61 protein-coding genes and 1 pseudogene (1 of these 62 running past the window's edge) are annotated in these 57,671 nt (G+C 38.6%); 15 read left to right on the plus strand and 47 right to left on the minus strand.

Features of this window, described 5'->3' with window-relative positions; translation table 11 throughout:
- Positions 1-160 precede the first annotated feature (160 nt).
- Positions 161-424, plus strand: coding sequence for an AbrB/MazE/SpoVT family DNA-binding domain-containing protein (locus EKM65_RS07130; protein ID WP_003643337.1), 264 nt, complete (start codon positions 161-163; stop codon positions 422-424).
- On the plus strand, positions 418-762 hold the full coding sequence (locus tag EKM65_RS07135; protein WP_001748110.1) for a type II toxin-antitoxin system PemK/MazF family toxin: 345 nt from the start codon (positions 418-420) through the stop codon (positions 760-762). The genes EKM65_RS07130 and EKM65_RS07135 overlap by 7 nt, the downstream gene beginning before the upstream one ends.
- 653 nt (positions 763-1,415) lie before the next feature.
- Here EKM65_RS07135 and EKM65_RS07140 read toward each other — a convergent pair.
- From EKM65_RS07140 to EKM65_RS11615, 6 genes are all read right to left on the minus strand, one after another.
- On the minus strand, positions 1,416-1,556 hold the full coding sequence (locus EKM65_RS07140) for a hypothetical protein (protein ID WP_003681696.1): 141 nt from the start codon (positions 1,554-1,556) through the stop codon (positions 1,416-1,418).
- A gap of 11 nt (positions 1,557-1,567) precedes the next feature.
- Positions 1,568-1,819, minus strand: coding sequence for a GlsB/YeaQ/YmgE family stress response membrane protein (locus EKM65_RS07145; RefSeq protein ID WP_003680323.1), 252 nt, complete (start codon positions 1,817-1,819; stop codon positions 1,568-1,570).
- Between the two features lie 14 nt (positions 1,820-1,833).
- A complete protein-coding gene (locus EKM65_RS07150; protein WP_125607078.1) occupies positions 1,834-2,376 on the minus strand; it encodes an Asp23/Gls24 family envelope stress response protein in 543 nt (180 codons plus the stop codon).
- Between the two features lie 27 nt (positions 2,377-2,403).
- On the minus strand, positions 2,404-2,589 hold the full coding sequence (locus EKM65_RS07155) for a DUF2273 domain-containing protein (RefSeq protein ID WP_125607080.1): 186 nt from the start codon (positions 2,587-2,589) through the stop codon (positions 2,404-2,406).
- An 11-nt stretch (positions 2,590-2,600) separates the two neighbouring features.
- On the minus strand, positions 2,601-3,161 hold the full coding sequence (gene amaP / locus EKM65_RS07160) for an alkaline shock response membrane anchor protein AmaP (RefSeq protein WP_125607082.1): 561 nt from the start codon (positions 3,159-3,161) through the stop codon (positions 2,601-2,603).
- 178 nt (positions 3,162-3,339) lie between these two features.
- On the minus strand, positions 3,340-4,008 hold the full coding sequence (locus tag EKM65_RS11615) for an AlbA family DNA-binding domain-containing protein (RefSeq protein WP_404803137.1): 669 nt from the start codon (positions 4,006-4,008) through the stop codon (positions 3,340-3,342).
- 110 nt (positions 4,009-4,118) lie between these two features.
- Between EKM65_RS11615 and EKM65_RS07170 the strand changes: the two genes are divergently transcribed.
- Complete coding sequence (locus tag EKM65_RS07170) at positions 4,119-4,898, plus strand: SGNH/GDSL hydrolase family protein (protein ID WP_125607086.1); 780 nt, start codon at positions 4,119-4,121, stop codon at positions 4,896-4,898.
- Positions 4,899-5,026: 128 nt separating this feature from the next.
- Here the strand turns inward: EKM65_RS07170 and EKM65_RS07175 are convergent, their stop codons facing one another.
- Entirely contained in the window at positions 5,027-5,587 is a 561-nt protein-coding gene (locus EKM65_RS07175; protein WP_125607088.1) for a hypothetical protein, read from the minus strand.
- A gap of 245 nt (positions 5,588-5,832) precedes the next feature.
- Here EKM65_RS07175 and EKM65_RS07180 point away from each other — a divergent pair, with 245 nt between their 5' ends.
- From EKM65_RS07180 to EKM65_RS07190, 3 genes are all read left to right on the plus strand, one after another.
- Positions 5,833-6,729 (plus strand): diacylglycerol/lipid kinase family protein, encoded by an 897-nt coding sequence (locus EKM65_RS07180; protein ID WP_003680378.1) that lies wholly within the window; start codon positions 5,833-5,835, stop codon positions 6,727-6,729.
- 118 nt (positions 6,730-6,847) lie between these two features.
- The gene (locus EKM65_RS07185) at positions 6,848-7,777 is read left to right on the plus strand and encodes an IS30-like element ISLpl1 family transposase (RefSeq protein ID WP_003561810.1); all 930 of its coding nucleotides are present in this window, start codon (positions 6,848-6,850) and stop codon (positions 7,775-7,777) included.
- Positions 7,778-7,897: 120 nt separating this feature from the next.
- Positions 7,898-8,113 (plus strand): CsbD family protein, encoded by a 216-nt coding sequence (locus EKM65_RS07190; protein ID WP_003680381.1) that lies wholly within the window; start codon positions 7,898-7,900, stop codon positions 8,111-8,113.
- Positions 8,114-8,574: 461 nt separating this feature from the next.
- On the opposite strand, the gene EKM65_RS07195 is transcribed toward EKM65_RS07190, so the two are convergent.
- Positions 8,575-9,150: a hypothetical protein gene (locus EKM65_RS07195; RefSeq protein WP_035457754.1), complete on the minus strand. Its 576-nt coding sequence runs from the start codon at positions 9,148-9,150 to the stop codon at positions 8,575-8,577.
- A 47-nt stretch (positions 9,151-9,197) separates the two neighbouring features.
- Here EKM65_RS07195 and EKM65_RS07200 point away from each other — a divergent pair, with 47 nt between their 5' ends.
- Positions 9,198-9,491 carry a hypothetical protein gene (locus EKM65_RS07200; protein ID WP_046872533.1) on the plus strand — a complete coding sequence of 98 codons (294 nt, stop codon included), beginning with the start codon at positions 9,198-9,200 and terminating at the stop codon, positions 9,489-9,491.
- A gap of 132 nt (positions 9,492-9,623) precedes the next feature.
- On the opposite strand, the gene EKM65_RS07205 is transcribed toward EKM65_RS07200, so the two are convergent.
- Positions 9,624-10,217, minus strand: coding sequence for an SHOCT domain-containing protein (locus tag EKM65_RS07205; RefSeq protein WP_125607090.1), 594 nt, complete (start codon positions 10,215-10,217; stop codon positions 9,624-9,626).
- Between the two features lie 1,155 nt (positions 10,218-11,372).
- Here EKM65_RS07205 and EKM65_RS07220 point away from each other — a divergent pair.
- The 4 genes from EKM65_RS07220 (at position 11,373) to EKM65_RS07235 (ending at position 14,490) form a co-directional block, all read left to right on the plus strand.
- A complete protein-coding gene (locus tag EKM65_RS07220) occupies positions 11,373-12,158 on the plus strand; it encodes a ParA family protein (protein WP_125607092.1) in 786 nt (261 codons plus the stop codon).
- A gap of 3 nt (positions 12,159-12,161) precedes the next feature.
- Positions 12,162-12,401 (plus strand): hypothetical protein, encoded by a 240-nt coding sequence (locus EKM65_RS07225; protein ID WP_011669001.1) that lies wholly within the window; start codon positions 12,162-12,164, stop codon positions 12,399-12,401.
- 363 nt (positions 12,402-12,764) lie between these two features.
- A complete protein-coding gene (locus EKM65_RS07230; RefSeq protein WP_057707429.1) occupies positions 12,765-13,811 on the plus strand; it encodes an ABC transporter permease in 1,047 nt (348 codons plus the stop codon).
- A 4-nt stretch (positions 13,812-13,815) separates the two neighbouring features.
- On the plus strand, positions 13,816-14,490 hold the full coding sequence (locus EKM65_RS07235) for an ABC transporter ATP-binding protein (RefSeq protein ID WP_125607094.1): 675 nt from the start codon (positions 13,816-13,818) through the stop codon (positions 14,488-14,490).
- An 81-nt stretch (positions 14,491-14,571) separates the two neighbouring features.
- Here the strand turns inward: EKM65_RS07235 and EKM65_RS07240 are convergent, their stop codons facing one another.
- From EKM65_RS07240 to EKM65_RS07250, 3 genes are all read right to left on the minus strand, one after another.
- Positions 14,572-15,747, minus strand: coding sequence for an IS256 family transposase (locus tag EKM65_RS07240; RefSeq protein WP_125607096.1), 1,176 nt, complete (start codon positions 15,745-15,747; stop codon positions 14,572-14,574).
- 511 nt (positions 15,748-16,258) lie between these two features.
- Positions 16,259-17,053, minus strand: coding sequence for a hypothetical protein (locus tag EKM65_RS07245; RefSeq protein ID WP_125607098.1), 795 nt, complete (start codon positions 17,051-17,053; stop codon positions 16,259-16,261).
- A gap of 345 nt (positions 17,054-17,398) precedes the next feature.
- Positions 17,399-17,959 (minus strand): TetR/AcrR family transcriptional regulator, encoded by a 561-nt coding sequence (locus EKM65_RS07250; protein ID WP_103892184.1) that lies wholly within the window; start codon positions 17,957-17,959, stop codon positions 17,399-17,401.
- A gap of 181 nt (positions 17,960-18,140) precedes the next feature.
- Between EKM65_RS07250 and EKM65_RS07255 the strand changes: the two genes are divergently transcribed.
- From EKM65_RS07255 to EKM65_RS07265, 3 genes are read left to right on the plus strand one after another with little or no spacing between them, the layout of a single operon-like run.
- Positions 18,141-19,082 (plus strand): ABC transporter ATP-binding protein, encoded by a 942-nt coding sequence (locus EKM65_RS07255; protein WP_206616108.1) that lies wholly within the window; start codon positions 18,141-18,143, stop codon positions 19,080-19,082.
- A complete protein-coding gene (locus tag EKM65_RS07260) occupies positions 19,069-19,962 on the plus strand; it encodes an ABC transporter ATP-binding protein (RefSeq protein WP_104858748.1) in 894 nt (297 codons plus the stop codon). Before EKM65_RS07255 ends, EKM65_RS07260 begins: the two co-directional genes overlap by 14 nt.
- Positions 19,963-21,432 (plus strand): ABC transporter permease subunit, encoded by a 1,470-nt coding sequence (locus tag EKM65_RS07265; protein WP_125607100.1) that lies wholly within the window; start codon positions 19,963-19,965, stop codon positions 21,430-21,432.
- 278 nt (positions 21,433-21,710) lie between these two features.
- Here EKM65_RS07265 and EKM65_RS07275 read toward each other — a convergent pair whose 3' ends face one another.
- On the minus strand, positions 21,711-22,733 hold the full coding sequence (locus EKM65_RS07275; RefSeq protein ID WP_125607102.1) for an IS30 family transposase: 1,023 nt from the start codon (positions 22,731-22,733) through the stop codon (positions 21,711-21,713).
- A 260-nt stretch (positions 22,734-22,993) separates the two neighbouring features.
- Between EKM65_RS07275 and EKM65_RS07280 the strand changes: the two genes are divergently transcribed.
- Positions 22,994-23,461, plus strand: coding sequence for a Dps family protein (locus EKM65_RS07280; RefSeq protein ID WP_003587210.1), 468 nt, complete (start codon positions 22,994-22,996; stop codon positions 23,459-23,461).
- Between the two features lie 41 nt (positions 23,462-23,502).
- On the opposite strand, the pseudogene EKM65_RS07285 reads toward EKM65_RS07280, so the two are convergent.
- The 34 genes and pseudogenes from EKM65_RS07285 to mobQ all read right to left on the minus strand — a co-directional run.
- Positions 23,503-23,592 (minus strand): annotated as a pseudogene (locus EKM65_RS07285) (IS30 family transposase); the annotation flags it as partial.
- A 111-nt stretch (positions 23,593-23,703) separates the two neighbouring features.
- On the minus strand, positions 23,704-24,564 hold the full coding sequence (locus EKM65_RS07290; RefSeq protein ID WP_049144758.1) for an ABC transporter permease: 861 nt from the start codon (positions 24,562-24,564) through the stop codon (positions 23,704-23,706).
- Position 24,565: 1 nt separating this feature from the next.
- Positions 24,566-25,429: an ABC transporter ATP-binding protein gene (locus tag EKM65_RS07295; RefSeq protein ID WP_125607104.1), complete on the minus strand. Its 864-nt coding sequence runs from the start codon at positions 25,427-25,429 to the stop codon at positions 24,566-24,568.
- Positions 25,430-25,477: 48 nt separating this feature from the next.
- Positions 25,478-26,062 (minus strand): recombinase family protein, encoded by a 585-nt coding sequence (locus tag EKM65_RS07300; protein ID WP_125607107.1) that lies wholly within the window; start codon positions 26,060-26,062, stop codon positions 25,478-25,480.
- A gap of 161 nt (positions 26,063-26,223) precedes the next feature.
- The gene (locus EKM65_RS07305; protein WP_125607109.1) at positions 26,224-26,985 is read right to left on the minus strand and encodes a hypothetical protein; all 762 of its coding nucleotides are present in this window, start codon (positions 26,983-26,985) and stop codon (positions 26,224-26,226) included.
- 187 nt (positions 26,986-27,172) lie between these two features.
- Complete coding sequence (locus EKM65_RS07310) at positions 27,173-28,063, minus strand: IS3 family transposase (protein ID WP_318531112.1); 891 nt, start codon at positions 28,061-28,063, stop codon at positions 27,173-27,175.
- Between the two features lie 5 nt (positions 28,064-28,068).
- Complete coding sequence (locus tag EKM65_RS11565; RefSeq protein WP_002816285.1) at positions 28,069-28,320, minus strand: IS3 family transposase; 252 nt, start codon at positions 28,318-28,320, stop codon at positions 28,069-28,071.
- A 72-nt stretch (positions 28,321-28,392) separates the two neighbouring features.
- Entirely contained in the window at positions 28,393-30,150 is a 1,758-nt protein-coding gene (locus EKM65_RS07320; RefSeq protein ID WP_125607113.1) for a UvrD-helicase domain-containing protein, read from the minus strand.
- Positions 30,147-31,877 carry an ATP-dependent nuclease gene (locus EKM65_RS07325; protein WP_125607115.1) on the minus strand — a complete coding sequence of 577 codons (1,731 nt, stop codon included), beginning with the start codon at positions 31,875-31,877 and terminating at the stop codon, positions 30,147-30,149. Before EKM65_RS07325 ends, EKM65_RS07320 begins: the two co-directional genes overlap by 4 nt.
- A gap of 315 nt (positions 31,878-32,192) precedes the next feature.
- Complete coding sequence (locus EKM65_RS07335; protein WP_125607117.1) at positions 32,193-33,113, minus strand: IS30 family transposase; 921 nt, start codon at positions 33,111-33,113, stop codon at positions 32,193-32,195.
- 682 nt (positions 33,114-33,795) lie between these two features.
- On the minus strand, positions 33,796-34,872 hold the full coding sequence (locus EKM65_RS07340) for a dihydrodipicolinate reductase (RefSeq protein ID WP_003568823.1): 1,077 nt from the start codon (positions 34,870-34,872) through the stop codon (positions 33,796-33,798).
- A 124-nt stretch (positions 34,873-34,996) separates the two neighbouring features.
- Positions 34,997-35,557, minus strand: coding sequence for a TetR/AcrR family transcriptional regulator (locus EKM65_RS07345; protein ID WP_125607119.1), 561 nt, complete (start codon positions 35,555-35,557; stop codon positions 34,997-34,999).
- A gap of 350 nt (positions 35,558-35,907) precedes the next feature.
- Positions 35,908-36,981 carry an IS30 family transposase gene (locus tag EKM65_RS07350; RefSeq protein WP_125607121.1) on the minus strand — a complete coding sequence of 358 codons (1,074 nt, stop codon included), beginning with the start codon at positions 36,979-36,981 and terminating at the stop codon, positions 35,908-35,910.
- A gap of 592 nt (positions 36,982-37,573) precedes the next feature.
- The gene (locus EKM65_RS07355; protein WP_125607123.1) at positions 37,574-39,526 is read right to left on the minus strand and encodes a Dam family site-specific DNA-(adenine-N6)-methyltransferase; all 1,953 of its coding nucleotides are present in this window, start codon (positions 39,524-39,526) and stop codon (positions 37,574-37,576) included.
- Positions 39,527-39,668: 142 nt separating this feature from the next.
- A complete protein-coding gene (locus EKM65_RS07360) occupies positions 39,669-41,429 on the minus strand; it encodes a restriction endonuclease FokI C-terminal domain-containing protein (RefSeq protein WP_125607125.1) in 1,761 nt (586 codons plus the stop codon).
- A 356-nt stretch (positions 41,430-41,785) separates the two neighbouring features.
- On the minus strand, positions 41,786-42,910 hold the full coding sequence (locus EKM65_RS07365; RefSeq protein ID WP_125607127.1) for an ArdC-like ssDNA-binding domain-containing protein: 1,125 nt from the start codon (positions 42,908-42,910) through the stop codon (positions 41,786-41,788).
- 3 nt (positions 42,911-42,913) lie between these two features.
- The gene (locus EKM65_RS07370; RefSeq protein ID WP_014564417.1) at positions 42,914-43,129 is read right to left on the minus strand and encodes a hypothetical protein; all 216 of its coding nucleotides are present in this window, start codon (positions 43,127-43,129) and stop codon (positions 42,914-42,916) included.
- 121 nt (positions 43,130-43,250) lie between these two features.
- Positions 43,251-45,386, minus strand: a complete 2,136-nt coding sequence (gene topB, locus EKM65_RS07375) for a type IA DNA topoisomerase (protein ID WP_125607129.1) — start codon at positions 45,384-45,386, stop codon at positions 43,251-43,253.
- Positions 45,387-45,392: 6 nt separating this feature from the next.
- Positions 45,393-45,803, minus strand: coding sequence for a hypothetical protein (locus EKM65_RS07380; protein WP_125607131.1), 411 nt, complete (start codon positions 45,801-45,803; stop codon positions 45,393-45,395).
- Positions 45,804-45,817: 14 nt separating this feature from the next.
- Positions 45,818-46,675: a conjugal transfer protein TrbL family protein gene (locus tag EKM65_RS07385; RefSeq protein WP_125607133.1), complete on the minus strand. Its 858-nt coding sequence runs from the start codon at positions 46,673-46,675 to the stop codon at positions 45,818-45,820.
- Between the two features lie 5 nt (positions 46,676-46,680).
- A complete protein-coding gene (locus EKM65_RS07390; RefSeq protein ID WP_125607135.1) occupies positions 46,681-47,055 on the minus strand; it encodes a hypothetical protein in 375 nt (124 codons plus the stop codon).
- Positions 47,056-47,069: 14 nt separating this feature from the next.
- Positions 47,070-48,620 carry a VirD4-like conjugal transfer protein, CD1115 family gene (locus tag EKM65_RS07395; protein ID WP_125607137.1) on the minus strand — a complete coding sequence of 517 codons (1,551 nt, stop codon included), beginning with the start codon at positions 48,618-48,620 and terminating at the stop codon, positions 47,070-47,072.
- Between the two features lies 1 nt (position 48,621).
- Positions 48,622-49,092: a conjugal transfer protein gene (locus EKM65_RS07400; protein WP_125607139.1), complete on the minus strand. Its 471-nt coding sequence runs from the start codon at positions 49,090-49,092 to the stop codon at positions 48,622-48,624.
- Positions 49,093-49,461, minus strand: coding sequence for a thioredoxin family protein (locus EKM65_RS07405; protein WP_125607141.1), 369 nt, complete (start codon positions 49,459-49,461; stop codon positions 49,093-49,095).
- Positions 49,448-50,065 (minus strand): hypothetical protein, encoded by a 618-nt coding sequence (locus tag EKM65_RS07410; RefSeq protein WP_125607143.1) that lies wholly within the window; start codon positions 50,063-50,065, stop codon positions 49,448-49,450. The genes EKM65_RS07405 and EKM65_RS07410 overlap by 14 nt, the downstream gene beginning before the upstream one ends.
- Before the next feature lie 13 nt (positions 50,066-50,078).
- A complete protein-coding gene (locus tag EKM65_RS07415; protein WP_125607145.1) occupies positions 50,079-51,233 on the minus strand; it encodes a phage tail tip lysozyme in 1,155 nt (384 codons plus the stop codon).
- Positions 51,234-52,652, minus strand: a complete 1,419-nt coding sequence (locus EKM65_RS07420; protein WP_125607147.1) for a type VII secretion protein EssB/YukC — start codon at positions 52,650-52,652, stop codon at positions 51,234-51,236.
- The gene (locus EKM65_RS07425; protein WP_125607149.1) at positions 52,645-54,660 is read right to left on the minus strand and encodes a VirB4 family type IV secretion system protein; all 2,016 of its coding nucleotides are present in this window, start codon (positions 54,658-54,660) and stop codon (positions 52,645-52,647) included. The genes EKM65_RS07420 and EKM65_RS07425 overlap by 8 nt, the downstream gene beginning before the upstream one ends.
- Positions 54,661-54,671: 11 nt before the next feature.
- On the minus strand, positions 54,672-55,331 hold the full coding sequence (gene trsD / locus EKM65_RS07430) for a TrsD/TraD family conjugative transfer protein (RefSeq protein WP_125607151.1): 660 nt from the start codon (positions 55,329-55,331) through the stop codon (positions 54,672-54,674).
- Positions 55,300-55,662: a hypothetical protein gene (locus EKM65_RS07435; RefSeq protein ID WP_003660301.1), complete on the minus strand. Its 363-nt coding sequence runs from the start codon at positions 55,660-55,662 to the stop codon at positions 55,300-55,302. The genes trsD and EKM65_RS07435 overlap by 32 nt, the downstream gene beginning before the upstream one ends.
- 20 nt (positions 55,663-55,682) lie before the next feature.
- Entirely contained in the window at positions 55,683-56,018 is a 336-nt protein-coding gene (locus tag EKM65_RS07440; RefSeq protein WP_008212306.1) for a CagC family type IV secretion system protein, read from the minus strand.
- Between the two features lies 1 nt (position 56,019).
- Positions 56,020-56,634 (minus strand): hypothetical protein, encoded by a 615-nt coding sequence (locus EKM65_RS07445; RefSeq protein ID WP_125607153.1) that lies wholly within the window; start codon positions 56,632-56,634, stop codon positions 56,020-56,022.
- Positions 56,635-56,669: 35 nt separating this feature from the next.
- Complete coding sequence (locus EKM65_RS07450) at positions 56,670-56,981, minus strand: hypothetical protein (protein WP_025085230.1); 312 nt, start codon at positions 56,979-56,981, stop codon at positions 56,670-56,672.
- 83 nt (positions 56,982-57,064) lie between these two features.
- On the minus strand, positions 57,065-57,671 hold the 3' end of the coding sequence (gene mobQ, locus EKM65_RS07455) for a MobQ family relaxase (RefSeq protein ID WP_125607155.1). Its footprint extends 1,457 nt past the window's final position; 607 of the gene's 2,064 nt are visible here — the last part of the coding sequence; the start codon falls outside the window, past its right edge; the stop codon is at positions 57,065-57,067.

Here is a 57,671-nt window from a genome sequence, read left to right on the forward strand (position 1 = left end):
CATCGTCATTCCTCCTGCTATCTTTTTCTATTATTCTACCTTATCTGATAGTAGATTTAAAACTTTGCAACAGAACCAAATGACCTCCAGTAAGAATATTTGCATTTTGTATCTACACGGGATATACTTGACTTGTAATAATAATTTAGGAGGGGAAAATATGGAACTTATTAAAGAACAAACACGCTTAGCAAAGTGGGGAAACTCGAAAGCTGCTAGAATTCCTAGCCAAATTATTAAACAACTGAAATTAGATGATAACCAAGATATGACAATAACCATTGAAAATGGATCAATTGTTTTAACACCAATAAAAAAGAACCCAACCAATATTCACGAACTATTTAAGGATTGGAAAGATGACGGGAAAAGGGATCACGAGCTTGATTGGGGAAAGTCAGAAGGTAATGAACTTCAATGGTAAGCCAAGGTGATATATTTTATGTTAACTTTAATCCAAGCCGTGGTCATGAACAGATGAATAAGCGACCAGCCATTGCTCTAAGCAATGATTTAGTCTGTCAGACGAGTAACATGACGATTGTGGCTCCAATTAGCAGTACCAAGCGTAATTTTCCAATGTATCATCGACTAACTAGTAGTCAAACAGTATATGGAAAAGTATTATTAGATCAAACCATAGCCTTAGATTTACGGGCAAGACATGTCACTGATGAAACTATTGTCGATCATGTATCGCGTGAAGAACTAGAAGAAATAATCACTTTGTACAAATTATTGTTTAGTATTGATGACAAATAGAAGAAGTCATTTCTTTAATATTAAAACAAATAACCCCCAAAATCTATAATATAGATTTTGGGGGTTATTCTTTCAATGTTTTCGAGGGGCGATTTTATAATTATAGACCCTGAAATGATTTACTTGGTTTCTTAAGTTAAGTATTTTATTCAGTGAGTTCTTTCTTTAATTCTCTTTTCCAATTTGGGGAATGGATTATTCTCTTCTTTTCTAAATTTCCCCTTATAATTTCCTGTTTTGAGAGTTTAGACAATTTTTTCCAAGAATCAGAGAAGATATAAATTGCATTTCCATATATGGCGGAATCTAAAACATATATTTTTTTGTTTTCAAATCGGAAATAGCCACCGCCTTAACTTCTCTACTGGATCTATTATACAGGCAGACTAGCTCTTTAACCAAATATAAAATTAAAGAATCAGTAAGAATACTATATTACATATCTGAAAAACAGTTTTTAACTGCTAGGCCATAATTTATAGATAAATAAAAGCAAGCACCTACGTAAAAAAGTGCCTGCTTTTACTAATTATCAAAAAAATTCCCATCTATATTTATAAAAGGTTATCATAACAATTGAAATATTGATTAACTGACCTTTAATTGGCAAATTATTTACGTTCTAAGATGACTAATATAGATAATTTGGCTAATTATCCATGTAATTTTTGTTGCAACGTATCACCAATGCCATCTACCTTCTTAGCAGCCAAGACGGTGCCGCCGATGAGAACACCACCTACAATGAGCGTAGAAGCGATCATAAACTTAAATACACTTTTCAAGACGTCCATAAAATTCCCCCTTACTTTTTACTGGTTCGACCAACAACTAATGAAACAATCAGAACTAAAATAATTGCCCCGATGATCGATGGTATCAATGCCATGCCAGCTAATGAAGGGCCCCAAGTTCCAAGGAGCCCTTGGCCAATCCATGCACCAATCAAACCAGCTACGATGTTTGCAATCCAGCCCATAGCAGCACCACGGTTAGTGATTGCGCCAGCAATGGCACCAATGATTGCCCCGACGATTAATGACCAAATAAGTCCCATATTTACTCACTCCCTTAGTTAACACGACTAGATTTATTGTTAGACGTTACTTTATCAACGCTGTCACTTAATGTTTCCTTCGATTTCTTTGCGCCCTCACTGACAGCTTCCTTCGTTTTGTCTGTAGCATCGATCACGCGATCTTGCAGAGAAGTCGAATCTTTTTCATGTTGCTCCTTTGTCTTGACATCAACAACATTCACATTTACTTCAATTACTTCTAAGTCGGTCATGTTCTTTACTTCCCGAACGATAACATTTTTGATCTTGTCATACAGTTTAGAAATATCAATGCCGTATTCAGCAACAATGTCGAGATCCACTGCAACCTGCTTTTTTCCAACCTCTACATCAATTCCTGATGTGACATCGGAAGTATTAACTAGTTTTTCAGCAACATTTGCGAAAAAGCCGCCATCTACGGTTAATAAGCCATCTACTTCAGAAAGTGCGATACCAATGATTTTTTGAATAACCTTATCATCAAATGTTAAATTGCCTTTAACACCAGACTTTTCGTTAGTTGTTGTTTTTTCACTTGGCGTTCCATTCTGCATAATTTTTCCTCCTTATAATTCAAACAGTTATTTAAAAACATTTGTTAAGATACCAGTTTTTTGAATATAATAACCCGCGGTAATCCCGATTGCCATAAAAATCAAAACAAAAAGCGTCTTGAAAAATCCAAAAGTGATGAGAAGGACCGCTAAGAGCAATCCTATAATTCCACCAATTAGTGGCCAAAAATAGGCTTTAATAAGTTCGGTCACGTTATCACCTCCTAGACAACTCGAGATTGATGCACATTAGCGTCCGACTCATTGAAATCAACGAGTCGGATTTTTATTTTTTTCTGTTCAGAAATTCCAAGACAAATACGCAAATCTTTTTTTAATTGATTGAGAAAATTTGCAGTCTGTTGCTTGGCATTGACTGAATTTAGTAGATCACCCGATATTTTAAGTGTGATCCTTTTTCGTGATAACTTAGCTGATACCTTGGGGTTACCAATAAAGGGTTCATGTTGAAGTGCTGAAAGAGCAAAATGCTCAATAGCTTTCTTACTGATGGTAACTTGACCATCAGACTTTTGATGAAGATATAATGACTGTGACCGTGGCCAAAAAAGTGTGATAAGCAATAAAACAATTAACACCGCTGCCAGAATTATCCCACTCCAAAAAAGGTATATCGGTTCGTACTGATCCAACCAATCAAACTTTAATTGCATGGGTGTGCTAGTGCCAATGGCCGTTGACCAATTTTTAAAGACAAGAACTATGGACAAAGGAAATGCAAGGATAATAACAACTACTATTAAAGCCTTAAATATAAATCGCAAATCATCACCACCTTTACCATCATTATAGCAGACAGGTAGTGATGATGAAATTATATGCACTTATAAGAAACCAATTAAAATTTTTATTTGAATAAACCAATCTGGCCACTAGGGTATATCCTAGTGGCCTTTTTGAGCTTTTAAAATAGAATAAGTCCTGCTTTTTCTAATATCAGATTTAATCATCCATATGTTTTTGTAAATTTTGCGTTAGACATATTAAGTCTGGTACATTTAGCTCAACAGTATTAGTGCCTTCTCTACGATAGTACTTACCATTGTAGGGTTCAGGTTTCCCAGTATTATCTATTTTAATGGATAATACTGTTGCACCGTTATAGGTATAACTTTTTATGTCTTTTAACATTGTCATCATCTCTTCACTAACAGGCTCTTGAGATAGTGCTGAGAAATAATGTTGATAATACTCATCGATACTTTTTCCACTTAATGTTAAATCTCTTTTAATCCCAACAATGGAAATAGGTCCTATCTTAAATGGTTCTATTCCAAGGTCAGATGCGTTATAAGAATCAGAATCAGAATCGGCAACACCAATCATGATGTAAGAACTCTTATGACTCGGAGTATTGGCAAAAGAAGTTGCTTTTTTTGCTATATTGGATACTAGTTTCGTGTTGAAAGTTTTCTTTTGCGTCTGTGGATTGAACGAATACAAACCAAGTTTAAATTCAAACCGTTCTGTTTCGCCAGAACTGTCTTCAAGTATTTGTTTAAGTATCTGTCCATCGCTATATTTTTTTAATTCGTCCTTGCTAAAAATGAACCCTGGATCAAGTAATCCCTCAACAAGAGTAATATTGGTTTCCCTATCGGAAACTTTTATAGAATGAGATCCCTTTGCTAATTTAGATTCAAGTCCAGTGCTCTTATGCTAGATTTACGGACAGATTTTCTTCTGCCCTGTAAACTAATAGCATAGGAGCATTTTTTAATATGATTCGATACAAAAAAGAATTTAAGCAGTTGTTGCAGGCGGCAATCAAGGTCGGAACGGTGAATAAGCAGTTGCAGCGTGAGACGATGGTGGGGCGGTTGATTGCGGGCAATTTGCCTAGTTACGCCCCTAGCCATCAAACATTGAATCCCAAGTCACCGTTGATGGGTCGGCGGATTGCATTTCTGGGATCGTCAATTACGGCCGGTGCGGGTGCACTGGAAGATTCGTTCGTCGATTATCTCGTCGCGACGGATGGCGTGATTGCCATCAAGGAAGCGGTGAGTGGCACCACTTTAGCAGGTAACGCACCAGATAGCTATGTGCAGCGGCTCTATCATCGGATTCCAGTGACCCAACCATTGGACGCTTTTGTCTGCCAACTTTCAACCAATGATGGGCGGCATGACAAGGCTATGGGGCAAGTTACGGGTGCACAACAGCGCCACGGCTTTGACGAAACGACGACGCTCGGAGCGATTGAAACAATCGTGGCCTATGTTCAACAGCATTGGGCGGTGCCAATCGTGTTCTTCACTTGTGTGCGAAAACACGATGCGAATTATGGTAAATTAGTGCAGCAATTGAAAGTCTTACAAAAAAAGTGGCACTTCACGATTATTGACCTCTGGCAAGATCCAGTGGTCAAAGCTGAAAATCGCGCCCAACCACTAGCAATGGTCGACGACGCTCATCCAACCCGATTAGGTTATCGGAATATCTGGACGCCAATTTTTCGGCAACAATTAACGGACGTGCTTCGCCAGTCGGAACCATAATCGTCAATCGATTTCGCGTTTTCAAGGCTTCCGTCGATAGTCTAAAGAAATAAACATAACGACCGGATGAACCTGTCATGTGATAGGCTCATCCGGTCGTTATGTTTTAGCTTACTTCAAATTTTAGGTTAGTCTGCGACTTCAATCTTCCCAACCGCAATTGGTAAGGTGACGTGTGCATCGTAGGCGCCAACTTCACCAGCAACGGTGGCTGGTAAAGCCAAGCCTTGTGGTACGCCGTGAATGTAGATGACCCGTTTGTCGAGTTCCAAGTCATCGGTACCAAAGACTTCTTTGAACTTCGCTTGCAAATCAGCTAATGGCACATCGATTTCGTAGGCAAAGTGGCCTTGGGCGTCAGCGACTGGGTAGTTATCATTTGGCACGTCCATGTGATGTGGGGCGTTGTCAAATGGCACCATCGTTGTCCCTGAGACTGGTTCAGTTTCTGGCAAGTCGACAAATCCGTCATGATTGGCATCCTGCGCCATCGTGGCAATTTGGGCCGCCTTACCATCTGGAAAACCGTGGAAATGTTCCCAGTGTTGCGTATTTGCAGGTGTATCAAACATTTCAATCGCCACGTGTAATTGGTCACCGTCTTCAACAAAGGTGGCAGTTCCATGGGGTGCCGTTCCAATGCCTTCTACGTTTAGTGGTACGATGTTAGCAACGTATTTTTTAGTCATGAATGATTCCTCCAATTCTTCATTATAAGTCCATTATATGCTATTTTAAACTTATTAAAATTGATATATGTCAAGAAAGGAAAATTTATGCACTCAAAAATGGATTGTATCACATTGACCCGACTAATTCAGTAATGATGCATATTATTTCCAGTCAAACTAGTGTTCAAGCTATACTGAGACTATCAAAAGCTTACTAAATAAGCGATGAATAAACTTAATTTTTTAATCAAGAGGCGATTGTCATGGCAACAACTTACGGCATTTTCTATAACGGACAAGCGGGTAATGGGCAAGCGGCAACCGTCGCCCATCAAACCGCGCAAGCGCTATCGAACCACGGCATTGAGTCTCAATTACTGACAACACCAGGAATCCCCCGGGCAATTGCGTTAATTAAGCAAACACTTCCTCAACTGTCAGCACTAATTGTTATTGGTGGAGATGGCACACTGAACGTTGCAATGACAGCCCTAATCCAAGCTGAAGCACATATTCGTATCGGCGTTATTCCCATGGGAACGGTTAATAATTTTGCAACCCGCTACCAGTTACCAACTGACCCCCAAGCGGCCATCGAACTAATTTGTACTCAGCCGGCGACCCAAGCAGTCGGCATGCTAGTTTGTAATCAACGCCGGGCAGTCGTGAGTTCACTGACATTCGGTAATTTGGCTGACATTTCCAATGAAGTTCGACAATCTGAGAAGCAGCGATTCGGTAAATTAAGCTATCTTTACCGTGCTATTCGCCATATTGGTCACAATAAGTCACTGCCAATTCGATATCAATTCAAACACGAAGGAAGCCACACCTTAAAAACATGGTTCTGTTTGATTACAACGACCAAATCAGTCGGTGGGCACGTCTATAGCGCGTCTGCTCCAGGAAAAATGCATATTAGTCTACTTAACAACATTGGCTGGCGGCAAGTAATTCCATATATTTGGTTCGCACTAACGGGGAACTTGCAAAACTCCAAGGCCATTACACAGCTAACGGCAACCAGTGCACGAATTACGAGTGCAACTGGTCAAGCCGTGACGACACGTATTGACGGCGACCCAGCGGTTAAACTGCCAATTGAATTGACCTATTTGACAGACCGCTTCGAATTGATCGTACCAACAGTCATCGAATAACGACGTATTTTTTATTAATGGCAGATTGTAAAATTAATCCGAACGCTGTTCGGACAAAAAAGATCAGCTACCTTTAAAATGGTGTTTACCACAAACCCATCTTTTAGGAGCTGATCTTTTGTCTAGTATAACCTATTCCGAACGAATTAAAATCGAAACCTTTTGTGAACTAGGGCTGTCCAATATCCAAATGGGCGTTCGGCTGAACCGATCACCGTCAACAATTTCTTATGAATTATCTCGATGTCAACCTTATCAGGCTGAATTAGCACAAACAGATGCCGAATACAAGCGATCACGATGTGGTCGGAAAACTAAGCTGAGCGATGAGTTAAAGCAAAAAATTCTCAACCATTTACGTCTAAGCTGGTCACCAGGAATGATTGCTCACGAATTTAAACTAGCTACTAAATCTATTTATAATTGGCTAAATCAGGGGAGAATTGGTTTCTCCTTGAATGATCTACCTGAACATGGCGTACGCCAACGGCGTAACGTTGACCAACGATCCAAATATAATCAATCTTTGGGGCGATCAATTGAACAGCGTCCCATGATGATTAATCAACGTAATCGCATCGGCGATTTTGAACTAGATACAGTCGTTGGTCCTCGTGGGCATAGTAAGGCAGTTTTATTAACTTTAATCGATCGAAAATCACGGTTCCTTTGGGCATACCGGTTAAAAGATCGGACGACAGCGACTGTTAATGAAGCACTAACTAAGTTCCTAACCACTTTTAATGGTCCGGTGCACAGCTTTACTGTGGACCGTGGCACTGAGTTTAGTGGGCTAGTATCACTTGAATCACAATATGGTATTAAGACCTATTACTGCCATGCTTATACGCCAGCTGAACGTGGTAGTAATGAACGCTTTAATCGGAATTTACGTTATTTTTATCCTAAAGGGACTCGTTTTGAGCACATTAGTGCTCAAGATTTAACGACGACGTTACTCCAAATTAACCAGCGACCGCTTAAAATACTCGACTGGCAAACACCGTATCAGGTTATGCTGACAAATTTGTCCAAAAATTCGGATTAAATTTGCAATCTACCTTATAAGTGTCATTCACACTATCTCTTGTAGGATCTCCTTATTAGACAAGCAAATTAAAATGTGGAATAATACTGTTGTAACAAATACATTATGGGAGGTTATATTATGAGTCTAGATGACAAAATTGATAGCACCAAAGATAAGGTAAGTGGAAAAGCTAAAGAAGTTGAAGGCAAGGTTACGAACGACAAGGCCCGCGAAGCTGAAGGTAAGGGTCAAGGTATTCTAGGTAAGGCTAAAGATAAACTGTCAGATGCCAAAGATGCTGTTAAAGATACGGTTGATAACGTAAAGGAAAAGTTAGATAAAGACGATAAATAAATTATCATTTTTAAGAAGACCAAAATCTGGTCTTCTTTTATTTTTTCACGCTTGTTACCCTGTTTTTTCTCCACACTGTAATACGCGGCTTATGTGGTCGCTGCGGCTTTTTACGTTACCACCGTCCATCTTTAAGCTGATGTTCTAAGTCACCCAAGCAACGTGTCTCTGTGCGACTGACAAGGCCAAATCTGCTATTTACCATCTGGCCCATGCCGGCCACCTCCAAATTTTGGGCAAAATAAAAACGCCACGCTATTTAGCACGACGTCTATTATCCTTACACCATCTTATCGAGCCGAGCACCCGCCTGTGCCCACTCCGGAAACTCATACCCGTATTTACTATGAATTAATCATGATATCGCCACCTCCTGACCATATGCAAAAAAAACAGTGATTAGCTGAACTTTTCGATAAATCTATTAAAAGTTTCCGTAGTCCCATTTGCAATTAGTACAACTAAAGCTTCATAGCTAATTTATCAAATTCTTGTATATCAATACCCGTTGCTCCAATTAAATCAAGAATAATCTCCTTTGCTAAGTCTTTACTATAGGAATTTAATTGTTCTGTGAAATCTGGCTCTTCACTTTCATACAGGCCATTGAGCAGTGGAATAATGTAACTATAGATATACACTATTAGTGGATATTCTTTTAATTCCACCAAAACGGTATCAGTTATCCCATCGCTAACCATTTTAGATTTTCTCGTATCAACAACAATTTGATTATGAACATCAACTTTAAAATATACCTTGTTACCACGCTCAGTTAACTCCATTCCAACACTTCTCAATGGAAACTGTCGGGCGATATGCATCTTTAAGACTGATAAATCAGTAATATTAGGTGAGCGACCAATTATCATATCTTGCAAATCATCTCGTTGAATTGTTCCCGAGAACGCATTCATTGCTGGCAATCCAATATCAGAATTAATTTGCCTGTTGTTTCGATCATATTTCCAAAACATCCAAGCAAAAAAGTTATCTTCAAGATAATCAGTACATTCAACATTGTCGTTGCCAATCAATTGAAGTTGCCATGATATAATAGGTGGAAAAATAGGAGATTCTAATTATGAAGGACTGGGAATATTCAAATTTCACAAAAGAAGCCTCAATGTTTGGCGGCCCCGCTAAATTTATCGCGACAATAAAAGAAGAAGCAGAAAAAGCAGGTATAGAAAAAGGACTAGTAATCGGTTTATCTGCTGGTGTATTAGTAACTAGTGTTAGTGTAACTGCCTATAAAAAAACAAAATCTCTCCTTGCAAAGCGTAAGCAAGAAAAGAAGTTGGCCAAAGAAGCTGAAGAACAACTAATGCAAGAGTTACACGATATGGATGAGAATCCAGATGACACGATTCAATAATTATCCTGTAAAAATAGACAAATAAAAAACAACCATGTGAATTTAGCCGTTCCCTGGTTGTTTTTTGATAGCTGTGGGCGCTTATTGGACTATAACCCATCACGTATTATACGTGGCTTATATTTATTTTACTCAAAGTTCAGAGAGTATGTCACGCTTCTTTTCATCAAATTCAGATTGTGTAATAACACCCTCATCTAACAAGGCCTTTAACTCTCTTAGTTTGTCAGCTGCTGAACTCGTGTCGGCTACAACTGAAGGCTCTTCTTTAGCACTAAAGCTCTCCTTTAGAGAAGGGTATGAATCAATTCGTGCATGAACATTAGGGAGGTCTTTCTTAATCCAACTAGCGATAGCAACCATCGTGTACATAAGGTGTTCACTTGTTTTGCCATCTTTGGAGTTGATAATTAGCTTCTCAGCATTGAATACTAGTCGGCCATTTATTAACTTTGAGCTTTTGTAGGATATACTTCCAATTTCAGACAAAGGAATAAACTTATCGCTATTTGTAAATTGATTAGCTAAATTAATACCCATGAAGAGAAGACCGTCCTCCTCAAAGCTAATCACGTACATTTTGTTGATTAAGCTACTAGTAACGGTTCCTATGAGATATTCTAGTTTTTTACTGACCTGAACATAAGCTAGGTAGTCGGTATTTTCAGAGTACCCTAAACTTTTCTTCTTTTCAGCAATATCATTAATTTTTAAAGCACTGCCCATTTTTCAATTCTCCTTTGGTAAGAGCTAATTATACACCTAGTTATTGATAATCCTTAAAACATTGTTTTTTGAACTATACCAATAGGAGTTGACATAAAGCGGCTTATCCCAAGTAACCACCATTCACCCCGATACTTCCACATCCCGTTATTTTTCGATTGTGAACTTGTCCAAAAAAGAAGTGGTATAGGTCACAGATTGGCCTTAATTGGGGAAAATTAGTTTGTGAAATTCACTGGGATTACTCCTAGACCATTCCCTTAAATTCAACTGTCTCATTCTTTGTATTAACCAAAAACTTACCAACGCTCCCCTGATACCCTTGCTTATGCAAAACTCTTTTTACTTGATCTCTCTGCTGATTTGTAATCCTTACATTCCAACAATTCCACCAACTTTCTTTTTTTCTTTGGAATTTGACTTGACGGGTTATGGTTTTTCATTCAGAGAGGGAGTGACGTTTTGAGCGCAGAATTGTTCCCTGGAAACAGCTATTTGGAATAACTGAACCAGAGTACAATTCTACTACTAAAAGTTTCCCCTTAGTTCGTCGGTCGTTAACGTCCGTCGCTTGTCTGTACAATTGCGGTATTGCTACCACCACTCATTATAAACCTACGTTTTCGGTTTAACCTACTAAAAACGCCCTAGTAGGCGTTGGCAATACGTATTTATGTTTGTTCGATCACCAACTAATCAGTGGCACCAAGCCGAAGCTTCGTTTTACCACCCGCGCCGTTAATGGTCGCGCTCACCATTCACCACCCAGCCGTACAGATAGCCTTGTTGTGGTATAGCCAGACTTATTGAAGTCGCACTGGCAAACGTGTCCCCTTGGATTTAGACCCCAGCTTGTCCCCTAGGGCTTTAAAAATCGCACCGGCCATGATATAATAGTCATTAAACAATGATGCCTTTTTGTGGCGCTCACCGATTCCCGTCGGTGGGTGTTTTTTTATGTTCTATTTTATGAATTAACCATACCACTATTCAGCTTGTTTATAAACAAAAATCGCAAAAATAACAAAAGTAATTTGTAACAAGTTTCATGTAATTTGATACTTGTAATTTGTATCTTTATATTTACGTTGAATCGCTATGCTCGTTGCATTACAATGACTATGAACTAATAAGTTCAAGTCTGGAGGATCCTGTATGACCACATCGATCACGATAGGAAACTTTAAAGGTGGAGTTGGAAAAACAACAACTTGTGTAACCTTTTCTTATCTATTAAATAAAGCCCATAGAAAAACCTTATTAATTGATTTTGATCCACAAGGAAATGCTAGTGAAATTATAGAAAAAACATTTCCTGTATTCAAACAAAAAAATTCCAAAAGTTTAACTGATGGTATTAAGAATCTGGATTTATCTGAGTCCATTGCACACGTCACAGATTACCTTGATCTGATGCCTAGTGATTGGAGCTTATCTTTGCTTCCTGATATGCTTGAAGATTATAAGAAAAGTAACCGACCACTATTTTTAAAAACTTTGCTAACAAAAATTAGAAATGATTATGATTATATTTTAATAGACGTTCCGCCAACGCTATCAGCATATACAAATAATGCCGTTTTAGCCTCAGATTACGTAATTATGGTTATGCAGACTCAAGAGCAATCTTACTCAAGTTCTTTAAAATTTGTAAGCTATCTTCAAGGGCTTAGAAAAGACTATGACAAATCATTTGATTTGCTTGGCATTATTGCCTATCTGGTTAAAAAAGACGGACCTGTCGATCATGAAGTGTTGAAAGCCGCTAATCAAGCCTTTGGAAAAGCCCTATTTCATGGGAACGTATTTCAAAGAGAACGTGTTAAACGTTTCGGAAAAAGTGGAATTAGAGATGAGGATATGTGGGACAAAAGGGCTTTATATATGTATCAAGTAGTATTAGATGAAGCTCTATCACGAATTAATCTGTTGGAGGGGTAGAATATGCCGGAAAAGAAAAGTCTTTTAGATCAGATTGATGCAGAGAGTCAATTAAAAGATGGCGACTCTCCTTTTAAACGAAAAGAAAAAACAAAACCATTACGAGTTAGAGAATCATTTTACAATGATATTCGAAAAATTGCCTTCGAAGAAAATACAAAAATGGTTGAGATTTTAGATGACATAATAAAGCGTGGGCTTCGAAGCTATAAAAAGAGTCACCCAGATACAGATTACAAGTAACTTGTAATCTGTATCTTGTAACTTGTATCTTGTAATAAGTAACTTGCAATTTTAATTTAATCTGAACAAAATACGCTTACGACTCAAATGCAGGCTTTGGAATCCAGCGATGCTAACAAAGAAAAAAGTAAATAATTACGCGCTCTCAGACAACACGTTCACCTTTTAGATGTATACTTGTCCGTTTAAATTAAGCAGAATGCGTTTATATCACGTTATAAAATCAAAATTTTATTAGACAATAAAAAAAACCACCCAAATTAATGAGTAGTGCTTTTTGATATGCAATTGGCATAAAGATCTGAATAAATAGAAAGTTAACTATATATTAATAATAAATAGAATTAATAAAAGGAGATTATTATGTTTTTAGCTATTAAAGAGATGCTACATGAAAAATTGCGTTATAGCCTAATAGTGGCACTTATATTTTTAGTAAGTTATCTTTTGATTATTCTTACTGGTTTAGCCACTGGTTTAGCTAACCTAAACAAAGCGGCAATTAACGAGTGGGATGCTTCAAGTATTGTCTTAAATAGTGATTCTGAAGGACGTTTACAACAATCTTTTCTTTCACAGGATGAGGTTGCTAGTTTACCCAATAATGGAACCAGAATTTCACAGTATAGTACACTTGTAAAATCAGAAAATGGATTAAAAGAGAATACTCAATTAGTAGGTCTTGATTCCAAATCGTTCATATTTAAAAAATTGAAAATAACAAGTGGTAGTAAAAATATCCGAAACAATGCCGGCGTCGTATCGGATAAATTCAAAAGTGATGGATTCAAAATCGGTGACCACTTGTTAGTTGCTAATTCATCATTGAGGATTAAAATTACAGGTTTTACACCCAGGGCAACTTTAAGTGCTCTTCCCGTGGTTTATATTTCACCAGACACTATTCAACCACTGAATAAAGGTGTAACAAATGCTGTGGTATTCAAGAATAAGTTAAAGAATTCAAAAATACCAAAAGGGACCAATCAATTGAGCATTAGCTCATTTATTAAAAAATTACCTGGATATAGCGCACAACAACTCACATTCGACTTCATGATTGCTTTTTTGTATATTATTATTCTAATTGTTATTTCAATTTTCTTGTATATTCTGACTGTTCAAAAATTACCCAACTTAGGTGTCTTGAAGGCGCAAGGAGTCTCAACGCAATATCTTATTTTGAGTACGTTATTTCAATCATTTATTATTTCAGTTATTGGCGTTATTATAGCCATTATATTAGGTGAAATAACAGCTATTACGTTACCCAGCGAGGTACCCATTGTCATCGATAAAAGTAATATTATTGTAACTGGAATCGGTATTATTATTATGTCCTTGTTAGGTGCACTGATACCTATTCGTCAAATCGCCAAAGTTGATCCTTACAAAATTATTGGAGGTTAATTTCATGTCAAATCTAATTTTTGAATCGGTGACAAAAGTTTTTGGAGAAGGGAGTAGTAAGTACGTAGCGCTGGAAAATATTAATTTTAAAGCAGAAAGTGGTCAGCTTATTTTAGTTGTAGGGCCATCAGGATCAGGAAAAACTACATTTTTGACTATAGCCGGCGGGCTGCAGACACCAACTGAGGGTGACGTAAAAATAAATGACAGCACAATTAAAAGTTTATCCGAAAAACAGCAAACAAAATTAAGATTGGAAAAAATAGGATTTGTTTTACAATCTTATAACTTAGTCCCATTTTTAACGGTCGAAGAACAGTTTAAATTCGTAGATAAACTAAAAAACCAAAATTTGACTGAACAAAAAATGCATGAGCTTCTTTCTGATTTAGGACTTTTAGAACTGCTAAAAAAATATCCTAATCAACTTTCTGGTGGACAAAAGCAGCGTGTGGCAATTGCTAGAGCATTATACACTGATCCTGACTATATTTTAGCAGATGAACCCACAGCCGCATTAGATACAGATAGATCCATGAAAGTAATCGAGCTACTCAGAGATTTAGCGCACAAAAGAAATAAAATTATTATTGTAGTTACTCATGACTTAAGGTTAAAAGATATGGCAGACAAAGTTTATCAGATAATTGACGGTAAAATGACAATCCTGGAGAAGTAATTTAATTTATGACTAAAAATCAGGTAGCGTCAAGAATCTTGTGTAAATGAAATGCCTTCGTACATATAATATGTATCTAACTTAAATAAATGATGCTTCCAAAGTGTCCTGGAGTCCTTTGAACCCTCGGTGGATCCGCTTCAGAGACTTCTCGTTATAAACATTAAACTGAGAAACCAGGAAGCGATCCAGTGAATCTTCTGTTGGAAATTGTTCTTTGTGGTGGGTGGTGCGCTTGAGATGCTTATTAAAGTTCTCAATCAGGTTAGTGGAGTATAGTGATTGCTGGATAGCTGGTGGAAAGTCCATGAAAGTGAGTAAATTCGGCATTTTAAGCAGATCTTTGATTAATTTGGGATAGGTCTGATGCCAGTTGTTGGCGAACTCATTCAGTTTCAGTTCGGCTGCTTCACGGTTGGCGGCCCGATGAACTTGTTTAAAGTCACTGATCACGGCCTTGCGGTCTTTTACGCGAACTTTGTTCATCAGATTCCGCCCAACATGAACCAGGCAACGTTGTCGTTTGGCTTTAGGGAAATGCCGATTCAAGCCTTCATCCAAACCAACTAACCCATCGGCCACAAACAACAGCACATCTTTAACGCCCTGCTTGATCAAGGTTCCCAGCAGTTCAGTCCAGATTCCAGTCGATTCCGTTGGCGCCACTTGGTAGTTCAGCACTTCTTTCGTACCATCTGGACGAATGCCAATCGCAATATGAACGGCTTCTTTTTGAACGGTATCCCGCTTTAACGGCAAGTAAGTGGCATCTAAGAAGATGGCCGCATATTGCGAAGGCAGTCGCCGTTGCTGGAAAGCTTGAACCTGTTCATTGACGGCTTTAGTCATGTTGGAAACCGTGGCTTTGGAGTAGTGAGCACCGTACATTTTCTCAATGAGTTCGGCAATTTCAGCAGTGGTAATTCCCTTGGTATACAACTGAATGACCGTTGTTTCTAAATTATCACTGTGCCGACCGTAGGCTGGCAAGGTATGATTTTCAAACCGGCCATTGCGATCTCGAGGAATGGTTAAGTTAAGTTGGCCGTACTTCGTATCAAACGAGCGCTCATAACTGCCGTTGCGGTTATTACCAGTGTTAATCCCAGCGTATGAGTAGCGTTCGTAACCCAAAAACTCTGCCAATTCGGTTTGAAGCAGCTGGTTAATCGCAATTTCGAGGTGGTGACGAAAAACTTCGTCCAAATCTTGCTTTTGGGCTAGTGCAGCGATAATTTCTGTGGTAAGTTCATTCATGGGGAATGCCTCCTGTGATGTTTGTTTAGACGCTAACTATCATAAGGGAGAGGCTTCCCTTTTTCAATTCCCAATAATTCATTTACACATAATTATTTAAACACTCATGTAAAACACCATATGTACATTTAAAACGTCTTAAACAGCCTTTATTTTCGATTTTAAATATATCTATAAATCAAATTGACGAGACCCGGCTTAGATTGCTGCTGATTCTGACTGTATTGAATATCTTGCATAAATAATTCAGTTAGAATGTCTTTCGTATCCGCATCAATACTAGATTTAACTTGTTCTTTTTGTGACGATACATGACGTTCGAAGTACTCATCAACTCGTTTATAAATATGCTTGCCAATGTCTTTTGTAACAATACGATTTGTTAATTATTTTATCTTATTCGGCAACTGTCGAACCGCGTTGCTGACTTTTTGAAACACGCTGACGAAGTGTTGAGATTTCCAACTGTATTTTTCTCTTTTTTTTCTCGTAACTTTCTTTTACGGCATGGTTAATATGATCTTGTTGATTTTTGAAAAATTGGTCCTTGAGTACGCGTTAAGCAAACATCGTTCTCGACCAAATATAATTGGTCATTACTCAATTCTTTTTCTTGAATTAATGAATTTATTTCTGTATGTAGATTTACCATAATCATGGTATCTGCTCTAAATCGCTCCATTGTGCTTTTTATATACTTGTCGTTGTAATGACTGTGTAGAACTTTATCGTACTTCCCAGACGGGTTTCCATGCCCTTCAACAGCATCTAAAAGCATACGTGCGTATAGATGTGGTACGCCTTTTTCGTTTGCGTGTACATAATACTCATCAATTTCTAGACTAACAATACCTAACTGATTGATATCTTCAACAGACTTTTTCAAAGCCTTTACGTGTGCATGTCTCAGGTCATTTTCAGTTACACCACTATCCCCTAGTGCTTGAGCGAAATTTTCGTAATCGTCATAATTTGATGCAGTAATTACTAACGGAAAATTATTTGATTGAAAGTGCTTGATTCTAGGGTTCTTGTTCTTTTTCTTAAAATAATTATCAATATTGCCGTCTACTTTCTTATATTCGCCATGTTTTATATATTTTTGATCTCTCTTCTCAATCATCTGATTCTGCTTATCTTGTAATTCTGTGTACACGGATTTGTTCAAAATTACATGTTCATGAATTTGAAAGCTATATTTGTTTTGGTCTCTGATTGCTGAATCTTGAGACTCTAATTCGTAATGATTTTTAGACAAACCTCCGTAGCTCATACCTTCCCCAACATGTAAATTTGCTGTGGTCATTTTATCAGCCCCTAGGTGTATTTAAGTTCAATATAGCATACCAATTTTTCTAACTTGTCCTAATAGGACAAAGGGCTTGTACGTTTGGTAAATTCTATGTTTACTAGCCACTTCGTGCCGCAAACGACCTTGTTGGGGAACACTCTGCCCCACTAATACCCCTGATAAACCCGTTCAAAACGCAGCCGTTTTGAGCAAAAAAAGAGACCTGAAATGTATTGATATGCTTCCTCTAAAGTAGACACTTAAAAAAGTGCCTTTATAGGGTCCTTTTCAATCCATTTTAGTTTCATAAGGTTTCTTTTTTAAAATGTCCTTGACATAGAATCCATTTCAATTCTTCGATTAGCTAAATTTTTCTAAAGTCTGTGTATATAGTTCAATAATTTCTTCACGACTAATTTGATTTCTTTTCTCCTTATACCAAAAGACGGATTGAATCGTGATCCCCATAATAATCTGTCCTTTATAACTAAGCTCTATGGGTAATTCTTCGTCACTAGCTCCTTTTTTTATGCGGTTACCTAGCATGCTCTTCCCGTACTCGCGCACACTTTCAAGTTCAAAAATGATATTAGCATTCATTTGAATACTGAAAATGAGATATAAGAGATTATCAAATTGATCCAATAGTTGTTCAAAAACAATAATAAAAAAGTTGTCTTTTTCTTCATTTGAGTTTTTGATAGCAAAATCAAATATTTCATTCATTTTATGTTTAATAAAAAAGGTTATAAAATCATATTTATCCAAGAAATGATTGTAGAAAGTTGGTCGTCGAACCATAGCAGCATCACATATTTCTGTTACTGAAATATTTTCAAATTCTTTTTCATGTAATAAGTTTTCAAATGCTTCTATAAGTGCCTTATGAGTTTTTTGAACCCTTAAATCTAATTGTTGCATATAGGGCCTCCTTTTTAGAGAAAGTATCAATTATCGAAAAAATGTAAATTATTTATCAGATCCTGAAAATATGTCTCTTGTCCCCCTTTGTGAGACTAGTATAATAAATATTATAACATTTGTAAATAAAGATACGATTGTTAATTATCTTATAATCGATATTTAAAAGAAAGGTAGGAATATGATGTCAGTTATTGAAGTGAAACATGTGACCAAGGACTATGGACATGGACGTGGAATATTTGATGTTTCTTTTGAGATAAATGAGGGAGAAGCTTTTGGATTCTTGGGACCGAATGGTGCTGGAAAGTCGACAACTATTCGCCACTTAATGGGCTTTTCTAAAGCTGATGAGGGAGAACTTTCTATTAATGGAAAAGATAGTTGGAAATCAGCAGCCAATATTAAACAAGATGTTGGTTATTTACCTGGAGAGTTGGCTTTTCCAAAAGGAATGACAGGAGACCAATTTATTGAGTTCATGGCAAATGCAAGAAAAATTACTGATATGACAAGGACAGAGCAGCTTAAAGAGCTCTTTAAAGTAGATACTTCTAAAGAGATTAAAGAAATGAGTCTTGGGACCAAAAGAAAGCTAGCGGTCGTTACTGCTTTTATGCATAATCCAAAAATATTGATATTAGATGAACCTACTTCAGGATTAGATCCTGTTATGCAAGAACGCTTCATTCAATTTATCTTAAAAGAAAAATCAGAAGGGAAAACAATTCTCCTATCTAGTCACATCTTTACTGAAGTGGATGCAACATGTGATCGCATTGCCATCATTAAGAATGGGGTAGTGGTTTCAACAGTTGAATCCAATGAATTGAAGCAGAGTACGAATAAATCATTCAAAATTGAGTTTGCTAGTTTTGAGGATTATCAGAAGTTTATAGAAAATACCGAATTTACTATTCCAACTAAAAGACCTGAACAAAATCAAGTTAAACTAAGCTTAACGGATCAGAAGATGCAAGAATTTTTTACAGAATTAAGTAAGGTAAAGGTAAATTTTATTTCAGAAATTAAATTTACTTTGGAAGATTACTTTATGGACTTTTATGATCGTAAGAAAACAGTGGCTGCTGGAGAGGAGAATTTGCGATATGGCTTACATTGATATTAAACATTTGACTAAGGATTATGGAAATGGACGCGGAATATTCGATGTATCTTTAGAAATTGAAAAAGGAGAAAACTATGGCTTAGTAGGTATCAATGGTGCAGGGAAAACGACTACTATCCGGCACTTGATGGGTTTCCTGAAACCTGATGAAGGAAGCGTCACTATTAATGGACTTGATGCCACCAAAAGTAGTGCAGAAGTCAAACGTTATGTATCTTATATTCCTGGTGAGATCAATTTTCCAGGAAACAAAACCGGTGAAGAGTTTTTAAAAGATCAAATCTATTTATCTGGACGCGGAAGTTGGGAACGTGCTAAAGAGTTAAGTAATCTTCTTCAATTAGATGTGACGGCCAATGTGCGTTCCATGAGTAAAGGGATGAAACAAAAAACAGCTATTGTTTCAGCATTTGCATCTAATGCAGATATCTTAATTATGGATGAACCAACTACAGGTTTAGATCCTCTAATGCGTGACATCTTCCTTGATCTTTTAAAACAAGAAAAGAAACAAGGAAAAACGATTCTTATGTCTAGCAATATCTTCCAAGAAGTGGAAGATGTCAGTGACCGAGTCGCAGTCATCCGAGAGGGCAAAATTATTGATATCACAGACATGGCAGACATTCGTTATAACGAGAATAAAAGTTATCGAATGGAATTTAAATCACTTGCCGATTTCGAACGTTTCTTAAATTTAGGCTACCAATTGACTATGGTAAAAGCGGAAGATTTACAAGTTGTCGTTCAAATTCATGATAAAAATATTAATTATCTCATTCAAGATTTAAAAGATTTTGACTTGGTCTATTTTAAAGAAATTAAGTTCTCATTTGAAGATTATATTACTGAGATATTTAAGGAGGGAGTATAAATGTTTTCAAAACCAATATTTAAGCAAAGTATCAAAACCAATTGGAAGCTATGGGCAATTATCACAATTATCGCTTCAGTCATTTTATCTGGTTTCATCATAGGTTATGATGCGGAAGGATATGCATCGATTGCCGCTGCAGCGAAAGGAACCGCTTTTTCCAGTCTTCTCTCATCAATGGACAGTCTCTTAGGAAACTTAGAAAATTTCTATAAACTGATTGGTCTTATTCTTGGAATTGTTTATGTTGTATTTACAGCAAATACTCTTGTAGTGAGCGAGGTAGACTCTGGATCTATGGCTTATACTTTATCAACACCCATAAAACGTTCAAGTGTCATTTTTACCAAATCGCTTTACCTCATCTTATCGGTTATTTTAATGTATGTCATTGTTTCATTAGCCGGTTTAGGTGCCTCTCAATTAAAGTACAACAACGTGACGGGCTATCCGATCACAGAGGATATAGAAAAAGCATCAGAAACATTAGATAAAAGTGAAGGTTATCTATCTGAACATTTATATTTAATTAAAGATAATGAACAAGCTATGCGAGATGCTGCTGAAGCTCGCGATATGGATCTGGACGCCTATTCAATATACTTAGGAGAGGTCATCAAGGATCACTCCTATGAAGAGGCTGCAAAAATTATCACCGATGAACGTCGGGATATCTATGAAGATGATGATGACATGGAAGATGATGATATTGAAATCACAACTGAGGAATTGATCAAAAACCCGGCGATGATATTAGCAAGTAATGACGCATTGAAGGCTGGTGCAAGTGTACAAGGAATTTCTGTTAATGAGTACCGTCAATTTCTGGCAGATGAAATAACTGCACTTAAAGCTGAAAAGAATGAAGAAAATAAAGGAAAATCTCAGCCAACTGTCATGATTACGAAAGCCAATCGCGAACTCTTATTACAGGCTGTTATTGACTCTTCTGCAAAGGCCTTAAATATGAATAGTGCCCAAGTGAAAGATAATTTGACTTTAATTAAAGATCCTACCGCTTTAGAGGCGTCTATGAAAGCAACTGATTTAAATAAAAAACAAATCATTACGATGGCAAATCATGCCATGGTATCATCTGCAAGATCTGTCGATGCTGCTCTGGAATTTGATACAGAAACTTATTTTTGGTTAAGTCTTGGTCTACTCATCTTAATCCTAGCCATAAGCTCTGTTTCATTCTTCGCATCAACTCTATTTAACCGCTCAGGATTAGCTTTAGCTATCGGTGGGGGGATACCATTTGCTTTCTTCCTACTTACTATGGTTCAGCAACTGATGGACGATGCTCCAGTTATACTCAAGTATCTAACGATAACAACTCTATTTGATACAGATGCGATATTAGCTAGTGGCGAGTTTGGTTGGGGATTAGTTGCTTTAGGAACCATTGCTTTCGTTCTATATGCAGCGTCAAATGTTATCTTTACAAAGAAAGATTTACCACTTTAATATTGAAAGAACTATCAGTAAATTCCTTAGCAGCTACCGATAAATGAAGAGAATATAATGTGAGAAAGAGCATTAAATATACTGCAAGGCAAGACATTTAGTAGTTGAAGAATAACAAGCAAAAAAATAGCAGTCAGGTCTCTTGACAAAGTATAGTTGCTATTCTTTTTTAGGCCCTACTTTAATGAAATTTTTGTTTGGAGGGAACGACTTCATTCCTTTCCCGAATTGTCAAATCAAGTGCAACACTTTCGACCTATTCTTAGTTATTGGTCTAGTTAATCGAAGTCTGGCAGAACTGCCATTGCCGATTGATAGTTGAGAACCTTTCGTGGTCTTTGGTTCAGAGCGTTTTGGATTGCTTGAATCCCTGTTAAGGTCAAGGCTCTCATTGAATGTCCCTTAGGAATGAACTCGCGGATCAGTTGGTTCTGGTTCTCATTAGTACCACGTTCCCATGGTGAATATGGATGGGCAAAGTAGACTGTCGTGCCGGCTACCTTTGATAAATCCGCAAACTCTGAACCGTTGTCAAAAGTAACTGTCTTAAAGTATTCTGGACCATAGTCATCGATAACATCTTGCAGGGCTTGTCGACAAGTGTCGGCGTGATCGTCCGTAATCTTAACAATGATTTCATAACGACTAACACGTTCAGTCAAGGTCATAATAGCGGGTTCACTGGCAACTCGTTTGCCTTTAACTAGATCACCTTCCCAATGGCCGATTTCAGTTCGGTTATTGGCTCCAAATGGTCGTTCTTCAATAGACTTGCCTAAGGTACGTTTATTCATACGCTGATGAGCTTTACGAACAGATCTCACCCGTCGACGTAGCTTCATGGGTAGTTCACTATTAGTTAGTTCTAAAAGGCCATTATCAATGTATCTGTAGACAGTTGGTGTTGACGGACAAGCTAGTTCTTGATGGTTCAGTTTGAACCAATGCACAAAGCTATCAATACTGTGGACTCTAGGTTTGCGACGAAGTTCAATGACCAGTTGTTGGAAGAACACAGGTGCCTTGACCAGCCAGCTAATGGCATGAGAATTAGCTTGATGATTTGCATGAATAGTTTGAGCAGTCTCTGCAAAGTAAGCTTCAAAGGGCTTGTGATTAGGGCCAATTTGACGAATTGTACCGTGCTTTAATTCCCGACTGATGGTACTTGGACTCCGATGAAGTTCACGCGCAATCTGACGGCAAGACCAACCGTCAGATTTACGAGCCATGATCAAGCCACGTTCATAAGGTTGAAGTTGTTGGTAATGACTAATCATGGTATTCTGGTTAAGGGTCATGAAGACATCTCTTTTCTTATTTGTTGTGGTAACTATAAGAATAGGTCTTCATGGCCTTTTTGGTCTAGTCATTTAGGTGTTGCACTTCAATTTTAAATCCGGCTATATGATATTTTAGTTATATGGTAGATTGTAACGTCTCCATCTTTTCAAAACGACTTAATTCTACGGGCTATAAATAACTTAATTTGCCAGTGTATAACGTTTCAGATTAAGCTACCACTATGCTATAATAACCATATCGAAAGGAGATCAATCTAATGAAATATACGAAAACCAAAGCAGTATTAAATCAACTCGTTGCCGATTTGAGCCAGATGTCAATGATTATCCATCAGACGCATTGGTACATGCGTGGACCCAACTTTTTGAAGTTGCACCCCTTGATGGATGAGTTCATGGAAGAAATTGACAGCCAACTCGATGTCATTTCTGAACGGCTGATTGCGCTTGATGGCAGTCCTTACTCGACCTTAAAAGAAATGGCCGAAAACACTAAGATTCAAGACTGGCCTGGTGAATGGGACAAAACAACCCCAGAACGCCTCGCACACTTAGTTGATGGCTATCGTTACTTGGAAGACCTTTACCAACACGGCATTGAAGTATCCGATGTTGAAAAAGACTTCAGTACCCAAGATATTTTCATTGGTCTCAAAACCGCAATTGAGAAGAAAATCTGGATGATTCAGGCAGAGCTTGGGTCGGCGCCGGAAATTGATGAATAAAATAATATTAAAAAATCGGTAGGCTTATGGTAGATTGTAAAATTAATCCGAACGCCCATTTGGATATTGGACAGCCCTAGTTCACAAAAGGTTTCGATTTTAATTCGTTCGGAATAGGTTATACTAGACAAAAGATCAGCTCCTAAAAGATGGGTTTGTGGTAAACACCATTTTAAAGGAAGCTGATCTTTTTTGTCCGAACAGCGTTCGGATTAATTTTACAATCTACCATATTTGCTATCTCAATCAACCGTTCTCACATTTTCCTTGCTTCGAATTAAGTCAACAATTAGTAAAACTGCTATTCCTAATAAAAAAACTACGGTAAGGAGCACAGTCGTTTGCATTCCAGTTAATAAATGATGCCACTCTAACTTAATCCCCATCGTTTTTTCAAAATGGCTTTGCTGACCATGAAAAGCGGTTTTTAATTTATCTGCCATAAGTATTTGTCGATAAATGGCTGCTACATATGCACCCGGAGTTAATTTGATAAGTAACTGCGCAAAGTTAGGAAGAATACCAATTGGAATATAGGTACCCACTAAAAAGCCAGAGGCCGTGCCAACAATTGTTCCTATAGCGTTCAAGGAATCAAAGCGACTAATAAACTGGATAAACAGCATATTAATTACAACTGCTAGTAAAGAGCTAAAAAGAGCAACGCAAATTACAGCTGGTAGCGACTCCCATGGCATGGTCAAGTTATCTGTGATTGAAAAGTATCCTATCATCAGTGCGAACATAACTATTTGCATAATAAAGCCAATCAAAGCGGCACTTAACATATAGCTCATGGTGATTTCAAAATGAGAAAGGTCTGTTAAATAAAAATCTTTAATAACCTTGCGTTCTTTATCTTTTACTAATTGTCCAAGTGAGGTAAGGGTGGTTGTGATGGCAGTCACTGATAAAGTCCCTCCAATCAGCCAAAAATCAAGTAATTGGTGAGAACTAGGGACAGTTTTCCAGCTACTTATCATTGACTTTTTTAGAAAGACAATATATAAGAGAAATGAAATCATTGCTCCCAATAATGAAAAGAATACTCCGGGGCGATTGCGGAAATACAACAGTAGATTTCTCCTTGTTAAAGTAATCATATCAACGCATCTTCCTTCCGGTTAATGACAAAAAAGCATCATCCATCGTTTCCTCTTGATAAGTGAACGTTTTAATGAAAACACGAAACTTTAATAATAATGAGAGTGCTTCGTCAGAATTAGCCTTTAAACAAATGGTCTTATGATTAATCTGCGTATGAATTATTTTACTTGGTATCAATGCCATTAATTGATCAGCTTGTTCAGAAACAATCACGAGTTTACTGCTGGAGTTTTGTGTTTTAATTTCATCAGCGGATCCGCTGGCAATTATTTTGCCATGATCAATAATATAAACCTCATCTGCATTGTCTGCTTCTTCAAGATAGTGTATCGTCAAAATAATGGTTAAATTATTTTGACTTTGCAATGAATGCAACAATTTCCAAATTGCCGAGCGGGTTTGGATATCCAAACCCGTAGTTGGCTCATCCAAAAAAATAATATCAGGTTGATTAAGTAGAGCTCTTGCTATATCAACTCGTCGCCGTTGCCCACCAGAAAGTCGGCCGTATTTTTGATTAATAAATTCAGTTAACCCGATTTTCTGAATCAAAGCATCAATATGATTAGATTTGGCTTCTTTATAAAGTCTATTTCGAATACTCAAATTTTCCATAACTGTCAAATCATTATCTAAAATACTCTGTTGAAATACCATGCTAATCTTTATGTCTGGTTTCATCTTGATCATTCCACTGGTTGGATTTAAGATCTTTGTGAGCATCGATATAGTGGTTGTTTTACCAGCGCCATTGGGTCCTAGTAGAGCAGTTAAGCTTCCTTCTTTGATTGCTAAATCAATATGGTCAACCACCACTTTTGATTGATAAGTTTTAGTAAGTCCCCTTGTTTGAATGATCATTATGTCGCCCTCTCTAAACTAGTATAACGTAATTATCGCATGTAAATCTCATCTTTTTATATTGCACTTCTTGCGATATCTGATAAAAGTTGTTCGCTTAATACCGGTATTACGGGCAACGTCTACATCACTCATGCCCGTCTGATAAAGCTTAAAAGCATGTAGTAAGCGGGGATCATCTTCGGTATATTGGGGTTTGCGCCCATGATATTTCCCCTGCTGTTTGGCCAGGAAAATCCCCTGTTGTTGACGCTCAATAATCCGCTTCCGTTCACTTTCGGCCTGATACTTATACAGTTCAATGATTAAGTTAGTCATCAGTTGACGCAAGTTAGGATCCGCAATCCCCGTCATGGACGGCAAATTCAACACATCTAGGGTGGCACCTTTGTTCTGAATGGTGTTCATAATCTTAGTTAAGTCCTGGTTGTTTCGGCCCAAGCGATCTAATTCAGTGACCAGGACAATATCTCCCTCACGAATATAGGCCAGCATTTTTTGCAGTTCTGGCCGATTAGTGTTAGCTCCACTTAATTTATCCGTAAATAATTTATCAACGCCTTTTAAGGCCGCTAGCTGTCGATCTAAATTTTGCTCTTTGGAACTCACACGAGCATAACCAATTTTAGCCATTTCCAGTTCTCCTTTTGGACAGTTCTAATGAACATTTGTAATTCCTAGTATAGCACAGAATCAAAAAAGGCCAATAGGGTATACCCTAATGGCCGTTTTGAAAAATCGTTGTATTAAATCCAGAAAATTTCATTAATGAAATTTAAATATACCTCAAGAACTTATATATCTTTCAGCTGTAGGTTATTAATGTCTTGGAAGGGGTGTACTTTAACATACTTTCTTAAGTCATGGATAGGGATAAATAGTTCGTTTACATCTATGGGATCATCTAAGGTCAATCCCAGTCTATATTCGTGTTGATCCTTGAAATAAATGGGTTTAAATAGATAGAGAAATTGTAATATATTCTTTAACAGAGAATCATTTCTTGAGGAGCGACTAATCATTTTTGTGTCATTATTGATGAAAACCCCATTTATATTAGTTATATTATTTTCCTCGTAGAGCTCTTCTTTTTTATAATCATCTTCATCAAGATACCTCACGGCACGTGAAAACAATCCAGACCCCTTCAGATTATTGTCTTTCAAATAATCATGAACTTGATTACTTAAATCAATCAGTAACTTTTGGGTGTTTTCTGAGCTAATGGTTATAAACGGTCTTTCAACCCTATTACCAGCATTATCGACATTTCCTTTTTTTAATTTTTCTGCGAAGCCAAGATCCAAAATACCATCTTTAAAATCATTAGTACTTAGCATTGTAAAACAGAAAATAAAACAGCAATGCCCTAGCAAACTCCAATTTTTAGCTTTTCCCTCTGAATCGTCAAATTTTAGGTTGGAGGGCATAGTGCCAGTAATCTTTTCTTCAACTTTTCTATAGCATAGAACATCTTTTAAATAAAAATTAGTTTTTAAATAATTATTTGCAATATAATCATTAGGTACAAACTGCAATAAATTAGGTGCACACATTGGTAGCCTCTCCTTTGTTTTGTTACTACGTTAAACAAAATCTAGTACTTCGATCTGCTTGATGTTGGATTGAAGTCAATATTTGAGACAGATTTTAAGAGACATTCAGAACCGCGTTTACCTTCCACAGCTCAAATAAATCATTAATCGCGATTAATAACTTATTTGAACCCTGGAAAGCATTAAATCAGGCGGCCATTTGGCTCGTAAGTGTTGCAATTTCAACTTGTAAGGGGGTCTGGTAGCCCAGTGAACTATGAATTCTCTTCCTATTGTAGAAAGCATGCACATATTCAAAAAGGACGGCAGCGGCAGTTTCATAATCTTCAAAGACCGGCACTGGATAAACACATTCCTTTTTGAGGGAAGCGTGAAAGGATTCCATTGGCGCATTATCATACGGACAACCCTTACAGCTGTATGAGTGGCGGATATGTAGTTCAGTTAAACGTTGATTGTAATCATCGCTGGTATACTGTGATCCTAAATCCGTATGGATAATCAGGTCCCCAGTAATGGTTCGATTTTTAACCGCGCTTTCAAGGGCCTTTAAGACTAAATCAGTATCCATCTTTTTTGAGAACGAATAGCCGATAATCCGTCGTGAGTGCAGGTCCATGATGGTTGATAAGTAACACCAGCCATTACGCTTCGTTTGAATATAGGTCATATCAGCGGTCCATTTTTGATTTAAACCAGTGGTCGAGAAATCCTGCTTAAGCAAGTTGGGACGCTGTTCAACCTTGGTTTTGGAAGCCGAAGCCGCTTTCCACTTATTGACGGTAACGGAGTGGATATCCAGTTCCTTCATGAGCCGGGAGATCCGTCGTGGACTGCACCGAAGCTGCAGTGGTTGAAGTTCCAGATTCAATTCATGGTGGATCTTCATAACACCGTATCGCTGCTTAAATTCCGCAAAGATCCGCAGAATCCGTTGTTTCAAGCCCGCATCTTCGGCCCGGCGTTTTGAAGGTTTGGGGGATCGATAACGATAATACTGAGCTCTGGAAACACCGAGGATTCGGCACATCTTGGTTACCTGGTGGTGATGGCTTTCTTGGTGAATGTAATCAAAGATATTGGTTACTTCTGCGCAAGGAAGCCCAGGGCTTTTTTTAGGATTTCGTTCTCCTCAGACAGCGAAGCCAGTCGCTTTTCCATCGCTTTGATTTCGTCTGGCGATTTACCGGATTGAGTTTTGGCCTGGCCCTGGATCCACTTATGAACTGTTGAATAGCCAATGCCATATTCTCTGGCCAGTTGGGCAGCTGATTCGCCTTGCTTATATAGGTTGATAATGTTTTGTTTGAATTCTTTGTCGTAACGAGTTGGCATGTAAAAATTCCTTCCTTTTGAGAGATGATTTATTCATTATACCCTCTCTTAAAAGTTGTCTCAGGAATCAGCTTACATCCATTTATATACTTTGTTAGCCGACAATATCTTGAATATCGGCAAGCTGGCTAAAGAACTTAGGGAAGTATTATATTTTTCCCCCCATGGTGTACGTCCCTCATTTGAGTAAGAAAAAAAGACCTCTTTCTTAGCTCTTGAAAATGCAACATAAAGTTTGTTGGTTATATCATTCAAAGCACCTCTATCTACTTCATCAATATTAATGGTCGTCTGACTAACTGGAATTCCTAGATCTCTTAAATCATTATGGTTTGGAAAATCGTCTTGTTGGAAATTTGCAATTATTACGTAGTCCCACTCAAGTCCCTTTGCTCCATGAATTGTTGATATAGTAACCTTAGTTGTGACATCTGGTAAACTTTGGCGAAGTGATTGGCTACTTAAAGTAGAAATAATATGATTATTGCGAAAAGCAGACGGAAATTTTTTGACCGAACTATAAAGAAACACACGTAGTAACTCCTCAAAGGACGTTGTATAGTCTGAGAGGGGTGAATTACTTTTAACATTATGACAAAAGTGTTCAATCTCATGTTTTGTAATAGGATGATTTAAAAAATTTGACTGATATAATTCTAATGCTTGATATTCAAAATCTATGAAATTTGGATCCTCGGCTTTGAAAGTAGCATCCATTAACGGCAGGACTTGTCTTATGTTTGTCACTAATTCTTCGGTAGTACCCACTCCTTGATTAACTAATATTGCAACTGTTGCATCGGGATCAGTAGACTGAATATGTTGGATGAGTTCTATAATTCGTGATGCTTGGTCATAAATCGTAATACCGTGTAACGGTTTAATACCTACTGGCTTAATTGAGGTATCATAAGGATTATCTCTGAATTTATGAAGTGCAGTGTCAAGAGCCAACATATTAGGTCGTTTTGTGAAGCGATAGTTCTTTAACAAACGTATATAAGTAATCCTATGGTTTACATCATCACTGACTATACGATCAATTAGGTTTGGGATAGCTCCTAAGAAACCATATATTTGTTGCATTTGGTCTCCGAAGACCACACATTTTGTGTCAGGAAGTATTAATGTGCGAATAAGCGCCAATCCAAGAACGTTAGTGTCTTGAAATTCATCAATACATACAGCCTTGAAAATTTTTTGATACCCATGTTGAATTGAGGGGTACTCTTTAAAAAGATTAAGTACAAATAATATAATTGCATCGTAGGTTATTTCCCCCTTCTTGATAAATAATGACTTCTGAGCTTCAATGTAAGGTGGGGTACGTGTAAAAAGCTGATCTATTGATATTGATGCTGAAGATATATCTTGTTCCAAGTGCTGTATTAAAGTAAGATTTTCTTTATCACTAGATGAAATTGAATGAACGTGCCAAGTATCAATGGATTTCAATGCATTAATGTCTTTTACACCAACAAGGTATCCATACTTTTTAAGCACCATTCGACAAAACCCATGAAAGTTAGTAGTCCATATTTGACCAGTCGTTTTATTAAATTGAGAGGTGTTGAAGAACACTTCTGATATGCTTTCCTTCATTCGGTTAGCTGCACTAACACTGAACGAAAGACAAAGAATGAATTTGTTTTCCGGAATTTTATTAATTGCAAACCAGTAGCTAATCATCGATACCATAGTAAATGTTTTTCCATAGCCTGCAGATGCCTCAACTATTAGCCTGTTATTGTTATTAGTAATAACCGCAAGCTGTTCTGGGTCTTGAGAAAATCGACTAACAATTTCGCTTGATGTAATCTTATCTTTCATTTTATGGCCTCCAGAAGTGTTTTCTTGTACACATCAGGGACAACTGATACATATCGTGCAATAACAGAGCCATTCAAAATAGACTTATTTTTAAAATATTGTTTCCCAATCAATTTTTCCAGAACATTATTTTTAATTTTTTTGATTTCATCATCGTCAAGCTTTTCAACATATTCTTTAATAAATTCACAAACATTTTCGTGCTTGCACACTTTCCTTATTCTATCTTTTTTAAAGTTTTGATCAAAAAAGGGGTCCCAAAAGCTGCCATCATATTCGTTTTCGTTAATATACTCTTCAAAGTCGGACAAATAACAATTTATGCCGTTTATGTCCATCAATTTTAGGCATTCATATTCGAAATCCTTTTCTTTTGTAACATTTGTACGCAGATATCCCCTGTCTTGTCCGTCATTGTCAATAACAGCATGATTGTTTATACCCAGTGTCTCAAAAAGTTCTTGAAGAGAAGGTATATTCTTAACACCGCCAGATTTAACTATATCAACATTATGATTAACAAGAGAAATTTTCAAACGTTTTGCGAAAACGGGTATCGCACTTTCTTCGGTGTCGCCCTCAACTAAAATAACCCCATCCGAAAATAGCGAATTCTTTATATATGGAAGCTGCATTTCAAGCTGTTTTTTTTGTCTCATTTTTAATTGAACATCACTACCTGAGGTGATTTTCAATTGATTATTAAAGATTCCATAGCGAATATATTTATGATAATCGTCAGATAAGATATACGGAGAATGTGTCACAACAATTAATTGACCTTTAATTTTGCTGATATTAAACATTTCTTTTAAGAGAGTATTAAAGTTTTCATCATTCCCTGCTAAAAGATTTTCTATATCTTTTATGACAGACCGCTGTAAGTTAGGATGTAAGTGTACTTCTGGCTCGTCTAATCCAAGAATTATATTTAACTCATAAGTATCTTCATTTACCATGGAAAGATGTTCATCTAAATGACCATAACGTGACCAATATATAATTTGGTCCAAAATCGCTAATGGAATTAGACTCGAAAACTGAATACCAAACCCCATTTTGGAGAAGTCAATGCCCCAAGGCCCTTGAACCTTCAGTGTACGAGTGATGTAATCTAAATAGTTTGCTTCCAGCCCCACTGTAACATTGTTACTTTTAAAAGGTTTAATTTTCATAAGCCATTTATTAATATATTCGATAACTTCTTTATCTGTTTTGGTTGGGGATATATTGTCTATGTTTCTATTCAATAAAAATCTTTTCGTTAAATATGGTATCAATTTGTAATTACCTGCTTGTTGAGTTAGATCGTTTTCTTTAATTGGTTTCTGACTTGACGAAAACCCAATGTAATTAGTAAATTGAATTTGTTTTTTTGAAATCTGGTCCCCAGTTGTTTTTGATGTGATTATTATTTGCGAATCTGGATCTTCCTGTTTAAAAACAATCGTGATTTGGTTATCTTCACTTTCAGAAAAATCATCTCTAAAAAAGCCAACCTCACTGTTCTTCAAGTAAATGGTAGCTCTAACTAGTATTGGCTTTTGATCGTTTAGAAAATCTGATTCGTAAAAGTTTTTCCCTGACAATATTGTATTAATTAGGTCAAGAGTACTTGTTTTCCCAATGTTATTCTTACCAACAATATAATTACCATTACTATTAAAGCTTAACTCCATGCCATCTAACATTCTAAAGTTTGAAATACACAATTTCAGTAATTTCATTGTTGTATTGCTCCTCTAATTTCCCTAATTATCGATTTGGGCTTCCACTTGAACAATTCTAATGACATCTAGAATTCTATTATATCACGAAGTAAAAAATGACCATTAGGTGTACCCTAGTGGTCGTATAATTTAAACTTAATTAGTTTTAAATTTTCCTCGAACAGCTTTATACAAGCTCCATTCTTGCTTTCGTTTATCAGTAGCACTAACTTCGATGGAATTTGTTTCATCTGCATTCCTATAATACGTATTCTGGTTGGGATACCCTAGAATCGCTTAGTAGTCATCTTGCCCTAGATTGCAATAATAAAGTTACCACCTAGAAAGAGGCTTGCTCACTGCTTGAACTGGGGTTTGCCAACGGAGACATTTTCTAGGTTTGTTATTGATAAGCGCTGTGGCTTGTTGAATATCGGTCTCTGAAACCTGATCAAACTGTGTTCCCTTCGGGAAATAGTAGCGAAGTTCTCGATTGAACCGTTCATTTGTGCCCCGTTCATTCGGGTGATAGGCGTGGCAAAAGTAAACCGGTATCCGATAGCGCTTTGTAAGCGCCTGATCGCAGGAAAACTCTTTACCGTGATCAACCGTCACTGATCGAATCGGACCCGGAAAGTCCACCATCAGTCTTGCAAATCCCTTGAGAACAGCATTTTGTGATAAGTTTTCAAGCTTAGTTGTCGCCATTAAACGTGTGACCCGATCGACAATGGTCAAAACAGCAGCCTTTGACCCGCGACCACCGCGAACTGTATCCATCTCTAAATGTCCTTTTTCGGTTCGCCGATTAGCTGACTCACTGCGAATCTCAATTGAGGTGCCTACTGCTTGGTTATAGCGCGACCGAAGGTCTTGTCTTCTTTTATGACGTTTACCGTGATCAAAGAGTTGACTTGGCTGAAAATCGACTTGTCTTTGATAAATCCAGTGGTAAATCGTGTGTGGCGCACAGTGAACGGCATAACCGACCATTTCAGGGGACCAACCTAGGGTTAGCCTCTCAGTTACCATCCGCTTCAACTTAGGCGTTAAAATCGAGTGCCGACCACAACGATGCCGACAAGTATCGGCATGATCCTGAGCTATAATGGCGGAGTAATCACCTTCAGGGCAACGGTGAAGCTCATGCCTAATAGAAATACGAGAGCGGCCTAAGGTCGCAGCGATGTATTGAATCGTGTGGTGTTGCATCAGTTCTATCTGAGATCGTTCAATTAAGGTTATAATGGCCATGGGACCTGTCCTTCTCTCTAGATGGTATGTTATGCAAACACCATTTTAGCAAGAAAGGACAGGTCTTTTTTCACATTTTCTGGGTGGTAACTTTAATTATGCAATCTAGGTTTTTCAATGTTATTTCACAATCAATTTTTTAGTGATTAAAATCATTTTTATATTGTTTCCGTCAATTTATCAATCGATAAAATACCATTAAATCAAGACTTAGCTTCATAACAAATATTGTTAGCGATTTTATTTGAAAGGCTCAATTCATATATGAAACCACATTGTGAAATTCATTAAAATAAAATTCTGCAGTTGATGTTACTGGCAGTATGAACATCATGGCATTTAATTAGCAAATAGAATCATCCAATAAGTAATTCCGTTTATTCTCAAAGTAAATTTCTCTGCATACAAGAAATCTGTTTTAAATAATGTACCCACGGTTTTTATTTTTCTTGAATATTATTAATAAATTTCCCGATTATAATTAATATGATTTTTAGCGTGGCCTTTTTGTTGTTATTTCTATAATCAGATCAGCATTTATCCGGCCGTTAAGTCTCAATGATTTATAAACTAGTCAGCGTTTTCTCCATTTTGTATACCGTATACACAAGCCGTAATGATTTACTTGCAAATGAAAAAGCTACTCCAACCTTAATGGTCAAAGCAGCTTCGAAAGCCTAGTCTAGACTAATTTTTTTGCGCCAATATCCAATGGTCTGGCAATCACTACTGGAAGGTCGCAGACTTCAACATAACCTGTCTTGTCGGTCTCGAGAATGCTAGGGATCAAGTTGACTGCTGGAGCGGCTGATGAAACGTAGCCTTCTCTTTCTGGGATCAATCCATCGATCTGCGCATCGACTGACGGCAAGCCTTCAATATGAATCGTATTATTGATCGGTAATTCTGGTGTCTCTTTATTATCAACTTTATGAACATATCTTAAGGCGGCTACTTGTTCGTTGCCGTTGTAAAGTGCCATGGTAAATCTGTGGGCATAAATGCTGCCCTTTTTGACTGTACCCTTGATCGTTTCCAAATCTTTGGGTGCAGTGAAGACTTCATGCTCTGGTTTGAAGGTATCATATTTCAGACCGATTCTATCGGCCATCTCGTATACGCCGGATGAATAATAAGCATAAATGAACTTAGCCAAGAGATCTTCGTCTGAGTCTGGTTTTGGATATTTATTGATATCGCCGCCATATGAGAAGACATCGACCCAGCCTGATGTGTTGTGCCAGTCATCTTCACCGGATTGAACAACAATTTTATCCACGTGGCCCATGGCCCCGGCCAAAACTAGTGGGATATATGAGGCATAATCGCCTGGCAAAAGTCCAAATGGTACAAAAGCAACATTATGTGCTTTAGCATGTTCATTTAGATATTCATATACTTCTGGCTGACTGTCTTGAACATGATATACCGGAATCGTGGTAATAACGTTTTTACCGGCATCGAGCGATTTGGCGAGTCGAATAGCAGAAGGCATGAATGTTCCTTGTTTGTCCATTTCCGTTGGGCAAAAGTCGAGCACAATGTCAGCTGGAAGTTTCAAGGCTGCATCAATATCATCTGAAACTTTGACGCCGACTTTGTCAAAATCAAAGACTTCTCCGGCATCCTTACCTAACTTCTTTGGATCAACGTCAACGGCTGCAACCAATTCAAAAATATTTTGTCTTTCCGCGATCATTCTCACTGCGGAACGACCAACGTTTCCTAATCCCCAAATAATAACTTTATATTTACTCATCAGAACTAACTCCTTTCAAGTCAACTTTCGTTTACAGGGAAAGAATAGTTCCTTGTGAAATATTTGTCAATTCACATATTGGCACAAATGTAACATCTTTCTCATTTAATCCAATCTGTGTAATTCATCGAGCGTAGTTGTCCAGATAATTATGCATTGAATTATTGAGTAAGGCTTTCCACCGTTTAACGAACTCCTGAGTTGAAAAACCATATTTACCTTTGACCCATTCGGTAGTCAGTCCCATATAAGCGTGAAAATAATAATCGCTTAAAAATGCCTGATCTTCGTCAGAAATTTTCCTACCGACCAATATTTCTGGGATCAAGATCCCAATCTGCATCTCAGTCAATTTATAAAATTCTGTCTGTAAACAGTTTTGTCCTTCAAGCGACAACAATTTTTTATAGTAGTCGCGATTGTCTTGGAGATAATTCACGATAAACAGCGCCCCTTGATCCCAGTCATTGATATTCGTCAAACTGATGACTGTTGGAAAAAGATCATGCTCAAAGATGGTACTGACAAGATCATATTTATCTAAGAAGTGATTGTAAAAGCCGCGTCGAGTGATATTGGCTTTTTCAGCGATCATTTTAATTGAGATCTCAGTGAATTCATGGTCTTTCATCAGCCCTTTAAATGATTTGATTATGTCTAGTTCTATCTGCGAATAGGTTGCCATCTTTTCACCCCAATTATCTAAACTGTTTTCTTCATATTAGAACTGTCCCACAATTAAGTCATCATATCTGACGGATTACTTGATGTTTTTTTTGCGTGGGGTTGGGATAAAGGTATGGTTCCGCTGAGTGGCTTCCACAGATTTCCAATACCATTCTCGCTTAATAAGTATCCTATTCAAATACCCGTCGTATTTTTGGATACTCATACTATTTTTGTGGAGAATGAAATTGCCGAATCAAGATGTCTTTAACTATCAAAAAAATAAGGTCGCAAATTGCAATAGTAAATTAGCCAGTACCGATAAAGCACACAGACGAAGGGCTCATGGGAGTTCCAGGTGGATCAGGATTAGGCGGCGCGGCCTTTGCGCGCACGTGCTAATTCCTTTCGAAATACTTCAGCTGGTGTACAGAACTTAAGTAAGCGGCGCGGGAGATGGTTGAGCCGAGATTCAGCTTGACGGACCAGACTGGGTGTAGCTAGATCGAGTGATTGCCCCTTAGGAAAGTAACGTCTGAGTATACGATTGTGGACCTCATTAGTGGCGCGTTCGGCCGAGCTATAAGGGTGGACATAATAAGTCTCGGCAACATCCTCAAGCGCAGCCGTTAGCGTGGTGAACTCTGTTCCGTTATCCGCCGTAACTGTCCGCATAACGTCACCGAATTCAGCCGTAATATTTTGCATGGCATAAGCCACAGATTCAGCGTCTTTACCCTCGATCAAGCGGACAATCTCATAGCGCGTTTTACGTTCGGTAAACGTTAATAGGACACTCTCGCTACCAGCACGTTTGCCAATGACAGTATCGATCTCAAAATGACCAAACTCGTGGCGCGTTTCTACTCGCTTTGGCCGTTCTTCAATACTACGACCGAGTAGGCGCTGATGTTGGTGCGAGTGGTGCTGGGTCGTCCGGCGTTTTGTTTTTTCCAGCAGATCAAGGTTACGGATCTCCAATAGTTGCGCATCGATATAGTTGTACAAAGTCTTCGTACAGACCATTTTGGCCGGCTTAAATAACCGGTGCTTACGGGCATAACCAACAGCAGCGTCCGGCGACCAGCCCTCATGGCAGAACTTATCATCAAAGTAGGCTAAGAAGGCCGTCACTTGGCTAAATTTTAATGGACGTCCACAGTTTTGCCGCTTTATTTCATAGCGATTCTGAGCGGCTTCAGGGCTGTAAGTTTCAAAGTAGTGTTTCTGATTATTAACGCGTTTAACTTGCGTGACTCGACCACGCTTGAGCTCATTATTGACGGTCTGGTGGCAGACGCCTAATCGAATCGCTATTTGCCGTGCTGAGCATCCTTCAATGTGCCAAGCGGCGATTTGACCGCGTTCGATTTCCGATAAATGGTGACCTTTTGGGCGTGGTGTGATAGACTGTTCTTGCATCAAGACGAAAACTTCTTTCATTGTTTGTTGTAGGAACTTCAATGATACCTGAATTTTTCGTCTTGGTGTCTTTTTTTTACCATTTTGGCTGGGTGGCTAACTTAATTATAAAACGCGCGATCCATTTTGGGAGAAAATTTTTCCATTTTTAATCGGGAAACGAATAGATTATTCTCATGATAATGATGCAAAATTCACAAGGGATTGTTTGAAATATGCGTATGTTGCATTAAGCCGTCCTATTTTTTTGGCTGGAGTTGCTGTCCCAATCGCTAACTTAACATCGAATCAAAAAGATAAAATGCTTTCCTATGGGTGGAAAGAAGCAAAATAATAACTGAAAAAACCAATAACGTTCATGCATAATACTACAGAGGTAATGGGATAATAAAGACAGAATACAAGAATGAAGAAAATGGCATTGGGGCTCTGAGAATGTTGTCAAAAATTAACAGTTGGTTCGATGGCCGTTTTTCGTATCATTTCTTAGTGGAAAGTGTACTTTTTAGATTTTGGAATATAAAAATCGAAGATGCAAGTTGAGGCTGGGTAAAAGATCATTAATTTTTACCCAGCCTCAACTTGCATCGATATTCTAATTTTCAGTTTGAAATCAATAATTAGTAATTAGTACTTCCAGACTACCTGAATGTTTAGTATTATGGGAAGCGTTTTTATAGCTATAATTCAAGTAATGGATATTATAGTTCTGCGACCATTCGCATAACATAGCATTTCTTTTTCCCTTGTGTAACATCACGTTGGATAATGCAAATGATATACCACGCAAATTCAAATTATCTAGAAATTTATATAGTTCATTTTCTTGCTTTTCTGTCCAATTCACAAACCCTCTATTGCCATCGTTGTATGACCCAGTGGTTATTAAGTAAGGGGGATCAGCATAAACAAAAGATTTTTGGGTCAACTGACTAGTATCTACTTCTGTAAAATAATTATCAGTAAACACGGCATCAATCTCATTCAGATGAATTACAAATCTCCTTAGGTTATCGGCCATTCGCTCAGAAAAATGACTTCTGTTTTTCCCAAATGGATTATTATATTCCATATTGTTATTAAATCTAAATTGATAGTTAAAGCTATATGCAACCAGAACGTACAGATCTAATGGATTCGGATTATTATTATAGTCCCTTCTAAATTTTAGAAATCCCGCTTGATTTGTTTTACTGAGTCCATATTCGGTGATGCGTCTGTTAATCTTAGTTATCAACTCCTCCGGGTTTTTCCCTTGAAAATAGCGGAATAATGAATTTATTTTTGTGTTTATATCATTAAATTGAATATGGTTAGCATTAATATTTATCCCAACATTTCCACCACCACTAAATAAGTCTAAAAATGTATCAATATTTTGGGGCAATAATGGAAAAATTTGAGGAAGTAGTTTATATTTACCACCGATGTAATTCAATGGACTCTTAATAAATCCCGCTGCCCCACGTTTTCTAATTTTACTGATACTAGAGTGGTTGTAAATAGTAGGGTTATGTTTGGCTTCGACATATTTAATAGAATCTTTGGACTTAAAATAAAATAATAATTCCTCGACAGATGTATCAGGATTTACTTTTTTTGATTTATATTTTCTGTAGGGGATTCGTTTCACCTCAACCTCCTTATCTATAGAGTTTTCTCTTAATATATCAATTAATTCGTTTTCTGGAACAATACCATCAGTTGAATAACTAACAACGACATGTTTGAATTTAAGAGAACTAAACAATTCTTTCATAGCCTCTTTTGCTTTTGATTTCATTGCAAAGCTGGACTTTTCTCGACTCGTATCCCGTTGACCAGTTACTCCATGCAACTTAGGATAATCCCACCTAGCAATTGTTTCTAATACATGATAATTTGGAATATACTGTCTTGAATTATATGGCGTATCAATGTATACAATATCACCGGATAACGATTCTTTTAATTTTAGTGCATCTTCCCTATATGCTTTGTTATTTTGACCATTATCTATAATTTCGCTAGGTATCAATTCTAATGGTTTATATGCTCGTTTGTCCCAGTGCTTTAAGTATGCTCCATAAGTTCCAGTTGTATTAGATACAAAAGGTATCCCCTGAATAAGAGCATCTAACAAATAATAATATTCACCACAATTAATTAATTTTTTGCATTTCCACATTTCAATGGTAGTTCTGGCAAAATCAATTCTTTTAGCATTATCAATAGTAAAGTACATTCTCTTGGCAGTTCCTGCAGGAGAATAGTTTTCTGTTACAAAATCCCCTGAGTATTTATTAACATCTACAGATTGAAAGTATTGAAATGGATTATTTATTCCTGCGGATCTAAGCTTATTAAATGTCGGTGGTGTATTTAATTCAATAGTAGCTTTCGCAATAACATTTGAAAAACTCATGGTGTCATTACTAATAATGGAGAATTTAGGCTTAAAGAACTGACCAACAACATTTGAGCCAGCAAACAAATCCACAAATGTATGTTCAGTGCCATCCAAATGTGGTTCCAAGATTTCATTAATATCATTTAAAATATGAGCCTTGCTTCCGATAAATCTCAAATAATCACATCCTATTACATCCTTGTTGATTAACATTCTAGCACAAACAATTATTATTATCTATGCCTTCTAAAAATAAAGGACGTAAAAAATGGGGTATCCCCAAAAATTTCGGGTACTCCATTTCATCTAACTCGATATTTCATAAAGTTCCAAATATAATTTCTTGGTTCTTCATATATTCAGGTAAACGATTGGGATCAAGAACATTATTGAGAACCTGGTTAGCACCGATTAATAACTGCTCAACATTCATTGCCCCACCATTTTCTCCAGTTCTACTACTAGTTTCTCTGAGCTGATCTGAAAACATCCCAACAAACTCACTGCTTATCCATAAATGATAATAAGATGTACTTGGAATTGACTTACTAAAGTACTTCCACCAATTATTTTTGCTGATATCCTGTTTTCTAATATTATTTTCTGTAATATAACGAACCATTTCGTCTTCTTGGTTTACATTCCTGCCGTAACCGTCTTTATAAGCCTTAGTATCAACAATAATTCCAAAGTTATCATTGTATACCAATACGTCTGGTCGCCTTCCACCACCTAAATGTATTGCAGACAAGTTATATGATGTATTAAATAGCTCAGCTGTAATTATTTCAAAAGCTCGGTTTTGTTTTTTATCTCGAGATATTTCAATCAAAGAAATAAAACGCGGATCTAATGATGTATTTTCCAAAAACTTTTCTTTTATTTTCTCTAAATGTTTATCTTTCAGTACATTATTAATGTTCAATGTTGGAATTGAAAAATCTTGAATTTTATCTTTTAACTCAATATAGTTTCCATCTATAGATACCCGTATACCACAATTTGACAAACCTAAAACATCATTTTTAATTACATTAATTGAATCATTAATACCTGCTGCTTTCAAATTGGCCATTAATGCCTGCAGTGATTTTCGAGGCGTGTGCATCAATATCTTAATAATTTTTGCTCTTCTAAACCTCAAATAGTCCCTGTTTTTACCTGTAGTTGCAAAAAACTCCCACCTAACAAACTTTGAAACACGATTGTTTTTTGACTTTCCAATCGATTGGTTTAAGGCATGCAATCCCTTACCAGTTATTGAGTACGTTGGAAAGCCAGATATTATTTCGCCATAGTCATTTCTGATCTTAGTTCCATGAATTTCTACATATCCAACTTTAGATAGCCACTTAGAAATCATACGAGCATACTTATCACTAGTACCCTCAATATCTGACTTTATCTTAGAAATTTCTTTTTTTTCTTGAGCCGACTTTAGATATTGTTGCATCAATTTATTTGAATATGATGTAAACCCAGGTTCTCCATAAAAACCAAGCTTATGTCCCAATTGAAATTTAGATAATGAATGATCTATATTCTGAGACAGTATGGATAATATTCTGGTTGCAGGGGGATAGGAGAGAAATGCCCGTGCCAAAATGGTATCTCTCTCTTTTTCAGTATGAGCTTTTGAAAACAAAGCTCCCAATTGAGTAATTTCAAATTCACTTGATCTTTCGTCAGGCCTTGCAAAATTTAAAGACACGGCCCAACGTAAGTATCCATCTGAAGTCCAATTATCGGTCCAAGGCTTTGATTTGTTTTGCGAAGGTATTGTTACTTGGATAAGTCCATCTGCCATTGCCCCCTTCCGACCAACACCGGAACTACTTACTGAATTTCCATACTTATCTTTTGCGCTTCCAACAAGTTCTGAATATGTAAATGTGCTTATGTTAGCTTGTAATTTAGACAACAATTCACTTTTAATATCCTTGAAAAAAATTAGTTCAGGAACTAGCTTGTCCCTTAATAACTTATACTGTATAGAATTTGAATCTAATATCTGAACTACATGTTGCAAGTTATCAAACTTTCCTGGATTCTGTATCCATCCATACGATCTGTTAGCCATGAGAACCCCCTTAATTAACTAATAACTGATTTTCTAAAATTAGTTTGTTACTTTAAGAACCCACTAACAAAAAGTAGGTGTACGATACTAATATCACTGATACGACAACACTTTATCAAACTAAACCAGTTGTCAATTTACCGTCAAAAGATTAAGAAAAACATTTTTAACTATTATTCAGTCATGGTATTAGGCCTATTATCATTAAGTGTATCAGGTTGATATGCAAAAAAGGTAATTCGACTTAAGCTATATATTCTATGCGAACTACTTTTTACATTTACATAATTTTATAGCTATCACAAAACAAGCTTTTCTGTATTTTTTTCTATTATAGCATCCTTATTAAGGGCTGACTAACACCTCAGACTTTGATCTGGTCTCGAATCGGGTTGTTTGATTTCCGGATTCTGTTTAGCAAATGCTTGTAGCTGCTTTTGCGTTCGCTCACTGATTTCTTCGTGTATCTCATGTAACTGGTTTTTAAATTGTGCTTTTTGTTGTGAATTAGTCGTTTGCTGAACTTGTTGTTGCAAGCCTTGATAGGACTTATTAAGATCATAGGCTGATAGCTTTTTTAGATCATGCGCAGGCTCTTTTGGGGCTTCTTGTAAGCCTAATTGTTTGGTTAAGCCATCGCTAAGTTCAATCACTTTGTTGCTCACTTGCTGGATCTCACTTAAAGCACTATGGATCACGGCTTTATCTTTAGCCCAGGTGGCCACGTAACCGAGTGAGTAGTTGCTGGTATCAACGCCAATATTTTGCATGGCAACATACGCAACCGCTTCGGCTTGGGTTTCCTGATAGGCTCGTGGCCGATCTTTAAAGGCTGATTTTAAGCCGTGTAGCTGGCTATGCGCATATTCGTGATATAACGTCTTTAGTTTCAAAGCATTGTCGGGCTCATCGCCACCAATGACGATTTCATTAGTGCTGGGTTGAAAATACCCTTTAGCCCCATTTAGCGACGCTAAAGGCACTTCGCTGACTTTAAGGTCGGTTTGTTGATTTAAATAATCTTTGAACGCGTTATATAAGCTTGTCACATTCTGATGATCGGCTAAATTTTCTTTGACAAAGTCTTTAGCACTTAACACTGGTTCACCGCTAGTTTGTGCCACATCAAAGACGGGTAGATAACGATAACCGACAATGGCCCGCTCATCGGTGGTGTCAAGTCGCTTTTGATTAGCGGGCGTTAATTTCTTAATAATCGGTGCCGCAATTCGAATGGATTTAGCGCCCTTATTAACGGTGCGGTTAAAATCTGTTTGCCATTGCTTAAATCCCGCGACTTGGGTCGCTTGCGGATTTTGCGCATAAATCAAATCAATGTTTCTGGCGCTATAATGATGAAATTTAGCCAGGGTATTGAGATACTTTTTAAATTGGTCACTATCAGTTAATTTTAGGATTTGCTGTTCGGCTTGGGCGACTAATTGTGCTTTCCAGGCTTTAACGTCTGCTTTACTCGGCATTGTCTACCCCTCCTCATCTTCAAAAATATCATTCAATATAGGGGCTACGTTGATTTGAATCGGGGTCGTGCCATAAAGGGCGATGTAGCCATCAGCTAATTTTTGCCAGGCTACTTGATAATAAGCGCCGTTACCAGTGATTTCTTTTAAATACTTGTAGGTTCCTTTAGCTTGCAAAACGGGTAATTCACTGGCTAAAACTGCTAATTCGTTGTTCATTCTATGATCTCCTTTGCTTTGCTAATCTCACCCGTTGTTTGGGTTTACTTTTAGGGTTGTAAAAGTGAACCTAAATGACGGGTTCACCAACCGGAACGTAGTGCAGGGCGGTAGGCAGGTTCTAATCAAAATCAAAACTTAATTTATGGCCGTCAAGCTTTAACTTAGCGTCAAATGACTTCCCCTTTTTACTCTTGAAACCCTTTAATTTGCTGGTTTCACCCTTGGTAACTAACGCTTTAATTGCGGTCTTCCCGAGCGTCTTGCTACTCCATTTCTTAGGTAAGGTAAAATCTTCACCTTGCTTGGGCTTCACAATGTAAAACTTCTGTTTATTTAAAACGGTCGCTTGCGGTGTTTCTAAGAATACTTCGGCGGCTTTTTGCGCTTGCTGTTGGTGATCGATTTGTTGCTTAATGGCTGCACTGCCAGTCAATTGCGTGGGAACATCAGCAATCAATTTTTCCACGAACTTTTTGATTTGGTTCAAAAAGTTATCCGGGGTGCGTTCTTCGGTACTGATTTGTTGTAACGCTTGCTCCCATTTTGCTGTCATCTCTGGGCTAGTTAGCAAGGGTTCGAGTTCGACCGCTTTACATAAAGTAGTTCCCGCTTCACTGACGTGGAGCTTGTTCTTTTCAGTAACTAAATAGCCGCGCTTCTTTAACACTTCCAGCACATTTGCCCGGGTTGCACTCGTTCCAATGCCTTGCACATCTTTAAGAATCGCTTGGGCTTCTTCATCATCAAGTGTTTTACCGGCCGTCTTCATGGCTGTGATTAATGTCCCTTCGGTAAAGGGCACCGGTGGTGTCGTTTCTTTTTGCGGTGTTTGCAGATTTGCTTGAACTTGGTCGCCTTGGTGAACGATCGGTAGGGTGGCTGCTTCTTGCTGGTCGGCTTTGTTTTCATCAAATAATGCTTGCCAACCTTGCTTAGTTGGGACCTTACCGGTTGCTTTAAAATTAGCATCGCCGACTTGGGTAACAATGGTGGTTTCTTCATATTCGTAAGGATCAGCAAACATCGCTAACGTCGTCCTTAAAACCAGGTCATAGACTTGTTGCTGTAATTTAGGCAAGCTGGCTAGTTTCTCTTTCGTCGGCACGACTTTAGTCATAATAATGGCATAGTGTTCTTCAACTTTTTTCCCATCAACATAGCGTTTGTTCGGAGTGGTATTGGTTAAAGCGACTGGCTTAGAGACCAAACCCAGATACTTCGTCAGATTAGCCACTAAATACTCAAATTCTTCATTAGTGATATAAGCACAATCCGTTCGGGGATAACTCAACAACTTGGCTTCATATAAACTTTGAATAGCCGCTAAGGTTTGGCTGGCACTGGCATGATACCGTTTATTCATCGCACTTTGCAGACTGGATAGCGAAAACAACTGTGGACTAGCACTCTTTTTAGCCTGTTTTTGGACGTCCTTGATTAAACCGCTCTGTGAGCCTTTCTGAACGCGTTTAGCTTGCATGAATGTCATTAGACCTGCTTCGTCTTTAAAACGCTGATAGGGTTCTAATTTTGCGGTGAATTTTTGCTGATTGGTTAAAATTTCCGCATTTAGTTCAAAATAGGGTTCCGGCTTAAAGTTTTTGATTGCCTGGTCTCTTTGATAGACCATATATAAGGTTGGCGTCTGTACTCGACCAATCGAATACACCCCGCGTACCCCGTTTTGTCTTAATAACAAAGTATATAAGGGACTGCCATTCATACCAATTAACCAGTCACTAATTTGACGGGTTTGGGCTTCTTTATAAGCCAAATAGTCTTTGTGCCAATCACCAAGATTTTTGAAGCCGGTAATAATCGCGTCTTTTTCTAGGCTATTCAACCAAAGGCGCTTAATCGTTTTCGACTTAACATCAATATGCGCTTGGTTCATGATCGACCACGCGATATTTGACCCTTCTCGACCACTATCGGTGGCCACAATAATGGTATCGGCTTTCGTTAACAGGTCTTTAACGACCTTGAATTGGGCTTTTTTACTAGCTGACACTTCAAACTTGTATTTGTCGGGGAAAATCGGTAAATTAGATAAGGCCCATTGCTGATATTTCTGATCATATTTATCCGGTGTGGCTAGTTCAACTAAGTGTCCGAGACCATACGTGACAAGCGTATTCTCGGGCAAAATAGGGTCGCTAACCGTATAGTAACCCTGTTTTTTTGTGCTCTTTTGAAAGGCTTGGACGTATGAACGGGCTTGACTAGGTTTTTCAGCTAAGATAACAGTGGTCATGTTCGTTCACTCCTTGTGATTCAATTTTTGATCTAATTCTGTTTTGCCTTGTTCAGCCGACTTTAACCATTCTTGCCAGCGTAATGCTTGCCGCTGATTGATGACTTGTTGCTTCAAATATTGTCGGTAGCGATTAATGGCCCTAATATCCGTATACGCCGACCAGCGGAATAATAACCCACCAAATATTAAGATAAATGCCATCAGTGCTGTACCAACAAAATCGGTCTTATCAGAAGTAAACAGTTCATGATACAAGTCTATTAACATGAGATATAGGCCCATTAAATAGAAGATAATACTTGCAAAACTATCGAAATAGTAAGACAGTTTTGTGCGTCTTGGCGGTATCGTGAAAGGGTCAGTTTGCATATCTTTTTTAATTTTTTCAAGTAACCAGTGCCAGATTTTTTTCATGACGCGAACCTCCCTTAACGGTTACGAAAATAATTTTGAAAAATTCTCATGGCACCCATACCAGCACTCTTAGTCACACCGGTTGAAGCCCAGAAATCTTTAACGGCGTCAGGTGTTTTGACAACCAGAAAGCCAAATCCAATGGAAGCAATAAACGCAATAAACCCGTATTTAGCCATATTAGTAAAACACCATACTGATAATGACATACAAAGCACTTGGCTAATAATGGAGGCATTGTAATAAATATACTTCTTCCACCACGTGCCACTGTAGTCAAAGCTCTCAGTCGCCATGCTCATTGCAGCTAAAGGAATTGTCAGGTTATACCAAGCCATATCAGCCACAAACACACACATTTTGATAAAGAAAACGACGGTTACGACAGTGAAGATTAGCAGAAACAAAATCTGCAAGGGTAGCGAAATGCCAACATCTTTTAGCCCAGGTACTTTATTCATGCCGGTAATCGATTTAGCAGTGAATTTCTGATCAGAACTAAACATATACTTTAACAGGGGTAAGGTAATTGACCCTTGAATAAAGCCCTGTAAGAACACGAAAACTGGAATCACGGCCGCTGATTTAATCCCGTCCATGATGATATTAGCCCAAGTGACGTCGGTACTTTCGTCTGCCTCTTTTAGAATTGTCATCACAATGCGGCCAAGTACGACCACAACGACTAACGATGTCGCAAAGGACAGGAAGATGGCATACCACGTTTTAACAATTGGCAAGCTTTGATTGGCTTGGTCAATGATTGCCTTACAGATGTTGAATAAGCCGTCCAACAAACCAGACAGTGCCCATTCAAAAAACTTAGCAATCGCTCCCTGAACCAGTCCTGAAATATCACCTAAAACAAACATATCTATCACTTCCTTTTTTGCAATTCAAAGCTTCCTAATCCGTCATCTGCTTTGGCAGTTTTATTTATTGCTTTAGCTTTATAACCATCGCTAATTTTAGTTAATTCAAATTTTTGATTCTTCTCGTCATCAGTATTTACTTTTAAATATTCTTTACCAGAAGAATTACCGACTGAATAATTGGCATTTACATTCATCAAGGGGCTTTCAATAATCATTGTTTTTTTATTAAATTGGGTTTTGTAGCTTTGTCCTTTTTGGTTGAGATACCATTTATTACTTTGCAAATCTTGTGCTGTAGACTTCCCACAAGCGGTTAGACCAACAGCAATCAGTAACACTGTCATCACGGCGATTATATATTTGCGATATTTTTTCATTAATATACCCTCCATTATCCAAGTAGGTTGTTGTCGTCTTCTTTTGGCGCCTCTGTTTGACTATCTTTATTTGAAACTCTCTCTAAATCGCTGTCTAGGTTGTCCTGTTGTTGCTCCTCCTCTTTCTGAGACATCTTGTTTGCGACTTCTTTTTGAGCAGTCTCCTTTAATTTTGCTTTCCATTTTTCTACTTTATTCTTAAAGTTGGTTTCTTGACTGGCTTCTGGTTGGCCTTGATAATCGTTCTGTGACAAGTTAACCAAATGATCGGCTCCTGGAAATAGTTTAAATTGGAACGCTTTTGTCGCTTTGACTGGTCGCGCATTACTAAAAATTAATAAGCTCTGATCTTCGGGCATACGCATAATTTCATCGGGTGTCATGAGCGAACGGCTCGTATAGCTGTAACTATCGCTCTTGCTGTGGCTTTCTTCCTTGCTGTGACTGGTACTCTCACTACCGGTTTCAACTTTTACGGTCGATTTACCTAACAGATCACTAAAGTATTTAGCGGTCACATCATTAGCGGCATTTAAGCAAATTTTAACCGCGTGATTACCTAAGATACTCTCGGCTTTATCCTTGCCATACAAGGCTTGTAGCTGGGTTAAGGTCTGACAAATGGTCGTCACGCCAATACCGTACCCCCGGCACGTTGCTAGAAATTCTTCGTACTTGGGAAACTTCCCTAAATTGACAAATTCATCAAGGATAAAGTCGACTTGGTGAGGCAATTTAGCGTGATGATCGGCGGCTAATTTGTATAATTCGTCAAACAATTGTGAGAAAAACAGATTGATGAAGCTTTCATAAGTGTTATCCATGACGGGGATAATCACGTACAGCACAACTTTGTCGTTGCCAATCTCTTTTAAATCAAAATCCGAAAAGCTGGTAAAATCAGCCACTTCTTTGTCAATGAACTTCGAGATGGTCGCCAACAAGCTTTCAATAATACTGGCCTTCATTTCGCCTTTGGCCTTTTTGAACCCTAACTCATAAGCGCGTCTCGCTGGATCAGTCATGGTTAGATCAAGAAACAGGGTGTCTAACGGACTATCTGCGCCCTTTTCCTCGGCCTCCACATCGTTTTCTTGTAAGACTTGCGTTACACCGGCCAAGTTCCTTTGGTCGGGCGCGCGGTGGTTCATAACAAACAGGATTAGTGCCTTCAAAAGTTGCCGCTGGGTACTGAACCATACGTCTTTTTTGCCTTCGGCATTTTCACTCTGAACGATCTTCGTGGCGACGGTTTCAGCTTGAATATCCCGTTGAATATAATCAAAAGGATTGTAGCGATCACTGTGCGCCATGTTGGCAAAGTTGACGACATGCACTTGATAACCCTGGGCTAGTTTGATACCGGCCGTCTTTTCGTATAATTCACCTTTCGGGTCAGTTACCACAATGCTGTTCTCCGTCTCGTTAAATAGGTTGGTAATGACGACTGACTGGGTCTTATATGACCCCGGGCCCCCAACCACGAAGATATTTCGATTCGGCTTGGTACTGTTGTTCTGGTAAACAATCTGTTTAGCCACGATCCCTAAAATGGTGCCATTCATGTTAATCTCCTCCCTTCGCTGACTTTTCTCGATCCACTAATGATTTGAGAATTTCGGCCTTGGTACTCTTGTTAAACGCTGTGGTGAGGTCTTTAGCAGTGATACTAAAGTAATGGTCACTCAACTCTTTTAGATCACCCCAGGTCGCACTCCCGTGGGTTTCAGTGTCCGCAGTTTCCCACGCTTTATGTTTGCTATTTCGTTTCAAGGCAAAATAGATGGTGTATAGGATCACGGCGACACTGACAATAATTAGTACTGGGTTCTTTTGGCCCAAATACAAGTTGTAATAATGCCAGGGGTGTAAAGCTAATTGTTTTAACACCGTTGGCATATAATCCACAAAAGTTAGTTTATAGCGCGACAAGGCCATGACAGAGCCAGCTAAAATCTCCGCTAAATACAAGCCAATGATTAGTGTTAGTAAATACGGCCAACTAGCTTTAATGCTGTTTAATAATTTGTCTTTCATCTAATCACCTACTATCTGTTTAATCCTTTTTTGGTTAGTGCCGGTGTACCGTTGCTTGCCATGGATCAAGGTTGGGACTGACGTTAATTGATATTGCTGAATGTAATGCCGATTCTTTGGCTGATTCATGTTGATAAAAATGATGTTGCGACTGATGACGTTATGCCAATAAATATGATGAAAGATTGATTGGCAATCTGGGCAATCATCACGGTAAAAGAACAGGACTTTGTTAGCATGCTTAGCTAGCGTCACAACTGGTTGCTGTTTTTCCACGTGATTGACATATCGATGACCAATAAAACCACTAACGGCTAAAACCACCACGATTACCGCTAGGGACTTACCAACCCGCTTAATTAAGGTCACTGGCTTTAAAACTACTGCCTAAGTTTTGGACTGCGGTGATTCGATTCGTGGTGGTATCGAAAGTCACTTGATAAAGCACCGTCGCCTTTTGCCAGTCGTTGTCACCACTCTTACTCTCATAACTGACGACGGCCAAGCCTTTCATATTTTGGCCTTGCTTGCTTTGCGTATACAGGTTCAGTTGGTTCAACTTGGCTGAAACACTATTGCTATCACCATACGTGCCTTTATTTGAAAAGTATTGCTGGTATAACTTGTCAGAAATTAAGTCTTTAACGCCATCTTTACGCTGACCGTAGGTCTTGGGCTTAAAGTTATTCATGACCTCAAAGAACTTGGTGACCACCGTATTAAAGCTCAGTTCAGCCTGACTTTTGTCTTTATTATTTTGGTAGATCTTATAACTGTCAATTTGAGCGCTCAATAACTGCTTTTGTTGATTAGTTTTGGTTAATTGCCGGCTAACTTGTCGCTTCTGCTGTTGTAAGCGACTGATCTGTTGTTGTGCCTGCTTAATTTGGCTATGTTGATAGGTATTTGCCCCTAACGACATAACTAAGATCAAGCTGCCAATCACCACACTTAAAACCATGCTCCGCTTCATTTGTTTTCCCTCCTTACTTCTTGATCGGCCGGGCTAACGTTACATCACCACCATTTAGTAAGCTATAAAAAGCGGTCCCAAAAGTGCTTTCGTTAACTTTGTCACCCGTACCACCTTGCTCAATGATCTTAGTGGCTTTTCCTTGCCATTTGCCTAGTAGAATGGCAGTATGGCCGTCGTTTCCAGCTCCCACGCCTTGATTAACGATCACAATATCACCGGCTTTCGCGTCAGTTTCACTGATCTGTTTCAAGTATTGATGGCTGCCTTTGGCGTCACTAGCCATCGTGCCGGTAAACCAGCCCATGTTGGCCGGTACCTTGTAACCAGCTTTATTAAGCGCTAACCAGACAAAGCCTGAACAATCGGTTCCACCGGTTTTGTTAGGATTCTTTAAATTGCTACCTAAATCGGGGCTAGGGTGAGTTTGAACATAATAAAAGTCGCCCTTCATACTTTCCGCGTTTTTAACAATGCTGCCACCGGAATAGCTCGGGTCACTATCACAACCTAGTTCGGTCAGATCGCCGGAACTTGCATTATCTAACGTATTACCGGCCACGGGATCACTTGCACCCAACACGGAATACCAATGATCGGCATAACCGTATCTTTGGCTTAAATACCATTGTTCCGGGTTCTTACTCATACCCTCGTAATCCATTAACCAGGCTTTGGTCGCTTTATGCACGTCCGTATATTTAAAAATCTGCTTGTTTGACGCATAGTAACTACTGTTCAATTCTTGGTCGAGATAATCCAACTGTACCCCGAGATTGGTCGCTGGTTTATTTTCTTTATGGGCTAAATCTTCCAGTTTATCTTTTCGACCACCTATCCACTGGGCTAAGCCCGTGGCCCCGGAACTAGAATTAACGGACTTGGGATCAAGGCGACTTTCTAGTTGTAAGACTCCCAAGATACCGGCGGCCGCTTGTGGGGTGGCACCATACTTTTGCTTCCAGTGCGCATAAATGTTTTTGGCATTTTCCTTCATGCTCTTACTATCTAATTGCGTTTCTGTGGTCGTTGAATTATCACAACTGTTTTCTTGCAATTGACCAGTAAACACGGCGATTAGCAAGATGATTAGCAGAATGGTGCCACCCACAATATAAGCAATCAACTTCCATTCCCTTTTCTTATATTCAAATGACAATACCTGCATTTAATCACCTACTTTGTGCTTAGCCTGATCGACCTTTTTTTGGGCCGCTTGCTGATCGTTTTGGGCATTCTTTAAATCAGACTTGGCTGAATCCACCTTCTTGTCTTTATCCTTATCTTTACTACCATCAATCTTGTTGGCGTCATCTAACTTCTTTTGCGCATCGCTAACTTCGTTCTTAGCGGCATTGAGACTTAACAGGGCTTTTAAATACTTAGCTTTAGGACTGTTCACGCCAGCTAATTTGGTTTGGACGGTCTGGGCATCTTGTGTGTCGTTATGGGCTAGGAAAGCTTGCCCCATTCTCAATAAAACATCAGCGTTCGTCGTAAAGGATAATTGGTTATTAAGCGTATTGGTATCGTAGTTAACGATGGCCTTTTCCAGCGATAGTTGGTCTTTTTGCTTGCTTGTCGCCTTAGTTGGCAACTGCCAATCAGCCACTTGACTGCTATCTTTATTGTCATAAGCTGCATTGACAACCTTATTCAATTGGCTTGGGTCAACCTTCAAGGCTTGCTGGTACTGACCATGCTTTAAAAAGATGCTGACTTGCTTAGTTGAAGGATAGCCGGCCCGTTTCATATCTTGTTGCGCTTCCGACCACTTATGATCATTTAAAGCGGTTTGAATTTGACCGCTATATTTTAATCGCGTGACCTGGGCTTGGTTCTGGTTAGCTAAGCTTTGATATTGCCGTTCATCACTTTTATGGACTAAGCCGACGGCCAAAACGGCCACAATCGCCACCCCGGCCATACTCAACCATAAACGTTGTTTGGTTTTCTGCTGGGCCGTTTCAACTGCCTGCCATTCGTGATAGCTCACAAAGTCCTCAATGCCGTTAACCACTTCCGTTAACTCATTTAACGACGTAGCTTTAGCTACTTGTTGTAAATAGTCATCCGGGTGTTTGGCCAAGGCTTCTTGGGGATTGCTTAGTAGCCGTTCATAGGGCGTCCCCGTCAAGCAAAATAGAATCAGCGCTTTGTATTTGGCTAAATTGCTATGCTTGTCATCATAAGGCATGAGTTCATTGGCCCGGTAGGCGTACCAAACATGTTGCATTGGGTAATACCACAGGTTAGCTGGGTTCAACGCAACGTGATACTGGCTATCGTTAACCACCTTTTGCGTCATGATTTCCTTGGCAATCGCTGACCGGATTGCCTTATTTTCATGTGGCAAGTCCTTTAATGATCTGACCTTATCCGGCAAGGTATAAGTTAAAACAACCTTCTGGTCTTGCTCAACTACGTTAACCAACTGTAAGAAATTGGAATCAGCTTGCTTTAATTCGTTTAGCTCACTCAACTGGTCGTATCGAAATTGATTGTGATTGAGTTCGAGAATTAACTTGTTCCCCTGCCGCTTGAATGTGCCGACCTCGATATTTAATAGCTGATTTGATTTACTCATTTAAAGTCCCTCCTTCCTCTTCGGTAGTGGTCAAGGCATCAATTTCACTTGGCGTCAACACCACGCGCTTTTGATAATCCGGTTGAATGGTTGTCTCACGGTTGTATTTTTCTTGGTAAGCTTTGGGATCAATTAACCGCAATTCTTCTTCGGTCAACTCGACTTTCATAAAGGCGCGTTGGCTTCCGTAAATCATCAAGGCTTCGCCTTGCCTACGACGTTCTAGTAGCTTCTTTTCTTTATCCGAGAACGTCATTCTTAACTTAGTAATGACATCATCGACACCTTTACCATCAAGGCCAAAGAACACCTTGGTATAGGAGTTCCCAATAATGGCTTCCCCAATATTCTGCCCAGTATCTGTCGTGCCTTCGATCACATCTTGAATTTGCTGCGTTCCGGCAATGGCTCCGGCATTGTACTTTCTAAACCGCTTGTATGCTTGGTGGAAAAAGGTGGCGGCCGCTTTATGCAAGGTTAAAAAGTGAAATTCATCAACAAACAATTTCTTGCGGCTATGCCGATCTTTGGTAATTTCGTCCCACAGGTATTGAAAAGTATTCAGATAAGCCGCTGATTGGACTTCCTGTTCACTTTGTAGTGGTTTTAGATCAAAAGAAATGATTTTCCCCTTTAGGTTGACGTTGGTATGGCCGTCAAATAGGCTGTTAGAACCATGGGTATAACTGCCTAAGATGTAGTAGAAGTCTTTAACCCGATTGAATTTGTCTTCGTCTTTATCAGCCAGTTTTTCCAACTCGTCATAAACATTGGATAAGGTCGGCCACTGATCGTCTTTAATCTCTTTTAAGCGACTGTACTTCAAAACACCACTGTTGACGTAGGCCTGTTTAACGACATCATCAAGAATTGCCAGCTCAACTTGGGTAATCCCGGTTTTAAGGACTTCAAAGAATCCCTTTAATCGCTGGATTTTATCTTTAACTAGTAAATCAAGGTTCGTGACCGCCTCATCGGCGCTTAGGATTTCTTCGGAGAAAATTTGGAGCGGGTTAATTTTGTACTTAGCATTCGAGGTTAGGTGCAAGACTGCCCCACCCAGGGCTTCAACAATCTTGGTATATTCATTTTCTGGATCAATAATGTAAAGCTGATAATCTTGAATGGCATATCTTAGAATCTTCTGGATCATGTAGGTTGTTTTACCCACACCGGAAGTACCAATAACAACCATATTCTGGTTCAGGGTCTTGTTGCGATCCAACATATCCACGGCAATTAAGCTGTTGGTATCTTTGTTAACCCCTTCAATATCGCTTCTAGGCTTCAAGTCCAAAATTTCCGCGTCGTCAAAGGGAAACATGCTGCTGGCAACTTCGGTATTACTTTCTTTGTACGTGTAATCCCCCATGAGGTTCTCGTTAATTGGCATGGTTGACCAAAATGCTTGAAAGGTTGCTTTAACGGGTACTAGCGGTTTCATCTGTAGCTTAATCAACGTATTCTTAACGTTTTCGGTTAAGTCGTCTAGTTCTGCTAAACTGTTGGCCCGCAGATAAACCAGCATATGTTGGTAGACAAATGTGGTAGAATTATCAAGGTATTTATCTAGTTGCATGTTGGCCGAATCAATGTAGTTTTGCAGAATCTTCTTTTTATACGGGTCGAACGTATTGAGCTTCTGCGCTTCCTTATTTTGAATCGTCTTCTTGTAATAGGTAATCATTGAATTGTTACTGGCGCTGTCGATATATTGCACAATATCGATAACGCCTTTTTTGCGCTTTAACTCCGATAACCAGTTGCTGTAAACTCGCTTGGGATAGTCAGCAATCGCTAGTACCCGAATAAAATTCTCACCCGACTGGACATAGGTGGGGTATTGTTCCCAGCTAAACGGGAATAGTGAATGCAAGCTATCGCGATCAATCAGCTTGGTAAAGTCTTCAACCTCCGGTTTTTGTTTATTAACCGCTGGTTCACTATTTTGCTGACTTTCTTTCTTGGTTGGCATGAACAAATCAATGACCTTATCGCCAAAACTCATACTGTTGCCTCCTATCCATTGAAATTGATTAAGTTCTTTAAAATCTCTTGGACTTCTTGACTAGTCAACACTTTGGCGGTTACATCAAAGTCCGTTAACGCATTTTCAATATCCCGTTTAACCTGTTCGATCTTTTCGTCTAAATGACTGACCGCTAGGTTTAAGCTCTTAACACTTTTGTCCTTAATTGGCACCTTAACGATTAGCAGATGTTGCTTAGTCGTCATATTTTTGGATTCCTGGACTTTAGTAAAGCGATCCAAATAACTGGCCATTAATTGGATTTTGAACTGTTGCTCGGGGTGATCTTTTTGTAAAGTGAGATACCGCCGTTTGAGACCATTGAGATAAGCTGTCATATTGACGGGAATCGTCGGCTCTAAGAACTGTAGCGTGTCATCAACGCCTTCACCCAACGTACTCATGAGAAAGGCGCCATAGTCCTCAAAAACGTCTTGCTGTTCGGTTTCATTAAGTAGATCAAGGTTGATCCCACTAACTTCCAAAATGCCAACGAGATTACCCGTTTTGGTAACTTCGTAATTGCCATACATACCCACCACCAAGCTCATGTCATCAATGGTCTCTTTACCGCCATTGATTTTAGGCGGTTGGTAATCCCAATCTAGCTTGGTTGATTTATTGGCGGTTTTGCTCTTCTTCAAACGCATTTAGTTCACCTCGCTTCTTCGGTTTTAAATAAAACAATTTTTGGCTATTGGCATAGCGACGTTTAAGATTAAAGTTATCCCGCACTTTAATATTTTTCCGCGCCGCAACTGGCCGAATTGTTAAAATAGCCATGACAATCGTCATGGCTAAGACAACAATCACTATTTTTATCAGGACTAAAATCAGGCCATAGGGTGGGATTGCAATAAAAATCAAGCCCACTAGTCCTGCCAGCGCCGCATAGCCAAAATCCTTCAAGGTGTAGTCTTTCCAGATCCCGTAATCTTTATCCACGTTTTCTGGGAAGATAAATTCTTTTCCTTTCTTCATTTGGCAGGCTCCTTTTTAAATTAAGTGAATAGGCTGTAAACCCAAGGTAATAGCCAGATAATTGCTGCCGCTAGGGCCACTAAACCAGCCACCCGACCAACCGCGTGATAAACCTCTGATTTCTCTCGTGGATCGTCTGCGTCAGGCATTCTTTTGATAATAATAAATAGCGCGACACAAATCCCAACTAAAACGACCAAGCCAGTTAAAATACCTTGAATCGTCTTACCAGCGCTGGTTAGCTTGCTTTTAACTTCGCCACCGTCTGCGGCAAAGACGACCTGGGCGTTCATCAATCCCAAGTAAATTGCAGTAGCTCCAGTAGTGGCTAACGCTTTTACTTTGCTGAACTTCATGTTATTCCTCCTTTCCCTCGTCTTCTGATGACCGTAATTGAACTTGTTCTGCCTGGGTTTGCTCGGGTTCCCGCTGGTAGAACTTATCCAATTGTTCCTCGGCAATTTGCTGGCTCGGTAATGGGTCGGTGGCTAATTTAACGCGACCATTTTCGCTAGTGGCTAAGTAATACTCCTTTTCTGACTGACCTAGCTCTTGGGTCTCTAAAACATGCAAATTATGTTCGTAACGGCCTAAGGCGTTATCAACTTTCAAACCATAGAAACCTAAGAAGCCTTCCAGGAAACTCTCACCAAAAAAGGTCATTTCGTTTTTAATTTGCTTATATTGATGGGTCGGTTTATCACTGACCAATTTTTCGGCCTTTTTAGCATTTTGACTGTCTTGATGGCGATTAAACCAGCCGCTAAGTTTTAATGGTTCAGTCTTTAACTGGCGTTTAACGGTCTTCTTAATCATTGCTTGCCGAACTTCATCGATTGGCTGACCGTCTTGATCTAATATCGCTTGTAGCTGCTTCTGGTCAGTTAGTGCTTGGTCGTCATCAACCATAATCGCCTTTTGGTTATCATGTAGTAACTTGCCATTAATGCCTTGCCAGCTTTCTACTTTCATTAAATCACCTCCTCAAAAAAAGCGCATTAGGGTCGCTAAACAACTAGCTTTCCCCTAACCCGCCCGGTAAAATGGATTATTAGTAGGGTGACACCCAGAATCGTAACTTCTAGGTGCTGATCCTCGTTAGCAACTTCACTGCTTACGAGGACGCCCTCTTTTTTTATGTGGTTTTTAATCCATTCAATGCCATCTTCAGATATTAATTTAACTTTGCCCGTTTCCATGAGCATTTCACTTGGTAGCGCGTTAGGGTGTCGTCTTAACCAAACACTCACGTACGTACTACCTCGTTCAAGCTTGAGACTAGCTTGAGCTAAGCTAAACCATTCCTGTTTCTTCGTCACATGTGAATACTCCTTTCCCTATATTATGGATTCATTTTACCATTAAATGAGCACGTTAATGCACTTTTAATTTTACTTTTAGATTACAAGTGCATACCATCATCTTCATGCCGATTGCGGGTTTGATGTTGCCGTTGCTTTTTCGTCATTTCCCACTCGGTCTCTTTTAAGCTGCGTGCTTGCTTTTGCCGTTGGTAATCTTCATTACGAGCATATAAAACGGTCATGATAGCGTCACTAAAGGCTTTCTTTAAGTAATAGTTTGGGCTAACTGGTTTGTAGTTCAATGGTTGATAATGCCCGATATTTGCTTTTCGGTATTGATCGTCTTTATCTTGTTGCTCTGTTAACTGTTTTTGGAGTTTTTCAATCTGGCTGGTCTTAATCGTCGGATCGGCTTTGCATTCACCCAAAAAGAGTTGTTTAGTGCCGTCATGCTTTAAAACCCGTTGTAAGTGATGATTCTCTAGCCGATCTAAGCTAAGCTGTCCCGATAAATAAGCTAGTCCTTGTTGATGTTCTTGGGTACTGAAAACCCTCGGTGGGTTTTCCTGCCACTGTGCGATTGTTTCAACCTTGCACGGCTTTAAAGCTGGATCATAGTACATCACTGCTGTATAGGCCTGTTCCAGTTTAATCATTGGTAGTTCATCTAAATCACCATTGGGAAAGGCTCTTTTCAATACTTCA

It is taken from the genome of Lapidilactobacillus bayanensis, assembly GCF_003946695.1.
GTDB classification, from domain to species: domain Bacteria; phylum Bacillota; class Bacilli; order Lactobacillales; family Lactobacillaceae; genus Lapidilactobacillus; species Lapidilactobacillus bayanensis.

Bases quoted from the DNA above. Each gene is read 5' to 3' on its own strand.
- EKM65_RS07130 (WP_003643337.1), top strand. From the start codon at position 161: ATGGAACTTATTAAAGAACAAACACGCTTAGCAAAGTGGGGAAACTCG.
- EKM65_RS07135 (WP_001748110.1), top strand. From the start codon at position 418: ATGGTAAGCCAAGGTGATATATTTTATGTTAACTTTAATCCAAGCCGT.
- EKM65_RS07140 (WP_003681696.1), bottom strand. From the start codon at position 1,556: ATGGACGTCTTGAAAAGTGTATTTAAGTTTATGATCGCTTCTACGCTC.
- EKM65_RS07145 (WP_003680323.1), bottom strand. From the start codon at position 1,819: ATGGGACTTATTTGGTCATTAATCGTCGGGGCAATCATTGGTGCCATT.
- EKM65_RS07150 (WP_125607078.1), bottom strand. From the start codon at position 2,376: ATGCAGAATGGAACGCCAAGTGAAAAAACAACAACTAACGAAAAGTCT.
- EKM65_RS07170 (WP_125607086.1), top strand. From the start codon at position 4,119: ATGATTCGATACAAAAAAGAATTTAAGCAGTTGTTGCAGGCGGCAATC.
- EKM65_RS07175 (WP_125607088.1), bottom strand. From the start codon at position 5,587: ATGACTAAAAAATACGTTGCTAACATCGTACCACTAAACGTAGAAGGC.
- EKM65_RS07180 (WP_003680378.1), top strand. From the start codon at position 5,833: ATGGCAACAACTTACGGCATTTTCTATAACGGACAAGCGGGTAATGGG.
- EKM65_RS07190 (WP_003680381.1), top strand. From the start codon at position 7,898: ATGAGTCTAGATGACAAAATTGATAGCACCAAAGATAAGGTAAGTGGA.
- EKM65_RS07200 (WP_046872533.1), top strand. From the start codon at position 9,198: ATGAAGGACTGGGAATATTCAAATTTCACAAAAGAAGCCTCAATGTTT.
- EKM65_RS07205 (WP_125607090.1), bottom strand. From the start codon at position 10,217: ATGGGCAGTGCTTTAAAAATTAATGATATTGCTGAAAAGAAGAAAAGT.
- EKM65_RS07220 (WP_125607092.1), top strand. From the start codon at position 11,373: ATGACCACATCGATCACGATAGGAAACTTTAAAGGTGGAGTTGGAAAA.
- EKM65_RS07225 (WP_011669001.1), top strand. From the start codon at position 12,162: ATGCCGGAAAAGAAAAGTCTTTTAGATCAGATTGATGCAGAGAGTCAA.
- EKM65_RS07230 (WP_057707429.1), top strand. From the start codon at position 12,765: ATGTTTTTAGCTATTAAAGAGATGCTACATGAAAAATTGCGTTATAGC.
- EKM65_RS07235 (WP_125607094.1), top strand. From the start codon at position 13,816: ATGTCAAATCTAATTTTTGAATCGGTGACAAAAGTTTTTGGAGAAGGG.
- EKM65_RS07240 (WP_125607096.1), bottom strand. From the start codon at position 15,747: ATGAATGAACTTACCACAGAAATTATCGCTGCACTAGCCCAAAAGCAA.
- EKM65_RS07245 (WP_125607098.1), bottom strand. From the start codon at position 17,053: ATGACCACAGCAAATTTACATGTTGGGGAAGGTATGAGCTACGGAGGT.
- EKM65_RS07250 (WP_103892184.1), bottom strand. From the start codon at position 17,959: ATGCAACAATTAGATTTAAGGGTTCAAAAAACTCATAAGGCACTTATA.
- EKM65_RS07255 (WP_206616108.1), top strand. From the start codon at position 18,141: ATGATGTCAGTTATTGAAGTGAAACATGTGACCAAGGACTATGGACAT.
- EKM65_RS07260 (WP_104858748.1), top strand. From the start codon at position 19,069: ATGGCTTACATTGATATTAAACATTTGACTAAGGATTATGGAAATGGA.
- EKM65_RS07265 (WP_125607100.1), top strand. From the start codon at position 19,963: ATGTTTTCAAAACCAATATTTAAGCAAAGTATCAAAACCAATTGGAAG.
- EKM65_RS07275 (WP_125607102.1), bottom strand. From the start codon at position 22,733: ATGACCCTTAACCAGAATACCATGATTAGTCATTACCAACAACTTCAA.
- EKM65_RS07280 (WP_003587210.1), top strand. From the start codon at position 22,994: ATGAAATATACGAAAACCAAAGCAGTATTAAATCAACTCGTTGCCGAT.
- EKM65_RS07290 (WP_049144758.1), bottom strand. From the start codon at position 24,564: ATGATTACTTTAACAAGGAGAAATCTACTGTTGTATTTCCGCAATCGC.
- EKM65_RS07295 (WP_125607104.1), bottom strand. From the start codon at position 25,429: ATGATCATTCAAACAAGGGGACTTACTAAAACTTATCAATCAAAAGTG.
- EKM65_RS07300 (WP_125607107.1), bottom strand. From the start codon at position 26,062: ATGGCTAAAATTGGTTATGCTCGTGTGAGTTCCAAAGAGCAAAATTTA.
- EKM65_RS07305 (WP_125607109.1), bottom strand. From the start codon at position 26,985: ATGTGTGCACCTAATTTATTGCAGTTTGTACCTAATGATTATATTGCA.
- EKM65_RS11565 (WP_002816285.1), bottom strand. From the start codon at position 28,320: ATGCCAACTCGTTACGACAAAGAATTCAAACAAAACATTATCAACCTA.
- EKM65_RS07320 (WP_125607113.1), bottom strand. From the start codon at position 30,150: ATGAAAGATAAGATTACATCAAGCGAAATTGTTAGTCGATTTTCTCAA.
- EKM65_RS07325 (WP_125607115.1), bottom strand. From the start codon at position 31,877: ATGAAATTACTGAAATTGTGTATTTCAAACTTTAGAATGTTAGATGGC.
- EKM65_RS07335 (WP_125607117.1), bottom strand. From the start codon at position 33,113: ATGGCCATTATAACCTTAATTGAACGATCTCAGATAGAACTGATGCAA.
- EKM65_RS07340 (WP_003568823.1), bottom strand. From the start codon at position 34,872: ATGAGTAAATATAAAGTTATTATTTGGGGATTAGGAAACGTTGGTCGT.
- EKM65_RS07345 (WP_125607119.1), bottom strand. From the start codon at position 35,557: ATGGCAACCTATTCGCAGATAGAACTAGACATAATCAAATCATTTAAA.
- EKM65_RS07350 (WP_125607121.1), bottom strand. From the start codon at position 36,981: ATGAAAGAAGTTTTCGTCTTGATGCAAGAACAGTCTATCACACCACGC.
- EKM65_RS07360 (WP_125607125.1), bottom strand. From the start codon at position 41,429: ATGGCTAACAGATCGTATGGATGGATACAGAATCCAGGAAAGTTTGAT.
- EKM65_RS07365 (WP_125607127.1), bottom strand. From the start codon at position 42,910: ATGCCGAGTAAAGCAGACGTTAAAGCCTGGAAAGCACAATTAGTCGCC.
- EKM65_RS07370 (WP_014564417.1), bottom strand. From the start codon at position 43,129: ATGAACAACGAATTAGCAGTTTTAGCCAGTGAATTACCCGTTTTGCAA.
- topB (WP_125607129.1), bottom strand. From the start codon at position 45,386: ATGACCACTGTTATCTTAGCTGAAAAACCTAGTCAAGCCCGTTCATAC.
- EKM65_RS07380 (WP_125607131.1), bottom strand. From the start codon at position 45,803: ATGAAAAAAATCTGGCACTGGTTACTTGAAAAAATTAAAAAAGATATG.
- EKM65_RS07385 (WP_125607133.1), bottom strand. From the start codon at position 46,675: ATGTTTGTTTTAGGTGATATTTCAGGACTGGTTCAGGGAGCGATTGCT.
- EKM65_RS07390 (WP_125607135.1), bottom strand. From the start codon at position 47,055: ATGAAAAAATATCGCAAATATATAATCGCCGTGATGACAGTGTTACTG.
- EKM65_RS07395 (WP_125607137.1), bottom strand. From the start codon at position 48,620: ATGAATGGCACCATTTTAGGGATCGTGGCTAAACAGATTGTTTACCAG.
- EKM65_RS07400 (WP_125607139.1), bottom strand. From the start codon at position 49,092: ATGAAAGACAAATTATTAAACAGCATTAAAGCTAGTTGGCCGTATTTA.
- EKM65_RS07410 (WP_125607143.1), bottom strand. From the start codon at position 50,065: ATGAAGCGGAGCATGGTTTTAAGTGTGGTGATTGGCAGCTTGATCTTA.
- EKM65_RS07415 (WP_125607145.1), bottom strand. From the start codon at position 51,233: ATGCAGGTATTGTCATTTGAATATAAGAAAAGGGAATGGAAGTTGATT.
- EKM65_RS07420 (WP_125607147.1), bottom strand. From the start codon at position 52,652: ATGAGTAAATCAAATCAGCTATTAAATATCGAGGTCGGCACATTCAAG.
- EKM65_RS07425 (WP_125607149.1), bottom strand. From the start codon at position 54,660: ATGAGTTTTGGCGATAAGGTCATTGATTTGTTCATGCCAACCAAGAAA.
- trsD (WP_125607151.1), bottom strand. From the start codon at position 55,331: ATGCGTTTGAAGAAGAGCAAAACCGCCAATAAATCAACCAAGCTAGAT.
- EKM65_RS07435 (WP_003660301.1), bottom strand. From the start codon at position 55,662: ATGAAGAAAGGAAAAGAATTTATCTTCCCAGAAAACGTGGATAAAGAT.
- EKM65_RS07440 (WP_008212306.1), bottom strand. From the start codon at position 56,018: ATGAAGTTCAGCAAAGTAAAAGCGTTAGCCACTACTGGAGCTACTGCA.
- EKM65_RS07445 (WP_125607153.1), bottom strand. From the start codon at position 56,634: ATGAAAGTAGAAAGCTGGCAAGGCATTAATGGCAAGTTACTACATGAT.